This is a genomic window from Paenibacillus sp. FSL P2-0322 (genome assembly GCF_037975315.1).
Lineage (GTDB): Bacteria > Bacillota > Bacilli > Paenibacillales > Paenibacillaceae > Paenibacillus > Paenibacillus polymyxa_B.
On the sequence record NZ_CP150243.1, the window covers coordinates 966543 to 1024213 of the forward strand.

At 43.0% G+C, this 57671-nt stretch carries 54 protein-coding genes, 2 pseudogenes and 1 riboswitch (2 of these 57 cut by a window edge); of the genes and pseudogenes, 40 read left to right on the forward strand and 16 right to left on the reverse strand.

The genetic code is table 11. From position 1 onward, the window contains the following. Window positions 1-322 carry the 5' portion of a tyrosine protein kinase gene (locus MKY24_RS04410; protein ID WP_075153753.1) on the reverse strand. Its footprint begins 194 nt before the window's first position, so only the first 322 of its 516 coding nucleotides appear in the window; the start codon lies at window positions 320-322; the stop codon falls past the left edge of the window. Between the two features lie 226 nt (window positions 323-548). Here MKY24_RS04410 and MKY24_RS04415 point away from each other — a divergent pair, with 226 nt between their 5' ends. The 8 genes and pseudogenes from MKY24_RS04415 to MKY24_RS04450 all read left to right on the forward strand — a co-directional run bounded on the left by MKY24_RS04415 (window position 549) and on the right by MKY24_RS04450 (window position 8038). After that, window positions 549-839 (forward strand): YerC/YecD family TrpR-related protein, encoded by a 291-nt coding sequence (locus MKY24_RS04415; RefSeq protein WP_007428885.1) that lies wholly within the window; start codon window positions 549-551, stop codon window positions 837-839. Then, window positions 839-1627, forward strand: a complete 789-nt coding sequence (locus MKY24_RS04420; protein ID WP_076317402.1) for a CbiX/SirB N-terminal domain-containing protein — start codon at window positions 839-841, stop codon at window positions 1625-1627. Before MKY24_RS04415 ends, MKY24_RS04420 begins: the two co-directional genes overlap by 1 nt. A gap of 173 nt (window positions 1628-1800) precedes the next feature. Then, window positions 1801-2682, forward strand: coding sequence for a diacylglycerol kinase (locus MKY24_RS04425; protein WP_013308843.1), 882 nt, complete (start codon window positions 1801-1803; stop codon window positions 2680-2682). Between the two features lie 233 nt (window positions 2683-2915). Next, window positions 2916-4724, forward strand: a complete 1809-nt coding sequence (gene rlmD / locus MKY24_RS04430; protein WP_339201465.1) for a 23S rRNA (uracil(1939)-C(5))-methyltransferase RlmD — start codon at window positions 2916-2918, stop codon at window positions 4722-4724. Window positions 4725-4743: 19 nt separating this feature from the next. Continuing rightward, a pseudogene (locus MKY24_RS04435) lies at window positions 4744-5034 on the forward strand (N-6 DNA methylase); the annotation flags it as partial. A 360-nt stretch (window positions 5035-5394) separates the two neighbouring features. After that, a complete protein-coding gene (locus tag MKY24_RS04440; protein WP_339201466.1) occupies window positions 5395-6372 on the forward strand; it encodes a tRNA-dihydrouridine synthase in 978 nt (325 codons plus the stop codon). 66 nt (window positions 6373-6438) lie between these two features. Next, a complete protein-coding gene (locus MKY24_RS04445) occupies window positions 6439-7008 on the forward strand; it encodes a hypothetical protein (protein ID WP_339201467.1) in 570 nt (189 codons plus the stop codon). A 451-nt stretch (window positions 7009-7459) separates the two neighbouring features. Then, complete coding sequence (locus tag MKY24_RS04450) at window positions 7460-8038, forward strand: hypothetical protein (protein WP_339201468.1); 579 nt, start codon at window positions 7460-7462, stop codon at window positions 8036-8038. A 3-nt stretch (window positions 8039-8041) separates the two neighbouring features. On the opposite strand, the pseudogene MKY24_RS04455 reads toward MKY24_RS04450, so the two are convergent. Continuing rightward, window positions 8042-8244: pseudogene (locus MKY24_RS04455) on the reverse strand (IS3 family transposase); the annotation flags it as partial. 253 nt (window positions 8245-8497) lie between these two features. Here MKY24_RS04455 and MKY24_RS04460 point away from each other — a divergent pair. From MKY24_RS04460 to MKY24_RS04470, 3 genes are all read left to right on the forward strand, one after another. Beyond that, the gene (locus tag MKY24_RS04460; protein ID WP_339201469.1) at window positions 8498-10672 is read left to right on the forward strand and encodes a DUF3578 domain-containing protein; all 2175 of its coding nucleotides are present in this window, start codon (window positions 8498-8500) and stop codon (window positions 10670-10672) included. Continuing rightward, window positions 10644-13055 carry a restriction endonuclease-like protein gene (locus MKY24_RS04465; RefSeq protein WP_075153764.1) on the forward strand — a complete coding sequence of 804 codons (2412 nt, stop codon included), beginning with the start codon at window positions 10644-10646 and terminating at the stop codon, window positions 13053-13055. Before MKY24_RS04460 ends, MKY24_RS04465 begins: the two co-directional genes overlap by 29 nt. Before the next feature lie 112 nt (window positions 13056-13167). Further along, the gene (locus tag MKY24_RS04470; protein WP_081376881.1) at window positions 13168-14250 is read left to right on the forward strand and encodes an endonuclease NucS domain-containing protein; all 1083 of its coding nucleotides are present in this window, start codon (window positions 13168-13170) and stop codon (window positions 14248-14250) included. A 143-nt stretch (window positions 14251-14393) separates the two neighbouring features. On the opposite strand, the gene MKY24_RS04475 is transcribed toward MKY24_RS04470, so the two are convergent. Continuing rightward, entirely contained in the window at window positions 14394-15164 is a 771-nt protein-coding gene (locus MKY24_RS04475) for an AraC family transcriptional regulator (protein WP_235322443.1), read from the reverse strand. On the opposite strand from MKY24_RS04475, the gene MKY24_RS04480 reads away from it, so the two are divergent. The 4 genes from MKY24_RS04480 to MKY24_RS04495 all read left to right on the forward strand — a co-directional run bounded on the left by MKY24_RS04480 (window position 15093) and on the right by MKY24_RS04495 (window position 19389). Next, a complete protein-coding gene (locus MKY24_RS04480; RefSeq protein WP_233903916.1) occupies window positions 15093-15263 on the forward strand; it encodes a hypothetical protein in 171 nt (56 codons plus the stop codon). The two genes, MKY24_RS04475 and MKY24_RS04480, sit on opposite strands and share 72 nt — an antisense overlap. A gap of 388 nt (window positions 15264-15651) precedes the next feature. After that, complete coding sequence (locus MKY24_RS04485) at window positions 15652-16671, forward strand: glycoside hydrolase family 88 protein (protein ID WP_076160019.1); 1020 nt, start codon at window positions 15652-15654, stop codon at window positions 16669-16671. Between the two features lie 12 nt (window positions 16672-16683). Next, window positions 16684-18858 (forward strand): 1,3-beta-galactosyl-N-acetylhexosamine phosphorylase, encoded by a 2175-nt coding sequence (gene gnpA / locus MKY24_RS04490; protein ID WP_339201470.1) that lies wholly within the window; start codon window positions 16684-16686, stop codon window positions 18856-18858. Between the two features lie 249 nt (window positions 18859-19107). Beyond that, window positions 19108-19389 carry a hypothetical protein gene (locus MKY24_RS04495; protein ID WP_256026585.1) on the forward strand — a complete coding sequence of 94 codons (282 nt, stop codon included), beginning with the start codon at window positions 19108-19110 and terminating at the stop codon, window positions 19387-19389. Window positions 19390-19480: 91 nt separating this feature from the next. On the opposite strand, the gene MKY24_RS04500 is transcribed toward MKY24_RS04495, so the two are convergent. Beyond that, complete coding sequence (locus tag MKY24_RS04500; RefSeq protein WP_339201471.1) at window positions 19481-20419, reverse strand: YafY family protein; 939 nt, start codon at window positions 20417-20419, stop codon at window positions 19481-19483. 120 nt (window positions 20420-20539) lie between these two features. On the opposite strand from MKY24_RS04500, the gene MKY24_RS04505 reads away from it, so the two are divergent. Beyond that, the gene (locus MKY24_RS04505; RefSeq protein ID WP_028542017.1) at window positions 20540-20986 is read left to right on the forward strand and encodes a VOC family protein; all 447 of its coding nucleotides are present in this window, start codon (window positions 20540-20542) and stop codon (window positions 20984-20986) included. Between the two features lie 107 nt (window positions 20987-21093). Then, window positions 21094-22572 (forward strand): YdiU family protein, encoded by a 1479-nt coding sequence (locus tag MKY24_RS04510; RefSeq protein ID WP_339201472.1) that lies wholly within the window; start codon window positions 21094-21096, stop codon window positions 22570-22572. 104 nt (window positions 22573-22676) lie between these two features. Here MKY24_RS04510 and MKY24_RS04515 read toward each other — a convergent pair whose 3' ends face one another. The 6 genes from MKY24_RS04515 to MKY24_RS04540 all read right to left on the reverse strand — a co-directional run bounded on the left by MKY24_RS04515 (window position 22677) and on the right by MKY24_RS04540 (window position 28034). Continuing rightward, on the reverse strand, window positions 22677-23093 hold the full coding sequence (locus MKY24_RS04515; RefSeq protein WP_013308879.1) for a DUF4280 domain-containing protein: 417 nt from the start codon (window positions 23091-23093) through the stop codon (window positions 22677-22679). A 5-nt stretch (window positions 23094-23098) separates the two neighbouring features. Beyond that, the gene (locus MKY24_RS04520) at window positions 23099-23629 is read right to left on the reverse strand and encodes a hypothetical protein (RefSeq protein ID WP_028542019.1); all 531 of its coding nucleotides are present in this window, start codon (window positions 23627-23629) and stop codon (window positions 23099-23101) included. Next, entirely contained in the window at window positions 23626-24888 is a 1263-nt protein-coding gene (locus MKY24_RS04525; protein WP_316243335.1) for a pentapeptide repeat-containing protein, read from the reverse strand. Before MKY24_RS04525 ends, MKY24_RS04520 begins: the two co-directional genes overlap by 4 nt. 12 nt (window positions 24889-24900) lie before the next feature. Next, window positions 24901-26316 carry a phage baseplate assembly protein V gene (locus tag MKY24_RS04530; protein ID WP_339201476.1) on the reverse strand — a complete coding sequence of 472 codons (1416 nt, stop codon included), beginning with the start codon at window positions 26314-26316 and terminating at the stop codon, window positions 24901-24903. Next, on the reverse strand, window positions 26313-26993 hold the full coding sequence (locus MKY24_RS04535; protein ID WP_071559265.1) for a hypothetical protein: 681 nt from the start codon (window positions 26991-26993) through the stop codon (window positions 26313-26315). The genes MKY24_RS04530 and MKY24_RS04535 overlap by 4 nt, the downstream gene beginning before the upstream one ends. Window positions 26994-27158: 165 nt before the next feature. Then, entirely contained in the window at window positions 27159-28034 is an 876-nt protein-coding gene (locus tag MKY24_RS04540) for an SDR family NAD(P)-dependent oxidoreductase (protein WP_071559264.1), read from the reverse strand. A 197-nt stretch (window positions 28035-28231) separates the two neighbouring features. On the opposite strand from MKY24_RS04540, the gene MKY24_RS04545 reads away from it, so the two are divergent. The 3 genes from MKY24_RS04545 to MKY24_RS04555 all read left to right on the forward strand — a co-directional run bounded on the left by MKY24_RS04545 (window position 28232) and on the right by MKY24_RS04555 (window position 31091). Further along, window positions 28232-28699, forward strand: a complete 468-nt coding sequence (locus tag MKY24_RS04545; RefSeq protein WP_071559263.1) for a MarR family transcriptional regulator — start codon at window positions 28232-28234, stop codon at window positions 28697-28699. 49 nt (window positions 28700-28748) lie between these two features. After that, window positions 28749-29195, forward strand: a complete 447-nt coding sequence (locus MKY24_RS04550) for a GNAT family N-acetyltransferase (protein WP_071559262.1) — start codon at window positions 28749-28751, stop codon at window positions 29193-29195. A 516-nt stretch (window positions 29196-29711) separates the two neighbouring features. After that, a complete protein-coding gene (locus MKY24_RS04555) occupies window positions 29712-31091 on the forward strand; it encodes an amino acid permease (protein WP_023987114.1) in 1380 nt (459 codons plus the stop codon). Between the two features lie 126 nt (window positions 31092-31217). On the opposite strand, the gene MKY24_RS04560 is transcribed toward MKY24_RS04555, so the two are convergent. Both MKY24_RS04560 and MKY24_RS04565 read right to left on the reverse strand, forming a co-directional pair. Further along, window positions 31218-31481: a DUF3953 domain-containing protein gene (locus tag MKY24_RS04560; protein ID WP_071559261.1), complete on the reverse strand. Its 264-nt coding sequence runs from the start codon at window positions 31479-31481 to the stop codon at window positions 31218-31220. 193 nt (window positions 31482-31674) lie between these two features. Continuing rightward, a complete protein-coding gene (locus tag MKY24_RS04565) occupies window positions 31675-32715 on the reverse strand; it encodes an NAD(P)-dependent alcohol dehydrogenase (protein WP_071559260.1) in 1041 nt (346 codons plus the stop codon). A 356-nt stretch (window positions 32716-33071) separates the two neighbouring features. Here MKY24_RS04565 and MKY24_RS04570 point away from each other — a divergent pair, with 356 nt between their 5' ends. The 4 genes from MKY24_RS04570 (at window position 33072) to MKY24_RS04585 (ending at window position 39135) form a co-directional block, all read left to right on the forward strand. Then, on the forward strand, window positions 33072-33488 hold the full coding sequence (locus tag MKY24_RS04570) for a MerR family transcriptional regulator (protein WP_023987117.1): 417 nt from the start codon (window positions 33072-33074) through the stop codon (window positions 33486-33488). 389 nt (window positions 33489-33877) lie between these two features. Further along, window positions 33878-34819 (forward strand): hypothetical protein, encoded by a 942-nt coding sequence (locus MKY24_RS04575; RefSeq protein WP_023987118.1) that lies wholly within the window; start codon window positions 33878-33880, stop codon window positions 34817-34819. A 299-nt stretch (window positions 34820-35118) separates the two neighbouring features. Further along, the gene (locus MKY24_RS04580) at window positions 35119-35841 is read left to right on the forward strand and encodes a hypothetical protein (protein WP_028542030.1); all 723 of its coding nucleotides are present in this window, start codon (window positions 35119-35121) and stop codon (window positions 35839-35841) included. A gap of 381 nt (window positions 35842-36222) precedes the next feature. Next, window positions 36223-39135, forward strand: coding sequence for an S-layer homology domain-containing protein (locus MKY24_RS04585; RefSeq protein WP_339201478.1), 2913 nt, complete (start codon window positions 36223-36225; stop codon window positions 39133-39135). A 107-nt stretch (window positions 39136-39242) separates the two neighbouring features. On the opposite strand, the gene MKY24_RS04590 is transcribed toward MKY24_RS04585, so the two are convergent. After that, complete coding sequence (locus MKY24_RS04590) at window positions 39243-39917, reverse strand: NAD(P)H-dependent oxidoreductase (RefSeq protein ID WP_339201479.1); 675 nt, start codon at window positions 39915-39917, stop codon at window positions 39243-39245. A gap of 143 nt (window positions 39918-40060) precedes the next feature. On the opposite strand from MKY24_RS04590, the gene MKY24_RS04595 reads away from it, so the two are divergent. Both MKY24_RS04595 and MKY24_RS04600 read left to right on the forward strand, forming a co-directional pair. After that, window positions 40061-40453, forward strand: a complete 393-nt coding sequence (locus MKY24_RS04595; RefSeq protein WP_023987122.1) for a helix-turn-helix domain-containing protein — start codon at window positions 40061-40063, stop codon at window positions 40451-40453. 191 nt (window positions 40454-40644) lie between these two features. Continuing rightward, window positions 40645-41637: an ABC transporter substrate-binding protein gene (locus MKY24_RS04600; RefSeq protein WP_339201480.1), complete on the forward strand. Its 993-nt coding sequence runs from the start codon at window positions 40645-40647 to the stop codon at window positions 41635-41637. A gap of 120 nt (window positions 41638-41757) precedes the next feature. On the opposite strand, the gene MKY24_RS04605 is transcribed toward MKY24_RS04600, so the two are convergent. From MKY24_RS04605 to MKY24_RS04615, 3 genes are all read right to left on the reverse strand, one after another. Next, window positions 41758-43260 (reverse strand): stalk domain-containing protein, encoded by a 1503-nt coding sequence (locus MKY24_RS04605; RefSeq protein ID WP_076295786.1) that lies wholly within the window; start codon window positions 43258-43260, stop codon window positions 41758-41760. A 226-nt stretch (window positions 43261-43486) separates the two neighbouring features. Beyond that, the gene (locus tag MKY24_RS04610) at window positions 43487-44122 is read right to left on the reverse strand and encodes a cyclodeaminase/cyclohydrolase family protein (RefSeq protein WP_069081304.1); all 636 of its coding nucleotides are present in this window, start codon (window positions 44120-44122) and stop codon (window positions 43487-43489) included. Further along, on the reverse strand, window positions 44119-44985 hold the full coding sequence (locus MKY24_RS04615) for a bifunctional 5,10-methylenetetrahydrofolate dehydrogenase/5,10-methenyltetrahydrofolate cyclohydrolase (protein WP_023987125.1): 867 nt from the start codon (window positions 44983-44985) through the stop codon (window positions 44119-44121). The genes MKY24_RS04610 and MKY24_RS04615 overlap by 4 nt, the downstream gene beginning before the upstream one ends. A gap of 110 nt (window positions 44986-45095) precedes the next feature. Next, window positions 45096-45180: riboswitch (ZMP/ZTP riboswitch) on the reverse strand. Window positions 45181-45393: 213 nt separating this feature from the next. On the opposite strand from MKY24_RS04615, the gene MKY24_RS04620 reads away from it, so the two are divergent. The 14 genes from MKY24_RS04620 to MKY24_RS04685 form a co-directional block, all read left to right on the forward strand. After that, window positions 45394-46455: a fatty acid desaturase gene (locus MKY24_RS04620; RefSeq protein ID WP_023987126.1), complete on the forward strand. Its 1062-nt coding sequence runs from the start codon at window positions 45394-45396 to the stop codon at window positions 46453-46455. Between the two features lie 284 nt (window positions 46456-46739). Then, complete coding sequence (locus tag MKY24_RS04625; RefSeq protein WP_068938576.1) at window positions 46740-47285, forward strand: PadR family transcriptional regulator; 546 nt, start codon at window positions 46740-46742, stop codon at window positions 47283-47285. Continuing rightward, window positions 47269-47760: a hypothetical protein gene (locus MKY24_RS04630; RefSeq protein WP_233903831.1), complete on the forward strand. Its 492-nt coding sequence runs from the start codon at window positions 47269-47271 to the stop codon at window positions 47758-47760. The genes MKY24_RS04625 and MKY24_RS04630 overlap by 17 nt, the downstream gene beginning before the upstream one ends. Window positions 47761-47763: 3 nt before the next feature. Continuing rightward, window positions 47764-47886, forward strand: a complete 123-nt coding sequence (locus tag MKY24_RS04635; protein WP_256026584.1) for a hypothetical protein — start codon at window positions 47764-47766, stop codon at window positions 47884-47886. 119 nt (window positions 47887-48005) lie between these two features. After that, window positions 48006-49139: a sensor histidine kinase gene (locus MKY24_RS04640; RefSeq protein ID WP_023987129.1), complete on the forward strand. Its 1134-nt coding sequence runs from the start codon at window positions 48006-48008 to the stop codon at window positions 49137-49139. Further along, window positions 49136-49735 (forward strand): response regulator transcription factor, encoded by a 600-nt coding sequence (locus MKY24_RS04645; RefSeq protein WP_013308918.1) that lies wholly within the window; start codon window positions 49136-49138, stop codon window positions 49733-49735. The genes MKY24_RS04640 and MKY24_RS04645 overlap by 4 nt, the downstream gene beginning before the upstream one ends. A gap of 146 nt (window positions 49736-49881) precedes the next feature. Continuing rightward, on the forward strand, window positions 49882-50502 hold the full coding sequence (locus tag MKY24_RS04650) for a deoxynucleoside kinase (protein ID WP_023987130.1): 621 nt from the start codon (window positions 49882-49884) through the stop codon (window positions 50500-50502). After that, the gene (locus MKY24_RS04655) at window positions 50502-51143 is read left to right on the forward strand and encodes a deoxynucleoside kinase (protein WP_013308920.1); all 642 of its coding nucleotides are present in this window, start codon (window positions 50502-50504) and stop codon (window positions 51141-51143) included. The genes MKY24_RS04650 and MKY24_RS04655 overlap by 1 nt, the downstream gene beginning before the upstream one ends. A gap of 197 nt (window positions 51144-51340) precedes the next feature. Further along, window positions 51341-52342 carry a Gfo/Idh/MocA family oxidoreductase gene (locus MKY24_RS04660; RefSeq protein ID WP_075153781.1) on the forward strand — a complete coding sequence of 334 codons (1002 nt, stop codon included), beginning with the start codon at window positions 51341-51343 and terminating at the stop codon, window positions 52340-52342. A gap of 325 nt (window positions 52343-52667) precedes the next feature. Next, entirely contained in the window at window positions 52668-53693 is a 1026-nt protein-coding gene (locus MKY24_RS04665; RefSeq protein ID WP_025721288.1) for a methionine ABC transporter ATP-binding protein, read from the forward strand. Further along, window positions 53683-54345 (forward strand): methionine ABC transporter permease, encoded by a 663-nt coding sequence (locus MKY24_RS04670; RefSeq protein WP_023987133.1) that lies wholly within the window; start codon window positions 53683-53685, stop codon window positions 54343-54345. Before MKY24_RS04665 ends, MKY24_RS04670 begins: the two co-directional genes overlap by 11 nt. Window positions 54346-54388: 43 nt before the next feature. Continuing rightward, complete coding sequence (locus MKY24_RS04675) at window positions 54389-55276, forward strand: MetQ/NlpA family ABC transporter substrate-binding protein (RefSeq protein ID WP_023987134.1); 888 nt, start codon at window positions 54389-54391, stop codon at window positions 55274-55276. A gap of 64 nt (window positions 55277-55340) precedes the next feature. Then, window positions 55341-56549, forward strand: coding sequence for a M20 family metallopeptidase (locus MKY24_RS04680; RefSeq protein WP_068938578.1), 1209 nt, complete (start codon window positions 55341-55343; stop codon window positions 56547-56549). Between the two features lie 255 nt (window positions 56550-56804). Further along, window positions 56805-57671, forward strand: the 5' portion of a protein-coding gene (locus MKY24_RS04685; protein WP_068938579.1) for a metallophosphoesterase family protein. The gene runs 567 nt beyond the window's last position; 867 of the gene's 1434 nt are visible here — the first part of the coding sequence; it begins with the start codon at window positions 56805-56807; the stop codon falls past the right edge of the window.

Consider the following 57671-nt stretch of genomic DNA (forward strand, 5'->3'; position numbering starts at 1 on the left):
GCACACTGGACATGACCTTTTGCACCTTGCCGACCGTAGCAACAATTCCATCAATACCACCCATACGGTCAATGAAGCCTTTGATTTCGTTGAGATTACTGAGGTTGCCAAGACCTCCAAGCAGTCCTCCTTTGGCTGGAACCGGGTCTGGTGTGACCACGGCAGAATCCGTAATACTCGCTGGCGCCTCGTAAGGAACCAGCCCGGAAGAACCGGCTTGCGGAACCTCGTTGTATGGATCGAGTCCGGGATAAGGAGATGAACTATACGGATCGGAAAGGGAGCGCTGTAGCGGCCTCCGATGATAGTAGTGTCCAGGCATGAGATCACATTCCTTTGCAGGTTGATACTCTACTGTATGTTACAAACGCACAGTGGGTTTAGGCGCGTGTCCCGAAATCAGGTATAAAAGCGGATTTGGGCATTCGTACGGTACGTTTCTATGGTCATAATGTTGTTCTGTAATGCGTGAAACCGTTAATGCTTGAAAAACCGACTATTCCTCGGGTACAATGAGGAGAGATCGTAACCTTGGGAGATGATAATCCATGCAGCTTAAGAAGCTTAATGATAAAAGTATTGATCAATTGTTCGAAGCTATTTTAACTCTTAAAAATTTGGAAGAGTGCTATGTATTTTTTGATGATCTGTGCACGATTAATGAAATTCAATCCCTCTCCCAACGTCTGGAGGTTGCCCGTATGCTAGGCAAAGGCAGCACATATAATCAGATTGAAGCAGAGACAGGGGCCAGTACAGCCACCATTTCACGTGTTAAACGTTGCCTGAACTATGGTAATGATGGGTATAAAATGACTTTGGAACGTCTGGGACGCTAATGCGGAGCCCTGGGATACTGGTAATCAGCCACGGCTCTAGGGAGCCTTATTGGGTGGAACAGGTGGATCAGGCAGTTGCAAAGCTCCATTTGCCGGAAGAAATACCGGTAGAGGTTTCATTTTTGGAAACGGTTAAAGAAAGATTGATTCAAAATGGTATTGACCATCTGGAAGCCTTGGGTGTAACAGATATATTGGTTATACCTTTGTTTGTGTCATCAGGCAGTACGCATGTAGATGAGATTAGCTATGCGCTGGGTGTCAAAGATGCGCCGGACAAAGAAACAGATTTGAAGCCGTTTCGAATGAAGGCGCGAGTACATTTTGGCAGTCCGCTGGATGATGGAGAAGATGTTGCCCGCATGGTGTGGGACAAGGTTCGCCCGCTGTCGGCCGACCCTGCGAGAGAGGTTATTTTACTCGTAGGTCACGGCAGTGTGCACAACGGCTTTTTTCAGCGCTGGGAGCAGGGGATTTCTTCCCTGGCCCGTACGGTGCAAAGCGTGAGCGGTATCATCACGGACCACGCTTTGCTAAATCCCGAGAGTGTGTACGACAAGGCAGCGTATTGGAATCAGGAGCGGGGTCATGATGTTATTGTGGCACCGCTATTTTTGAGTTCTGGATATTTTACAAGTCACATAATTCCTAAACGCTTGCAGGGGCTCGAATACCGTTATTCAGGAGATCCTTTATTGCCGCATCCTTTGCTCACAAGCTGGATGGATAGACAAGTTCGTGAATTATTGCAAAGTGTGCAGAAGCAAGCAAGGTCAAGTCATAGGTAGTCTAGTTCGGCTATAGCGTCATCTTAGCCTTAAATTTCCTTATTTGGGCAAAGTCTGGCTTCTTTTATTGTAAAAGAGGTCTTTTTCCAGTATGATGATATTTTGTACAGACTGAATGTGATGAACTGCTATGTGAATATAAATATCATTAAATATACGGGTGGCGTAACGGAATGAAAAGAGCTAGATTAATCTATAATCCGACCTCTGGGCGTGAGGAAATGAAGCGTCGTCTTGCGGATGTTTTGCAGCGCCTGGATGAAGGTGGTATTGAAGCCTCTTGCCATGCAACTACGGGTGAAGGGGACGCAACGCGTGCCGCAATAGAGGCTATTGAGCGTGGGTATGACATGATTATCGCCGCTGGTGGCGACGGTACATTGTATGAGGTCATTAACGGGATGGCTGAAAGAGAAAACCGCCCACCCCTAGGTGTGTTTCCTCTGGGGACGACGAATGATTTCGCCAGAGCACTGGGCATCCCCAAGCACTGGGAGGATTATTGCGACCTAGTTATTCGTCAAAATCCGAAACCGCTGGATATCGGAAAAGCGAACGACCGCTACTTTATCAACATTGCAGGCGGGGGAACTTTAACCGAGCTTACGTATGAAGTTCCGAGCAAGCTAAAAACGATGATTGGCCAGTTGGCGTATTATTTTAAAGGTATGGAGAAGATGGTCAGCCTTGCTCCACAGGAGCTGATCATCAAGGCATCGGGTCAGGAAGTGATTCACGACGAGTTTATGCTCTTCCTGATTGCGAATACGAATTCGGTGGGCGGGTTTGAAAAGCTTGCTCCCGGGGCGACAATAGATGATGGGCTCCTCGATGTCATCGCTGTACGGAAATGTAATCTGGCGGAAATGATCCGATTGGTAACACTCGCACTGCGTGGTGAGCATTTGCAGGACAAGAAGATTGTTTATTTTAAAACAGATTACATGGAAGTGACCTCACCCGGCTATGTCCAGCTTAATCTGGATGGCGAACTGGGGGGCACTTTGCCAGCGACGTTCCGGAATCTGCCGCATCATTTGAATGTTTTCCGGTGAGGAATGATGAGGAAATACTTCTGCTTCCGGGCGGCAACGCAATATAGTATATGGAATGAAGAGTAGGTAGTTGTTTTTGTGAACATATTGGTTCTTGCCGTTCTCCGTAGGGAGTAACGGCATTTTCGAGTTGATGTTTGTATGTTTAGATGACCATTCTAATTAGACGACCGAAGGAAAATACCGCATAAAAAAATATCGCATAAAAAGAAGATCAGAAAGAAGTGACAATCATGACGAATAACCGTAGCGGACGTGGAAAAAGCCGCCGGAATGCAGCGACAGCAACTCCTGTTCAAGGAAATCAGCACAAAAAGACTATGAAGGCGACAAGAGAGAGAGAACCGGAACAGTCTCGAGTTAGAGCTGGAAATGGGCTGCTTCAAGCCGAAATCAAACATAAAAATGGAAATGTGAATGAAAATATGAATGATTCGAATCGGAAGAAGAGAAAGAACGGACAAGATTCTCGTCGCTCTTCCAGAGGTGGGCGCAGTCAGGAAGCTTCCAATCATATCCGATCCAGTGCAGAGCGTACCGATCTGCCTGTGCAAAAGAACGATGAGGCCGTGATAGACATCATCGGCATGAACCATGACGGCGAGGGTGTAGGACGTGTTGAGGGTTTTACGCTGTTCGTTCCAGGTGCGTTACCGGGGGAAAAGGTACGGGTAAAGGTGCTGAAAACGAAAAAGCAGTATGGGTATGCCAAGCTGCTGGATATCGCACAGGCCAGCCCTGACCGGATTGCAGCTCCGTGCGCCATCTACGATCAATGCGGTGGCTGCCAGATCCAGCATATGAGCTACGAAGCGCAGCTGGGCTGGAAACGCCAGCATGTCGTGGATGTGCTGGAGCGTATCGGGAAGCTGAGTGTGGCTACAGAGCCCAGTGAGCATACTGCACAGGTTTTGGCTACTTCTGCAGATACAGATGGTGAGGCCGATACAGTCACGACTTCTGATTCGGCCATGAATGCGGATGGAAATGCCGACAGCATGTCGCGTGTACATGGCGTAGTCGTGCATCCTACACTCGGTATGAGTGAGCCTTGGCGATACCGCAACAAAGCCCAGGTGCCGATTGGTGTCACCGAGGGTGGGCTTGTCGGCGGTTTCTACGCACGTGGCAGCCATCGAATTGTGGATATGAACACCTGTCTCATTCAGGATGAGCGTAATGACGAAGTTGTCGCACGTGTGAAAGAGATTGGCCGAATGCTGGGCATCAGTGCATATAATGAAGAAACCGGACGTGGGCTACTGCGCCATGTCGTTGTAAAGACCGCTTTTCGCACGGGTGAAATGATGCTGGTGCTCGTCACGAATGGACGAGATATTCCGCACGCTGATGCGTGGATCGGCAGTATCCGTGAGCATATCCCACACGTGGCAAGCATATGCCAGAACGTGAATACGAAGCGAACGAACGTTATTTTTGGCGACGAGACTCGTGTACTGTGGGGTCGTGACGTGATCTACGACTACATTGGAAACGTACAGTTTGCGATTTCCGCGCGATCCTTTTATCAGGTGAATCCCGTACAAACAGAAGTGCTGTATAGCAAAACCGTCGAATATGCCGGGCTCACGGGCAAAGAAACGGTAATTGATGCGTATTGCGGCATCGGCACGATCTCCTTGTTCCTCGCTCAGCATGCAGACCAGGTGTATGGGGTGGAGATCGTCAAAGAAGCCATCGACGATGCACGAAGTAATGCGCTATTGAACGAAATGCGTAATGTGAAATTTGAGGTAGGCGCGTCCGAAGATGTCATTCCTGCATGGAAAGAGCAAGGCATCACCGCCGACGTTATCATCGTCGATCCGCCCCGTAAGGGCTGTGATCCACGCCTGCTCGACACCATTCTGGAGATGAAGCCAGAGCGCGTGGTGTATGTATCGTGTAATCCAAGCACATTGGCACGGGATTTAAGGATATTGGAGGATGGCGGGTATAGTACTGTGGAAGTGCAACCCGTAGATATGTTTCCGCATACGGTGCATGTGGAGTGCTGTTCACTATTGGTCAGAAAAGACTAATAGTTGAGGTGTATTGGCGTTTGAAAAAGGTAAAAATCAAAACAAACTTACTGATAAAAACATCAATAAAATTATCGAAACGTACCGAAATCGTGTATATGTTGATAAATATGCTCACGTGGCACCACTTGAAGAAATCAAAGCAAATGAGTTTAACTTAAATATTCCTCGCTACGTGGATACGTTTGAAGAAGAGCAAGTCATTGACCTTGCCGAAGTGAGTAAGCTTTGAGAACAAGATAATCAAGAAATCGCTGAACTTGAAGCCAAAATTAATGAACAGCTGAAAATTTTGGGTATTCATGTGTAGAAATTGACGAAAAGGGTCGAGGATATTATTCCTCGGCTCTTTTTTTAAGCCATTCGCTTGGGAATGGCGTAGGCTGGGGGAAGTTATGCCGTGCAGTATTTCTATGAACTGCGGCGCAGTACGTTATAGAAGATGGCAAGGAGGGGCGGCGCTCTTCCTTTTTTTGCGAGTCTTTTGGGGAGTATGCTCCTCTCTTGGGTATGATATACTCATTTAGATGTCTATGCTTAACATATACTGACGTTTGAACTACGTTGCTTAAACATGTTATATGTGAAGAAGAAGCAAGGACATGAACAGGTTAGCTTTACCATTTTGGGACCAAAGATTTGTCCTGGTATTTATAGAGGAGTTTTTGATATGACGAATAATTTTTGGCGTGAGTTGCCACGACCTTTTTTTATACTGGCACCGATGGAAGATGTGACGGATGTTGTGTTTCGCCATGTCGTAAGTGAAGCAGCCAGACCGGATGTGTTTTTTACGGAGTTTGCGAATACAGAGAGTTATTGTCACCCGGAGGGGAACAAAAGTGTACGCGGGCGTTTGACTTTCACAGCGGATGAACAGCCCATGGTGGCCCATATCTGGGGAGATAAGCCAGAATACTTTCGTGAAATGAGCATTGGTATGGCGAAAGAAGGCTTCAAAGGCATCGATATTAATATGGGTTGTCCCGTAGCGAATGTAGCCCAGAATGGGAAGGGAAGCGGCCTGATCTGCCGTCCCGAAATCGCAGCGGATATCATTCAGGCCGCCAAAGCCGGGGGACTGCCCGTCAGTGTAAAAACAAGGCTCGGTTTCACTGCCGTAGATGAATGGCGCGACTGGTTGACCCATATTTTGAAACAAGACATTGTGAATTTGTCCATTCATCTGCGGACAAGAGAGGAAATGAGCAAAGTAGACGCTCACTGGGAACTGATTCCGGAGATTAAGAAACTTCGTGATGAGGTGGCACCAGATACACTGCTGACCATTAACGGAGATATTCCGGACCGTCAGACCGGCTTGAAGCTCGCTGAGCAATATGGTGTGGATGGCATTATGATTGGGCGTGGTATTTTCCAGAATCCATTTGCGTTTGAGAAGGAGCCGAAGGAACACAGCGGTGAGGAATTGCTTGAACTGCTGTGGCTTCATCTAGATCTCCATGATCATTATTCAGCGCAGGAGCCACGTTCGTTCAGCCCTCTCGCCCGCTTCTTCAAAATATATGTCCGTGGATTCCGAGGGGCAAGTGAACTCAGAAACAGCTTAATGAACGCCAAATCAACAAGTGAAGTGCGTACATTGCTTGATGAGTTTGGAAGCAAGGAACATGATGAGGTAGAGTAACGTGGAAATTAAATTGCCAAGTTGGGGAACGGGCTGTTAGTAGGCATTGAAAACATAGGAGGGTATATGTCCTGGAGTAAATTGAAGCAACAACTGGAGAGCTTCCGCTGTCCTGCGTTAGACGGAAGGGTCGAATACCGAGCGACCAGTTACCGTTATTTGCCTGATAAGTCTGGAATTTGTTATATAACTGTAGATAAGAAGAACATACTCAATATGAATGATATCACTAGTCCAATCAAATGGTATCAGACGGAGTTGGAGATCAAGAATGATCCAGATATCCAAGTTCCTATCAGCAATGAAGAAATTGAAGCGGTCAGAAAAGATACTAATGGGAACGTTCCGGAGGATCGTCTACAAGTAATTGCAAGAAGTAGAAAAATATCAGAGCATGCAAAGGAGCTTTTGTCAGCACAGGCCTCATTAAGCAAGTCTAATTTTAATGTTGTAGCTAATAAGTTTTTAACTACTTCTATAGAGGAAAGCTTAGAGAGTAATGATATCTTATTGAATATTCTAGCTTTAGTGGACAGACGAGTTGGAAAAAAGCGAATATTAAACATGACCGAGAAGATGAAGTTAAAGCATCCCATTGTGCAGTGTTTTTATGAACTACGGCGTAGTACGTTATGAAAAAATTAACTTTCATTGAAAAGTATTCTTTAGCCAAACCGGATTCTCCCTGAAAATAAAGGTAGTATGATAAGAGGTTACCGTAATATTGGACAATAATGGTTATTTCTAAACTAATAATTGAATTGAAAACGATTAAAAACTCTTCATTATCCTTTAGGCAGTATGTTAAGTTGTTTTTAGAAAATTATATACAAATTAAAAAGGAAGGGAAATATAAAGAACACAACGGAAACGATAACCAGATGAATGAATTATTAAGTTTATTCTTACCTTATTATTAAATACCAAGATAATCATTAATAATAATTGAGAAGATACCAAGGATTCCTTAAAAGGAGTCCTTTTTAAATTTCATCAAAGTTAATGATTTTCAGTCCTTTAAAATGATATTATTTATGCATAGGCTAATAATCCTATCAATTTTAATGTAGTGTGAGGGAGAAAACAAATGAATGCAAATTTCGGAGAAGAATTGGTGTATTGGTATCTTAGATTAAATGGCTTCTTTCTTATTAATAATTTTGTTTTACATCAAAATAGTGAGGGAAGGACATCCGACGCAGATTTGTTAGCTGTTCGATTTCCATATGTATATGAAGAAACAGGCGGTAGGTTAGAGGATTGGGATCCGTTGTTACTTTCTTACTTTGAGCCAGGGAAAACAATAGGAATTATTTGCGAAGTAAAAACAGGTCTCAACTTTAACACCAATAAAATTTTTCAAGATTATAATGTGAATAAGTCTGTCCAAAGAATTGGATTTACGAGTAACGAGTTAGATTACCAAGAAATTTTTTATAACTCTATGGTTAGTTTTGGAGATTATCAGATAGCCAAGCTGCTAGTAACAAGAAAACTTCATAATCCCAAAAGTGATTGCTTACATATCAAAATGGTTCACATTAGAAGTTTCCTACGGGAAAGGATGCATAAATATATGGACCGGAAGTTGGGAGACCGTATGTTTTTTTCTTCTTCATTACTTCAATATTTAATATGGGATGAAAGTTTAAAAATGAATCGGTGAGATTCAAAAAGTGGTTCCTCTGATATAGAGTGTACAAAAGACGACGTTTATTTGCGTCAAATAGCCCAAAGTTCCATGAATGCGATGCTTATTGAACCAGTTGACGTAATCGTATAATTCCAAATCTAAATGACGAAGGCTCTGAAAGCTCATCTGGTTCAAAACTCCGTTTTAATGATCTTATAGGTGGCATCAGCCACGGCGTTTGGGGTTGCAGTAACTTCCCAAGATGCTGAATACGAAAGATGTTTCAAAGGATATGCATAAAAGGAACGGTCTTGCTTTTTAGTTTCTTCTTTAATCTGGAATTTAAAGTTTTCCCTATCATGCCGATAAAGAAAGGATAAAGTTACTTTTTCACGAATTATGTCTAATATAGCCAATGCACATTCTTGGAGGAATACCATGTTACCTAACGAACTTTCAAACATTTTCCGAAGTAAACAAAAGTCCTATAAGATGGTTCTTGTTTTATCCCTCATCGACGAGTATGAAGTGAACCACCACAATCTAATATTTCCGCTCAACAAAGTTGCTGAGCGGTTTTTGGCTTATTACCGACATCGTAGCAGTATAGGAAATCCAGTGGATGCCCCACCGCAGAGAGAAACTTCAAGCTGGAATGATTATACGTTAGCCCAGACGAGGACACTGCTTAAAACACCTATAGATGCGCTATCTTCAATATTTGAATTTAACAACGATCAACAAACTATTACCTTTAAGTCATCCATTATGGATCAGCTGAATGACAAAGTAATTCAGGAATTAAAAGAATATGCGCTAAATGAGTTAGACAGCTACAATAATCAACTGACATCTAACGAGATAGGAGCCGCCTTTTCACTGCAAAATACTCTAACTGAAATTTTAAATAGTTACCTACACGCCAAAACACAAACTTTTGCTAATCATCCCTTAGGTGTGCTGTTTCGACAAACTATACCGGAACAACTAAGGAAGCTGCCCTTTATTGATGATAACTATAAAATCCAAGGCTCTATTGGTCAGGGCAACTGGGCTAACATACCCTGGATTGCTATCATGGATAAGCGAATTACAGGAACAACACAGCAAGGCCAGTATATCGTTTATTTATTTTCAGAGGATATGAGGAATGTTTATCTAACTTTAGCCCAAGGGGTGACCCTTCCTATCAAGGAATGGGGCAGGAAAGAGGCCTACCAATATTTCGAGCAAAAGGTCACCGAAATGCGAGATCAGCTTCCGCTTGAAAGCATGCAAAAGGATGATAACATCCACCTGACAACAAGCGGTTTAGGACGGGATTATCAAGTATCCACGGTGGCTTATATGCGTTATGATCAGGGCTCTATTCCGAATGATGAGCAATTATTGGCTGATTTAGAAAATGTAATGAATAACTATAAGCTTTACGTGGACAGCCTGACACAAGAGCCAGTAGAAGAGAATGAGCCTACTTTCGAATATGAGGAGCTAGGGCCATTGGATCCATTAACGGTATCGCCGCGAGTTGAGCAAATCAAAGCCTTTATCGAGCAAAGAGGATTTCATTACCCGACGGGGCTAATTGAGAACCTGTATTTATCTCTGAAGACTAAACCATTCGTCATTCTAGCTGGAGTATCGGGTACAGGCAAAACGAAGCTTGTTAAGCTATTCGCTGAGGCACTTGGTGCGATTGGAAGTAACCATCAATTCACGTTGATTCCAGTAAGGCCGGATTGGAGTGATCCGTCCGATCTTTTGGGCTACAAAGATTTATCAGGAGCTTTTCGTCCGGGCCGTTTAGCGGAAGTGTTGGTGGATGCTTCACAGCCAGAAAACCAACATAAGCCTTATTTTATATGTCTGGATGAGATGAATTTGGCTAGGGTGGAGTATTATTTTAGTGATTTGCTGAGTATCATCGAAACCCAAGAATGGAATAACAATCGAATTGTGACTTCACCGTTAATTAACCAAGATTCCTTAAGGTCAGAGGATCAGTCGATCTATGGGGATCTATATTTGCCAGATAACGTGTATTTGATTGGAACAGTCAATATGGATGAGACTACGCATCCTTTTAGCAAAAAGGTGTTAGATCGTGCCAATACGATTGAATTTAACTACATCAATTTACAGCAGTATCCAAACGATCATCGGGCAGAGCAACAAGAAGTGATAGTGGCCGAAAATCAATTTTTACGCAGCGAGTATTTACAGTTAGTGGACGTGTACAGGGATTATAGTGATTTGGTACATAAAACGACAGAGAAGCTCGTGAAGATCAACCATATCCTAGAAGAGATTCATGCCCAGGTCGGATTTCGGATTAGGGACTCCATTTGTTTTTATATGGTATATAATCAACGGTTTCAATTACTTACTGAGGATGAGGCCTTTGATTTGCAGCTTCTTCAGAAAATACTTCCGCGTGTCCAGGGTAGTAGTTTATCTGTGAAACGGGTGTTACTGCAATTGATGCAAGGAGCGCTAGGGAAGTCTTTAGTAGTAAATGATCTTATTGAAGATGCTTCAGGCCTCTACCAGAAATGGAGCTCCAGTCAAGGAGAAGAAGATGCGAGGCATCCTCAAACTGGTAGAAAAATTGCCTTCATGTTACGGAGGTTGGAGGAAGATGGATTTACCTCATATTGGCTCTCTTAGTCAGAGCGTTGAGCTTATTCGTGTCGAGACGAATCTGTTTAATTTATATATTCAAGGCAAGCCGTTTCATCCGACCGTGGAGTTTTTGCAGCTTCACCGCACCGAGGAAGGGAAGTGGGTGGATACCTCACTGCAGGTGTCTACTCTGTCCACGGTTCTATCTATTGAAAAGGTATCTGTATTTACTCCTCAATTAGGCGAATTGTCACCATGGCAAACAGGTGACCCAAGCTACCCGATCTTTTTCGAGACGCAGTCTTATGAGCTAATTATTGAGAAAAAGCAGGATATAGCGTTAACCTTTCACCATGAGAATGTAAACTTACGTCAAGCGATTAAGCCCCTCGGTAAAACGATTTTATCCGGTATTCTGAACTTTCAAAATGAAGTCGGACTATCCGTTTTGGAGCTAAGATGGAATGGGCAGCCGATTTGTCAGCTTCAGCTCGAGATATTTCCAGCAAAGATGGATTACAAAAATGATTACCAAATGATCCTGAAAGATGTGAACCAGCAGATTTATAATCTATCCTTTGACTTTTTACGAAAAACCTACAATCTGACGGGTCTAAAAGAGACACGTAATCAAAGTCTAACTGAGTTTTTTACCATCCTTCAGCATGTGTTCGACCAGCTTGTTCAAGCTGTGGAGCGGATTAAGGCTTCTCCGCATACTAAGCTAGTGAAAGAGGAGCGAATTGTAGAAGCTGCCCGAGCGAAGAAGGTGGGCAAAGAGAACGTTCCTTTTATAACTAAACGTCCCCATCTGTTAGTGTCGGATGAGAGGCTTGGCTTTGTACCGTTAAACAACCAAGGCTATTACCCAAGTCATGTATTGGAGACGAAACGGCAAATTAGCTACAACACGATGGAGAATCGCTTTGTACGTTGGATGCTGCTCCGTATTTCGAGCAAGTTGAAGGATATAAAAGCACGATTGATGAAAAAGGGTCGCTTACAAGATCCCTTGCTAGCGAAGCGGTTGGAATTTATGCAAACACAAATAAAGCGTCTATTGAACCTGGATTTTCTAAAGGTTGGCGAAATGAAGCAATTGTCGATCTCTTTGGTGTTACAAATGGCACCGGGGTATCGGGAAGTGTACCGGAATTATTTGATGCTTATGAAGGGCTTGTCCATTCAAAATGACCTCTTCCGTATTTCCATGAAGGACTTAGCACAGCTATATGAATATTGGTGTTTTCTTAAAATCCATGATCTTCTTAGCCGGAAGTATGAGCTTCTCACCCAAGATATGATTAAGGTTGATCGCAGGGGCTTGTTTGTAACCCTGGATAGAACACAGAAGGCCAAGATGGTATATCGAAACCCGGCCAATGGGGAGGTATTCACCCTTTACTACAACACATTACCTAAAGGCGATCATAGCGAAACACTGGGGCAACAGCCGGACAATGTTCTTACACTGAAGAAAAATGAAGCTGCGGTGGAATATAAGTATATTTTTGATGCCAAATATCGCTTGAATCCAGGGTATGAGGGAACGTCGTATTTCAGAAATTACAAGATGCCTGGTCCCGAGGAAGATGACATCAACACGATGCATCGCTATCGGGATGCTATAGTGTACACCGATGTACATAACCGGGATTTGGAACGAAGCATGTTCGGTGCTTATGTGTTGTTCCCATATCATGATGAGGAACGGTTTCAAGAACATAAATTTTACAAAAGTATTGAGTTAATTAATGTTGGGGCATTTCCATTTTTACCGAACTCAACAAAGCTGATGGAAGCTTTCTTGGATGAGATTATCATGGATAGTCCTGAGAAAGCCTATGAGCGTTCTACCCGGCCGCGGGGGACGAAGAGTTATTATCAGAACAAAATGAGCGGCAAAAATATTATGGTTGGTTCGTTGCGGGAAAAGGCGCAGTTAGATTTAGCATTAAAGTACGAGTTTTACCATATACCATTGGAGAATATCTCTGATCACAAATTATTAACACAGATAAAATATGTTGCTCTTTATCAGTCACGAAGTCAGTTTTTATCCACAGGCGAAACCGGGATTCATTGGTATGGGAAAGTGGTTGACTGGAAGGTAATGCAGCGTAAAGAAATCACCGAACGTCCTTACAGGCGAGGTACGGAAGATAAGCTATATGTGAAATTTACGGTGGAGAAATGGATGAAGAGGGACAAGCCGATTGTATCTGGAGGGAGAGGGATTTATACGGTGTTGTACACGTCTAAATATATGTTTGACCGTGCAGTGGAGATTGCTGAACTCAAATTGGAAACAGAAGAGGACCTGGTGCAGTGGCGCGAGCAGAGACGTTTAGGTACAGTTAAAGTGGATTTGAATCATGAGCAGGTAGACTTGGCTAGTAAGGTGTTGGGGGTCCGGCTTAAGGAGTGAGGAAGCATTAATTCTTTCTATCCATATGCTGAGAAAAAGAAAAACATGGATTACTAGGATGTATGATGTTTTAAGAATTATCTTTAGACTAGCAAACAAGGAGAGAACTGGAATGCCGATCGAACTAGGAATTTGGAAGATTAATGGAGATGTCGAGAAAATTCACTTTTCTAGTATGGAGACCGAACGTAAGCTCGAAGATGTTATCACACATGATATTAGCATCATTGATCCTTCGTTATTGTTAATTGGGAGACAGATCAATACAGCCTTTGGTAAATTCATTGATATCCTTGCAATGAACTCGGAAGGGAATCTAGTCATTATCGAATTAAAACGTAATAAAACGCCACGAGAAGTAGTTGCACAGACACTGGATTATGCCTCGTGGGTTCAACAGTTGAATTATACGGATATCATTGAGATCTATAGTGAGAGAAATCCGGGAAAGCAATTGGAACAAGATTTTGTAGACTATTTTCAAACCGACTTACCTGAAACTTTGAACGAACTCCATCAATTGATTATCGTGTCAGCAGAACTGGATCCAGCAACAGAACGAATCATTAACTACTTAACGAACTTCGGTGTCCCGATTAATGCACTCTTTTTTCATTATTTTAAAGACGGAGATAATGAATATCTGGCCAGAAACTGGCTCATTGATCCCAACAAAGTTGAGGTTAAAACATCTAATGTGACGACGAATAAAACAGGAAAGGCTCCATGGAACGGGAAAGATTTTTATATCTCTTTGGGAGACGGTGATTATCGGAACTGGGAGGATTGCAGACGATACGGTTTTATTTCGGCTGGCCAAGGAAAATGGTACAGCAGATCGCTGAATCTTCTGAAGCCAGGTGCTAGGATTTTTGCATGTATTCCTAAGGTGGGGTATGTTGGTGTCGGAATCGTGCAAGAGGAAGTAGTACCCATCAAGGAGTTTCAAGTGATGGTAAATGGAGTAAATATACCACTGCTTGATGCTGATATACATGTAAGAATGGATACAGATGTCGATGACCCCGATTTATGCGAATACGTTGTACGAGTGGAATGGGTCAAGACTGTTTCTAAACAGGAGGCGATCTGGGAGAAAGGGATGTTTGCGAATCAGAATTCTGCCTGTAAATTGAGAAACCAGTTTACGATTGAACGCCTTACGGAGCATTTTCGACTGGAGGAAGAGAACTGATAATAAATATGTCTCTTTCATTAAAAATGAAATTGATTGGTTATCATTATTCAAGGGTCTTTCCTGGTTGCCGCAATGTCCTACGTCACCCACTATGATATTTGGCGGGAAGTGGACGATCTGCTTGATTCCGTTTGGTAAAATCAAACCCACCCCGTAAACTCCAGTATAGACGCTTTCGCGGATTGCGCTTCGGATTGCGCCCCTTTACGCCATTCTTTGGGCGGCTTTCCCATAAGCCTGGAGAAGCAACGGTTGAAGCTGGAAATGGAGTGAAAACCGACTTGTTCAGAGATCGAAAGAATAGAATCTTCCGTGCTTTTTAACTGCTTGCAAGCCTCTTCGATTCGGGTGCTGTTTAGGAAATCGAGAGGCGACGTCCCCATAATTTCATGGAATTTTCTTCGAAAATGAGTTGTACTTAAATGGCACAGGTCGGCCAAAAAATCCATAGTAATGGGGTTCATATAGTTTTTCGTGATGTACTCCAGAACCGGAGAAATGACAAAATCGCTTTTCAGGCTATGCTCTGTTTCTTGATCTGCCAACAGTTCATTCCTGGAATGAATTCTAAGGAGTTCTATATAAAGGGATAGCAATAAGCCGTAGGCACTTTCCTGATAGTAAGGATTCTGCTGTTTTAATTCCTCTACGATTGAAGTCGCAAGTGTATAAACCTTGGGATGTTGCTCCTTATTCAATATACAGTTCATTCCCTTCACCACCCACAAATTCGGCTCGAAGTTGCTGTAAGCACTTTTAAATGAATGTTGAAAGAGGTCCTCTGGCGAAAAAAAGATATAAGACCAAAGACTGGCTGTATTTGGCGAACTATACGTGGTATGAGGAAGATACCTGGGGATGAAGGTCACATCGCCAGCTTTGAAGGGTACAGATTCTCCTTTGATCTCCATGATGCCGCTATCCGAATAGCATATACCAATCTCCAAATGGTTATGGAAATGGAGATGTTCACTTTTAATATCGGAAATCTTCCAACGCTCACCGCTTAATAGCAAGACAGGGAAATTTATGGGCAAGCTGTAGTGTCGGTATTCTATAAAGGGCTTTTTTTTTCTGGGCATATTCCATACCCCCATGACTTTGATTTTAACCAGCCTATATACATCAGGATTTTGCAAAATTCGATTCCAATCGCTCCAAGGTGCAATATATAGACGAACTAGACCATTTCGATCTATATACTGTTTATTGGAAGTCGCTTATTGGATTTTTGCAAAATCATCACATAAATGATTGGAATTGCACAGTTTTGTTGCGAATATGCTTAGATGGAGACTATTTTACTGCGTACAATGGAATAAGTAAAGCGTTTTCAAAACAGTGACGAACAGCTCTCAAGCGCCTTTGGGGGCGTGTGCGAAAGAGAGGAGAACATAGATGCTTCAATTAACTTATGACAAGGAAGAGATGTTAATAGTTATCGACAAAGTCGTCAGAAAAACAATGGCGATGGATTTGACGTGGGACTGGCCTTGCGGTGTGGCTTATTATGGGGTATCCAGAGCCTATACCAAAACTGGAAATAAAGAGTATTTGAATATGCTTGTGCAATGGGCAGATGAATATATCGAGCTGGGGCTGCCGCATTGGACGGTAAACACATGTGCCATGGGTCATATGCTGATCACATTGTATGAAGAAACAGGGGACCAGAAATATTGGGATATTGTGATGAGCAAGGTGGATTATATTCGGAACCATGCTCTCAGGTTCGGAGACAATGTTCTGCAGCATACGGTATCCGTTGCTAATGATTTTCCAGAACAGGCATGGGCGGACACATTGTTTATGGCGGCATTTTTTCTGCTCCGTGTAGGAACCAAATTAAAGGATGAGGAAATGATCCAGGACGCCTTAAACCAATATTACTGGCATATCAAATACCTGCAAGACCCTAGTAGCGGTTTCTGGTACCATGGCTACAATAATGTCAAGCAGGATCACATGTCCGGATTTTTCTGGGGGAGAGCGAATGCTTGGGGAGCCTATACCATGTCGCAAGTTAAAATTCATTTGAAGGACTGGTATTTATATCCGCAGTGCATGGACGTGGAGTGTTCGCTTCGGGATCAACTGGCGGCACTAAAGGGTGTTCAAACGGAGAACGGCCTATGGCGGACGGTACTGGATGACGAGGAGTCCTACGAGGAGGTGTCTGCATCTTGCGGCATCGCGGCAGCCATGATCAATAACGGCAATCCGCTGCATACCAAATACGTGCAAAAGGCATTGGACGGCATCTTGAACCATATTAGCGAGGACGGACGGGTACTAGGTGTGTCGGGCGGCACAGCGGTTATGAAAGATCGGGATGGGTATCGCAATATTCCAAAAGACTGGATTCAGGGCTGGGGACAAGGCTTGGCGTTGGCTTTTCTATCCGATATGTTGAATTAGGAGGGATCGAAGTTGTCTAAACAAACAACGGGGGCCTTTACACTACCGGGAGAATCTGGTTATGAGGCGCTGACCCTAAAATTAGCTGAACGGTGGGGTGCCGATGTCATTCGTGATAGTGACGGCACGCAATTGTCCGACGAGATTATTAACGCTGGGTACGGCATATATTCGACAATCTGTATCATCAGAGATCATAACGAGTGGGCGTCCCACAATCTTGACAAGCTGCAGCAGTGTTTTTTAATTACAAATCCGAAGGTAGCTGTACAAGATTATATATCCATCTATCTGATGGAGGATTTTTTTGCTGAACAATTCAGAGTTAATGATTCCAAAGAGGCGTTTAACTATTGGCAGGTTTTTGACAGAACGACTGGGGAGGAAGTTCCAAGAGAACAGTGGAATTATGAAAGGGAATCTGGAAATGTGGTGATTACCGGAATTGTTCCTTGGCATAAATACACCGTAAGCTTCATGGCCTACCGGATCTGGGAAGAGATTTCCATGTACAATCACACAACGAATCATTGGGACAAAGAGCATTTGATGCAGATAGATCCTATCTATGTAGAAACGCAAAAGTATCTGCTGGATTGGATGGAGGATTGGTGTCTCCAGCATAAGGAAACCACGGTTGTTCGGTTTACCTCCTTATTTTATAATTTCGCCTGGATTTGGGGCAGCAATGAGCGCAATCGCCATCTGTTCTCTGACTGGGGATCATACGATTTTACGGTAAGCTCAAGAGCGCTTGATCTGTTTGCCAAGACATACGGGTATTCGATGACTGCCGAGGATTTTGTGAATGGCGGAAAATACCGCGTCAGTCATATCCCGGCTGAGAAGCGCAAGCTGGATTGGATGGCATTTATCAATGATTTTGTGATTGAATTTGGCAAGAAATTAATTGACATTGTGCATAGGCACGACAAGCTGGCCTATGTTTTCTATGATGACAGTTGGGTTGGCATGGAGCCTTACAATGACCGTTTTCAAGAGTTTGGATTTGACGGGTTGATTAAATGTGTGTTCTCAGGTTACGAGGCGAGACTTTGCTCAGGTGTAAAAGTGAATACACATGAGATTCGGCTGCATCCATACTTATTTCCGGTTGGTTTAGGCGGGCTTCCTACCTTTATGGAAGGGGGGAACCCCACGCTGGATGCCAAAAAGTATTGGATTAATATTCGGCGCGCCTTGCTGCGGGAGCCTATTGACCGAATTGGACTGGGCGGATATTTGCACCTTGTAGAGCCTTACCCGGATTTTTGCGATTACATCGAAAAGATTGCCAATGAATTCAGAGAAATTAAGGAACTGCACCATGAAGGCAAGCCCTATCACGTGAAGACGAAGGTAGCTATTCTGCATAGTTGGGGAAAATTGAGATCGTGGACATTGTCCGGACATTTCCATGAAACATATATGCATGATTTGGTTCATGTCAATGAGGCTTTATCCGGATTGCCGATTGAAGTGAAATTCATTGATTTTGAAGATATCCGTCAGGGAATTCTACAGGATTGTGATGTAGTGATCAATGCCGGCTCTGCTGGTTCAGCATGGAGTGGTGGGGAGTACTGGAATGACAACAAGTGTGTGGACTTACTGACCCAATGGGTTTATGAGGGGGGGACCTTTATTGGCATCAACCAGCCTTCTGCGGTCGAAGGCCACGACAGCTTTTTCAGAATGGCACATGTTCTTGGACTGGATGAGGATACAGGCTCCAGAGTAGGTCATGGAAGATGGGCATACGAGGTTAGGGATGAGCATGGTTTGGTGCCTGAAGGAGCCAGTATAACGCCAAAGAATAGCATTTATCTTACCGATGGGTCAGCTGCGGTAGTGGAAGAAACGAGTGGTATGATAACACTGTCTACTCATGCCTTCGGTAAAGGAAAGGGGATATACCTTCCTTCTTTCGAATTCAGCTGGGAAAACACAAGATTACTGTTGAATTTGATTCGCTTTGCAGGCAATGAGTTACATGAAACGAAGTACATTACGGATAACCTATATACAGAGTGTGCTTATTATCCAGAAAGTAAAATGTTGGTTGTTATTAACAATAGCGATCAACTTCAAAGAACGACGATTGATACGGAATATGGCAAACAAACCATGGAATTAGATCCGTATGACACCATGATCACCCATATCGGCTTAACAAAATCGGTATAGGAACGGAAAATATGAGAAGTAGCGGTATCAAGCCCTCCTTTATTTTAAGGAAGGGCTTTTTGTTTCAGCACCTCCAGAAAATCAAGCCAATTTACCGGGGATTTTGTCCATTCAAAAGTATCTACTCCATCATTAACTATAAGTAAAACAATTAAGGAGATGATTTCTTTGAGAAAGGCAACCTTAATGAAAATTAAAAAAACAGAAGCAAAGTTGGGAAAAAAACTGAAAAAAAATAGTCACGTGATTATGAATCTTAAAAAAGCCATTCGTGTAACTCAACTTGGAGATGGGTTCGCACGATTCACTTTCGCACCGATCACTATTTCTCCTAATAGCTTTAGAAGCACTACGATTAACGGTAACGCCTACAATCTGATTAGCGGTGCATGGACTTTCTCTGGAAATGAACAAGGGTTTCTTCTCAATAATTATTCCGCGGCCGAAGACAGATGGGTATTTACTGCATGGAATCCAACTGGATTCACAAGAACGGTATCCTATGCTGTTATTGCCAAACGGAAGCCATAATTCAATTGTCATAGTTAGCAAGGAAAAGGAGCTTGAGCCTTCTTTTCCTTGCTAAAATGTAGAGAAAATTTTGAACAAACCTTCGATGATCTTATAATTTTTGATAGTGATGTAAGAGATTCTCTACTTTATCTTGGATCATTTGTCTTAAAAATTCAGGCTTCACTGATCGTACATAATGACCATATCTCATCAAATAATGAGCGATAAATTCTTCTTCTCCTGGATTATAGAATCCCTTAATGACTGTCTTATCACCATTTTCTATTTTCATAGAAGGATAATGTTCTTTATAAAAAATATCCTTGGCTTGTTCTAAAATTTCTACTTCAAAGTCAATGCTCTTCTCAGCTTGATACATTTCTAATGAACGACTAAGGAGTTCATCTATAGAAAAGCGAGAATTGCTCTCCTCATCTTCTATAAAGGTTATTCGATCACATCTGAAAACTCTATATTTATTCGTATGTAACTCTATTCCAGTAGCATACCATTGACCAAACTTAGCGGAAATTTTGAAAAATTGAATATAGTAACTTTTTTTCTGATTATTTTTTACATATTTAACTTTACAGGTACTCTCATTAAGAATACTTGTTAGAATTTTATCTAAATAACGACTAATATGATTATGCTGATATGTTTCAAATTGTAAAACCTTTTTCATTTTATGAATCTGGTTTATTTGTATTTTAGAAAGACAGTGTTCAAACTTTTCATTCAGTTGATTAACACTTAAATGAAAGGGGGTGGATTGATAAGCTTCTAACGTCAACATTGCAAAGTACAGAGCATACACTTCATCCATCGTAAAAATAATGGGGGATAACAATCTATTTTTTAGGATACCATATCGTCCATGTCTGCCATGTTCCGAAAAAATAGGCATACCTAATTGTTCCAATGAACTAATATCACGTAGAGCTGTACTTTTTGAGATATGGTATTTATCCATTAGGTCATTTAAATTAAAAAACTCTCGACTGTTTAAGTATCTGATCATGTCATTTAATCTTTCCGATTTCTTCATCTAAATCTCCTTATAAAGGTGTCATATTTTGATACCTTTTTATATGATAATAAGTTCAAGGGAATATATCAAATTCATAAGATATCTGACTAAAAGCACATATAAAAGGAGATTGATACCATGAGTACAACATTAGAAGTAGCTATTTTCTTATCCATGAACGGAAAGGCAAAAGAAGCTATACATTTTTACAAAAAACACTTCAGCGCAGAGGAATTGTTTCTGGTTACCTATCAAGACATGGCCCAACGTGACAGCTCCATACAGCTTACGGATGAAAATAAAAATTATATTTCTCATTCAGTCTTATCCATCGGAAAAACAAAAGTAATGATAGCAGAAGATACAATGAATCCCAGTGAAGAATATACAGTAGGGAATAATACTTCATTATGTATTCAAAGTGCTGACCTAGAAGAAATTAAACGTTTTTATGATAGCTTAATTACAGATGATCGAGTGAAAATTATTGTGCCTTTATCTAATAATGTGTTTAGCCAAGCCTACGGTATTATTGAAGACCCATTCGGTATTCAAATACAATTAATGTTTGATAATCGATTATAATAAAAAAGCATATTGTATGTTCCATGTTTCATAATTGGATAATAAATGGGCAGAAGTAAAAACTAAAATGGGAAAACCTAAGATACCGCAGCAGAAAAGGAGACACTATGACGGAGAAAAAAGAAATAGCAGATAAAATAGGGTGGAACTTCGACAACAGTTACTCTCGTTTGCCGGAATCATTGTTTACAAAGCTCAACCTAACACCTGTCCGCTCACCAAAGCTGATCATTCTTAATCATCCGTTGGCAGCATCACTGGGGTTGAACGGCACGGCGCTGCAAGGGAATGATGGCGTAGCGGAGCTGGCCGGCAACCAGGTTCCTGAAGGGGCTATGCCTCTTGCTCAAGCTTACGCAGGGCATCAATTCGGGCATTTTAACATGTTAGGAGACGGACGTGCTCTGCTGCTTGGCGAACAGATCAATCCCTTGGGTGAACGGGTTGATATTCAGCTCAAGGGCTCAGGCAGAACGCCATACTCCCGTGGTGGTGACGGTCGTGCGGCACTTGGTCCGATGCTTCGCGAATACATCATCAGTGAGGCGATGCATGCGCTAGGTATTGCTACCACCCGCAGCTTGGCGGTCGTATCCACGGGTGAGTCGATCATCCGGGAAACCGAGCAGCCCGGAGCCATTCTGACCCGTGTGGCTGCCAGTCATCTTCGCGTCGGAACCTTTCAATACGTCTCAGCATGGGGCACGTCTCAAGATCTCCGTGCTCTGGCTGATTATACATTGGAAAGACACTACCCGGAAGTTGCCAATGACGAAAACCGTTACCTTTCACTGCTTCAGGAAGTGATTAAGCGTCAGACCGAGCTGATTGCCAAATGGCAGCTGGTTGGTTTTATTCATGGGGTGATGAACACCGACAATATGACCCTTAGCGGAGAAACCATTGATTATGGTCCTTGCGCCTTCATGGATACCTATAATCCTGAGACGGTGTTCAGTTCCATCGATAGGCAGGGCCGCTATGCTTATGCCAATCAGCCGCATATTGCTGCGTGGAATCTCGCGAGATTTGCTGAGACGCTCTTGCCACTGCTGCATGACAACAGGGAGCAGGCTGTCACACTGGCTGAGGATGCAATTTCAGATTTTGTAAAAATGTTTCACCATCATTGGCTTGCAGGAATGCGGGCGAAGCTAGGGATCTTTAACGAAGAGCAGGAGGATGAATCTCTTATTGAGGAGCTTCTGAGTATCATGCAGAAGCATCGTGCCGACTACACCAATACCTTCCGTGCCCTAACTTTGAACAAGCTGGAGGATACGGTTCTGTTCAGCACTGCGGAATTCACCCAGTGGCACGAGCAGTGGCAGGCGAGGCTGGGCAGACAGCAGGAATCACAAGCCTCCTCGTATCAGCTGATGCGCAGCAGCAATCCTGCAATCATTCCACGCAACCACCGGGTAGAAGAAGCACTGGAAGCTGCGGTGGAACGAGAAGACTACCGTGTGATGGAGAAGCTTCTTGAAGTTCTTTCGAACCCTTATGCCTACTCTACCGAACAGGATATTTACTCTACATTGCCTGAGGAATCCACCTGTCCTTACCGAACCTTTTGCGGTACCTGATGTGGAGCGAACTATTTGAAGATAACCTATATTATGCGTTGGTGGAGAAGATAGCCAATCTCTCACCAACGCATTTTGTTTTTATAGTGGTAGGTTGCGACTGATTAATCCAGTTCCTGACCGTCATTTTCGATCTGTATGTGTCCGCAATAAAGACATTGATGCGTACAGTTCTGCGTAAGAGCAGGCTGGCCTTCGATGCGCATGTCGCTTTTTCCGTTCAGCCAAGGCATCGTAAGGACAGGAATACACGGTGCCTTTTTCACCCCATAAATATCGACCATCTCACTGGCTTGCACAGCCGGATTCAGCGGACTGGAGCAATTCCCAAAAGATTTTATGTTCACTCCGGGCACATAATCTCCAATATTCATCTGAGCTTTATTTTTGACATACACCCCATGGCTAAAAGGGCGCTTCAAACGCGTGGGCTGTGTACCGTAACTACAGCTTAAAATCGCACCTGCCACGACATAGCTTTTTTTCGCACCTGTTCCAGGCTGCACACTTGCTTCTTCCATACGGATTATTCCTCCTTTGTGGCCATCTCTACTTTTTGCACACGAACACCTGTAAATGGACGACGCAGCAGACTTTCCGCTACCGCGAGATTGATATAGATACGTGCTTCCAACAAGCCGGCAATCCGAAATATAGAGGATTCGATTTTCCCGTGTTTAAGTACCAATTGCTTCAAGGTGTGGTCGGGATACCACTCGGTTTGTGAGGAAAGACAATCCACCACAGGTGGACGCAGTACCCAGTACACATCCTGCCTGGCTTTCTGAAAATCGGTAAGTATAGCGGCCTTCCATTCCAGCTCCGGCATATATTTTTCCAACAGGGCTTTCATGGAGTCTGAAACCAGTGGCAAAGGGAACTCCAGAAAATCCGGATATACGGTTCGTGGATCTGTATGTACTGCTAGAAACAGGGGAGTATCCTCCGCCTGAAGGGTATGACCCGAAAGGATATCCTCCACCTGCAAGGGAGACAGGGGCGCAGTCTCCACCCGATGCTTTACGCGCTCGTCCACCATGAGTCGGTAATACCTCATGACATCCACTCCCCTTTACTCACTGCATCTGTTATCTGTGTAGCCAGGGGCGCTTCTATAGCAGCAAGGCCAATGGCTTCGCTTAGTTGGTCATCTGTAAAGCTTACCCGGTGTAGTTTTGCTCCTGTAAAATTAGCGTTTACTAAACATGCACCTATAAACGAAGCGTCAGTAACATCGGCTCCTACAAAGCAGGCACCTGTTAGATCCGCGCTGTTAAATAAAGCTCTTTGCAGCGCGGCATCTTGGAAAGTAGCTCCTTGAAGCTGTGCATGTTGAAAACTAGCTCCCTGTAAATTAGCTCTTGTAAAATTCACTCCATCCAATCCTAACGGTTCCCAATCCAGCCAAGCATCCGATCCATATTCGCTATTGCTTATCACTTCGTCCAGTACAGCCTCTTGCAGGGAACAGCCACTGAAATCGGCTCCATGAAGCAGGCTGTGCGAAAGGTCGGTTCCATCTAGCTGAGCTTCTTGCCATACCGTGCCTACGAGGATACAGTGATGCAATTGACTTTGTTGCATCCCGATCTGGCGAAAGACTGTATAGCGAAAATCCAAGGAACTGTAATTTCCATCCGACAGTTGAACTTGAGACAGTGCTTGGTAGCTGTAGGCCGATTCTTCTTTTTCCTCCAGCCAAGACTTTATTATGTTTGCATCCACGGGTCTCCGATCTTCCCGATACACGGAGACACTATGATCCATATACTCTCCGACGCGAATCTCAAAAGCTTCTTCACGATCCAACGCCTCAAACTCTGGTAGGTGGACTGCTTGCTTCATAGCCTGACGAACTAGACTAACGATCATCGTATGAAGATATCCCGCTGCTTCCAGCATGATCTGTTCCAATTCAAGTTCGGAAAGGGAGACTTGTTGCTTCAAAGTTTCAGCCCCAAGTTGTTCACGTAATTGAGTCCAATAGAGAAAAATCCAACTTGCATCGTACTCCAACTGAACGGGCTCAGCATCAAGCATCCATAAGGCATCCGTAGCTTCAACAAGATAAACGGGCTTCTGTTCAAGCCATGTGGTGCGCAGCATAGAGTAGGTGATGTAACCGATATGACCTTTACGGCCTGTAAATTGTTTTTGCCGAACCAGCTCACAAAAGGCGCGAAAATGTTCTACTATATGCTGTAATCTTTGTGTTTGTATTGATTTACATGTCAACGCCCATTCTTTGCGAATGAAAGACCAAGCCTGATGAAGAGCCGTTTGTTGTTGATCTAACACATCTGTTTGCTTTTCCATGTCTAATCATCCTTAATTCGACTTCACTTCGCTGCCTTTCATATCCGCCGATCCGCTTAATTCAATATGACTACCATTACAATCCATACGGAGCTGACTACCTGCGGACAGACTCATCGTCTTTCCCGCAGACAGGCTGAGATTGCCTCCCGCCGTAATATTCACCTGTTTGCTGCTCGCAATATGAATGCCTTCTTTATCGTCCAGTTTGATATAAATAGCGCCGTCCTTACCTGTAACGACCAGTTCATCCGGTCCCAGTCGAATTTCCTTGCCATGCGGGGTACGCCATATTTTCATTTGCGGATTGGAAAAATGGTTATGCGTACTCTTGCGATCTGCCCTTCTCACGGCACTACCTGCAACGCCGTCTTCTTCCCGACTACCGGGGAAATAGAGGGAAACTGAATCGCCTTTTTCTGGCATGACATACCAGCCGGTATGGCCACCGCCACTGTACACAGTAGAATAGTTGAACCAGTGTGCTTGGTTTGTGTCCTGTTGTTCATCACAATCCAGATGAATGCGCACCTGATCCTGACGTACGTCCAGCACAATACCGCTTAATGAGGCTCCTGCCAGCTTATCCTGGTAGTAGCTTTTTTGCCGAAATCCTTGGTAAGAACCCAACACATACTGATGCCGCAGCAGTCCCTGACTCATGGCGGTGTAGGCTTCCATCACATATAGGTTATGCCCCTGAAAATTCAACTGAGCGCCCAAGTCGAGTACCTCATCCGTTTCTACCTCATAAAAAATAAAATCGTGTTCACTCAGCTTGGTTTGCTCATTCTCCTGAAAATAACGAAAAGGAAGCAATTGCTTACGTACGGTATAACGGGTATGATCCAGTATCGCCTGTGCAGGGCTGTCCTCAATACCAAAATAAAATTTGGGACTGTCAAAACGGGCTACAGGCATCAGACTCGTATGATAACGGGAGGCTATGCGTCTTAAAAAAGCCCAGTCTGTCTCCTGATACTGAATGGCAAGCCGTCCGATGGCTTCTCCGCCGGTAGCCCCGTCGATCACATCCAGTCCTTCATAGTCCTTACCTATGTGCTCCAGCATTTGAGGAATCGTCATTTTCGTATACTGAAAAGAACGAGTACGCTGCTTCATGTCCATCCGGTACGTATGGGAAATAGCTTCCACCTCCAGATAGTACACACCTCGCACGACTTTTACCTCGACCGAGAGGGCAATCCCACTAAATAGCGGTTTGCTTGCGCCAGATTCATCTTGTTGACTGACTTCAATGATGGTATTTTTTTCTGTCGTTTCCACATAACTGTCTTGCAAGTCTTCGGGGATAATACCTGTAAAATAAAGCCGAGTATGCTCGTTAATTTTTTTCGTTAAGGTAAGCTCCTCCAGATCAATTTGTTCATAAGGGTGAATTTGAATTTGATCGTATCCCAGACTCATGGTGTAGTCATTCCTTTCTCATTTGTACAATAGGCAGGGGGTGGAAGGACAGAAAGGGATTGAGCCCAGTATTCTGCTACAGGTAACCAGACTTCAAGATCTGCCTCCAGACAGCTAAAGGAACCTATGACAACTCGTCCATTATGGATGAAGAGCAGCATTTTGTTGTATAGATTACCGTCGATCCCCGCCGCCACAAAACGAATCTGCCCAACTGAAAGTCCGGAACAGTTGGTGACCATTTCGGTACCTAACCAGTTGCGAATCGGTTGTACAGACCGTAAAATATCCGCCATTTGCTCTACAAAATCAGGCAGTTCTTCCGCTTCCAGAGCGGTATCTGTAGGATTAAAAGTGATATTGATGGTCTCCTCAGATGAGGTATAAATGACCTTTGGTCGATGCTCTGAAGGATATTTGATTATAGCTTGCTCCATTGGCATAGGAGTGAAGGACTTGGGGATGTAGAAACCAATCTCTCCGTGTAGTATTGTAATGGGCTCCAACGTGAGATAATCATTTTCAACATGAAGTAGCTTTGTTTCTTCAAACATGGAACCGTCCAGTTCCGATTTCTGGGTTTGAGCTGGGATGGATTTCACATTATCGTTATTAGCTGTCTTCTGATCCACCATTTTAGCTTTGAGGCTAAGTATATGCTCGTCTAGATAGTTCATAGAAAGCCCCCTTTTAGAAAAATACACGTTTGTACTTGAATATGTAAAGATGGGAGGAGATATTTAAGTACAGAACCAACATATGTATTTATCGGTTAAAAGAGAGATTTAGTTTACAAAATGAACCATTCGTTGGGGGGACATTGTTCGATTTTAGATTCTATTTCATTCCATAACGCCTTTTTGCCGTAATAATTCGGTTGTAGTACTCCAAAGTAGGCGTTGCATCTTGCTATCCCCACCAGGATATACCGGCACAATCAGCTTACCAGTACCAACATTAAAATACCCGCCTGTCACTTCTTGATATTGGGATTCTGTTGCTAAACGAATAATAATTTCTGCTCCTCTCCGTGGGTCTCCGATATGCAAAACGTTCAATATTTTTGCAAGTACCGAAGAAAATCCTAACTCACGGCCAAGGCCGGTAACGTTAAAGCCTGGATTAAGTGCGTTAACTACGATTCCGGTTCCATCCAATTGACGTCCAAGTTCTTCTGTAAACATGATATTAAGAAGTTTAGTCTTTCCGTATATCTTAGATGAACCTCTTGCGGTAAATGCAGATGTATCTATTAAATCCTCCGGTAATTTTAATTCACCATGGTTGCGTGACGCTTCAGAAGCTACATTGACGATCCTAGCATTTGTGGATTCCATTAGTGAATTGAGTAGTGTATGCGTTAACAGCCACGGGGCAAGATAGTTTACGGCTATCATTTCTGCCAAACCCTCTGAGGTTATTCGCTGTTCAAATCCATGTAATCCAGCATTGTTCACTAATACATCAATCTTTGGATAATTAGCTTTAATTTCATCCCCAATACGTTTGACATCTTTCATAAGAGACAGGTCCCCGAAAAAAAAGTCTACCTTTGTACTTGGCGCCAAGTCTCTCAGAATATTTCTAGTCGTTTCAGCACGCTTTTCATTTCTGGCTGTTAAGACTAGATGTGCTCCGCGTTGGGCTAATTCAATTGCTACCCATTGTCCAAGACCGTTAGTAGCACCAGTGATTACAATAATCGGGTATGTCGACATATAAATCATCCTCCAAATTCTCGATCTAATTACATTCTTATTCATGTCCACGCTTTACGGTTGTGGATGCTTTATATTGTAGATCTTCTGCTTGACACTTACCAAAGTTGAAAATATGATTGACATATATCAAGTATATGTATTTTGATTGATATATGTCAAATATATTCATACTAATTTAAATAAGGTGGAGACATATGGATAATAAAACTCAACATCCAAATTCTACAAGAGAGAAATTAGAACTGAATCTTGGTGAACAACTTAATGCACTTATAAGCGCGTCACATGCACTCAATGTAAAAACTGCGGCACTTTTCGATCCATCATTACAACCTGCGGCTTTTCTGATCGTACGCTGTCTTCTTTCATACGGCCCGGTAAGCGCTACATTTTTGGCAGAATCCACCGCTATGGATCGAAGCTCTGTCAGCCGTCTTGTTACTCAGCTTAAGCAATTGGAATATGTAAAAAGTGAAACTCACCCTGAGGATCGCCGGGGTGTGTTGATATCCCTGACAGCTAATGGTCGTGGAAAAGCCTTGGAAGCTTTAAAAGAAAAAGAAAAAGAATTTTATCAACGTATTTCAACATGGGAGGATTCCAAACTTGAAGCATTTATTGGGATGTTGAATTGTTTTAACGGTCAAGATTGTGAGGATTAATGAGTTTAGACATAAAGCATCGTATGATGAAAATAGGAGGTATTCAAAAGTGAAAGAAAAAAATGTTAGGGAAATTAGGGTATCTGATTATCATGACATTTATTTGTTGAACCAAGATTTTAACCCCAATCTATATCTATTTCCTGAAGAAAAAGTAAAAGAGAAGATTGAATTGATTACAAAGGAATCAAAAGATATGATCTTTGTTTATGAAGAAAATAACGAGGTATTAGGATATATTCATGGAAGCCCATATGAATTACTTTTTTCTGAATCTTTGGTAAATATATTAGGATTTGTCGTTAAAGAAAAGTATAGAAATCAAGGTGTAGGTAGCATGTTGATTGAGCGTCTTGAACAGTGGGGAAAGTCCCATGGATTTTCTGGGATCAAACTATTATCTCACCCAAGTCGGATACAGGCTCACAGGTTCTATGAACGACGTGGCTATATGTTTACCAAGGATCAGAAAAATTTTATAAAAAATCTCAAATAAATACATATTCATTCATCATTGAATAAGCGGGTTCAAAAGCCTGATCTTTAGCTAGGCTTTGAACCCTTCAATTTTATAGATGAGATCCGCCACTTGCATCAATCCATTGACCAGTTATATCTTCATCTCGGATTTCAAATAGACTTAATATCGTGATATTTATCATTGAAGAAATATGTTTGTTTAGCACTCTAATGCATTACATTAAATTGACCATTGTTCAGAAAATATGAATAGCCTTCCTTTCCATTTCATGCATAAAAATGTCTGCTAATTAGCAGTTGTATTTAGGCGTTTTTTGTCATACAATGCATCTAATGCTACGGACTCGGTCTTAGAAACAGTAAGGTTTGGACGGTAAATAGGACGTGGTTTTCTGGTATATTTACGAATCGTGGAACTACTTTGTTGTCGTTCACTCACGACCACGTCAGTCTGAAAAGTTAATAATGTTTGGGGACAGTTTTCCGGATCATTAGCGTTTGATGATGAACATATACGAAGGGGAGCGTTCTTTTGGAATCGAAACAATTAACGAGAGGGCTAAAGCCACGGCACGTTGAGTTGATTGCGCTTGGAGGTACGATTGGCGTCGGTTTGTTTATGGGATCGGCAAGTACGATAAAATGGGCAGGTCCCTCAGTGCTGCTGGCTTATCTCTTAGCGGGGATTATTATGTTTTTTGTCATGCGGATCATGGGGGAAATGCTGATTCTTGAACCGGTGACAGGCTCATTCGCTACATTTGCTCATAAATATATCAGCCCTTTAGCCGGTTTCTTGACCGCCTGGAGCTATTGGTTTTTATGGGTTACCGTAGGGATGGCGGAAGTTACTGCGATTGGGGTATATGTGGGCTACTGGTTTCCAGATATCCCGCAATGGTTGCCGGCTTTGGCAGGTGTAATTATTATTGCATTGGCCAATTTGGCGGCTGTGAAATTTTATGGGGAATTTGAGTTTTGGTTTGCGATGATTAAAATTGTCGCCATTATCTTCATGTTAGTAGTTGGTACGGGGATGATCTTCTTTGGACTCGGTAACGGTGGACAACCGATAGGTCTATCCAATCTGTACAGCCATGGCGGCTTCTTTGCAGGTGGTTTGAAAGGGTTTCTGTTTGCACTCTGTATTGTAACAGCGGCTTACCAAGGGATAGAAATGGTGGGTATTACGGCAGGTGAAGCTGAAAATCCAAAAACGACACTGCGAAAAGCCATTAAAAACATCATCTGGCGTATTCTGATTTTCTACGTGGGTGCAATCTTTGTCATTGTTACGATTTATCCTTGGAACCAAATAGGCGAGATCGGTAGCCCATTTGTTCTGACTTTTGCCAAGGTAGGAATTGTGGCTGCTGCGGGTATCATTAACTTTGTTGTACTTACAGCTGCGATGTCTGGTTGTAACAGTGGTATTTACAGTGCGGGAAGAATGTTATACACGTTGGCTAAGAACGGACAAGCTCCCAAGTTTTTCGGGAAAGTTTCTCCAAGCGGCGTCCCTAGAAATAGTATAATAACGACCATTTCCTTGCTGCTGGTAGGGGTATTATTTAACTATTTAATGCCTGATTCCAAACTGTTTCTGTATATTTACAGCGCCAGTGTTCTTCCAGGCATGGTACCGTGGTTTGCATTAGCCATCAGTCAATTTAAATTCAGGAAAAAGTGGAAAGACGAAATGAAGGATCACACCTTTAAATCTCGTTTTTTTCCGATCAGTAATTACATTACCATTATCTTTTTGTTGCTGGTGATCGTTGGAATGTGGTTTAATCCAGACACACGCTTGTCGTTGATTGTCGGGGCAACATTCATGGCGATCGTCATTATTGGATATTTTGTCTTTGGCATAGGAAAGCGGCAGAGAATTGAAGAATTAGAGGAAAACTAAAAGATTGCTAAATACGTAACATTTGCCGAGCGCAATTCAGATGATCCTGAGTTCGCTCGGCTTTTCTTTTACATGACGAGGGAGAGGGCTATGGGAGGGTTGTTACTGAGGTATAGAACCGTGTGGTTAGCCTGTTCGCACTACAAGTGTAAATATAGAGACAAAAAAAGTGAGAAGGGAAACTGAGAAGTTCATTATTGCTATACTCTTACGGTTAGCCTTAAACTCTGTAATTCCAGAAAATAAAAATATAAACCCTAGAAAAAATTGCGCGATTTTGTATGAGTCCCTATAGGTGTCTGGGTATGCGAGTGATAAAGAGGAAGAGATCATAACAACTACAGCAAATATTAAAGTGAGGATTCTGTAAATATCCATTTTCTTGAACATAGATAAGTTCCCCCTTCCTATTTATTCCTAATGTATTATATTCTAAGGGTAGAATCTTTGAATTACAAATAAATACAAAAAAGAGGAAATAGACAATAGGATGGTACACAGAATAAAGTGAAGGTGTCCCAAGTAATACTTTGGGGACACCTTCAAAATTAAAATCACTTGTACAACTTATGATTTACATAGCTTACATTGTGCTAATGTCAATCACGAATCTATACTTCACATCAGAAGCTAACACTCGTTTGTAGGCTTCGTCAATCTGGTCGGCCGATATCACTTCAATTTTAGGAACAATATTGTGTTTTGCACAAAAATCCAACATTTCCTGTGTCTCACGGATGCCTCCTATCATTGAACCAGCAAATGAACGGCGATGTCCGATAAGGGACATCACATTTAGTGACAACGGCTCCCCAGGGGCACCGACATTCACCAAAGTTCCATCTAGATTGAGTAGTGCAAAATAAGCATCCATATCGATGGCAGCACTTACCGTGTTAATAATCAAATCAAAGTGCCCAGCAAGCTTTTCAAATGTTTCTGGTTCGCTTGTAGCATAATAGTGATCCGCACCAAATTGCAAGCCATCATCCTTTTTCTTTAATGTTTGTGATAGAACGGTTACCTCAGCACCCATAGCATGTGCAATCTTGATAGCCATATGGCCAAGGCCTCCCATTCCCACAACGGCCACTTTCTTATCTGGACCAGCACCCCAGCGGTTCAACGGTGAATAAGTCGTAATACCTGCACAAAGTAATGGAGCAGCCACGTCTAGCTCAATGTTATCTGGAATTTTCACTACAAAATCCTCAGTTACGACAATGTGGGTAGAATATCCGCCTTGTGTAGGCTCGCCGTATTTGTCAACACCAGCATAGGTAGGGACATTTCCTTTAAGGCAGTATTGTTCCTCTCCTTTACGACAGTTCTCACATTCTCCACAGGAATCGACCATACAGCCAACCCCTACCCGGTCACCAACTCTGTACTTTGTAACCTCAGATCCTACCTCCGTGACAATCCCTGCAATTTCATGTCCAGGTACGAGAGGGTAGTTCACTGGCCCCCATTCGCCGTGAGCAGTGTGGATGTCAGAATGGCATATGCCGGCATATTTAATTTCAATCAGAACATCGTGTGAAACAAGATCCCGTCGTTTAATTTCAGCCGATCGAAACGGTTTGTCTGGGCCATCGACAGCTCGCGCTTTAGCAGTTATCATAAATAGCCTCCAATTATTTCTATTTTTCAAGAGAATGCAGTTATATCGGTATAAATTGAAAACTAGCTGAAGTCAGTTGAAGTTACCCTTCATTCATTTCCATTTATACTTTTTCTCTTGCAAATCAATGTTAATCCTTATAGTTAACTCTAAGTCAAGCGCAAGTTTATATTCCTTTTGGGAATTTCTGCTCGTACAGGTTCAGGTTCATTACAGCTAATTATATTTCGTTAGATAGCATCTGATTCTACTTTTCCTATAAGGGGACTTTGACATTCTACAAATAACTTGATAGAATCCCCCTTATATCATAGAGTTAACTCGAAGTCTATGTCATTAAGAATAGGAGATACATGATGAAGACATATTCTATCAGCGAAGTTGCAAAAGAATTGAATCTTACAGCATACGCTTTGCGGTACTACGACAAGGAGGGACTTATGCCTTTTGTAGAACGGACATCTAGCGGAACAAGATTATTTAAAGAATCCGATATCGACGCTTTAAAAATAATTGAATGTCTAAAATCCACCGGGATGCCGATCAAAGAAATTAAAAATTTCATTGATTGGTGTTCTGGTGGGGATTCCACACTACAACAAAGATATGACATGTTTATGGAACGAAAAGCTACTGTAGAAGCACAAATGGAAGAACTTAAAAAAACAATGGAAGTTATTGAACATAAATGCTCATATTACAAAACTGCATTGGAAGCCGGAACGGAAAATATTCATAAAAATAATAAAATAGGGAGTCTCATTACTAACTAATAGAAAAGCACCTGTAATTCATCTATTTCTATATGAATTACAGGTGCTTTCGTTTGTAATATTCGATTTACACAACCTACTGATTTAAAACAGCACGATCGGCTTTTGAAAACTAGGAACCAACTATAATGTAACTTGAACAGGCAGGAGTAGTACCGAGGATCAAGTATTCCGAAAGTCAACGGGCAATTTGCCCATTATATAGGTTGAGAGCCACGACTTTAGTTCAGAAAACAACGAATTACTATAGAATCATCGAAGATAATCAGGAGTATGGTCCAGTATTCCCTCATTTTTATTTTTGATAAGATTAATTCCATATTATTGAAGGCTACAATCAGACCGCAAAGGTATAAAGAATGATACATAAGGAAATGAGGAAGGTACTAATGAAGGCAAAAGCGTATATTATTTTGTTGACTGCTGTAATAAGTTTAGCTGCTTTGCTGACTGCATGCGGTGACTCCAAGAAGCAAATTGAAGGTGAATCTACGACTGGAGCAGCAACGGCAACGACTACGACTACACAGAATGCCAAGGTGGACAATGCGGAACAGGCTGGTGTGGATGGTGTTGTGAGCAATACTACAGACCAAGCTACAAAAGGTAATGGGAAGACGTATTCCGACGTGGCTAAAGAAGCAACGAAGCCCGATCGGCCAGCAGGACAAATAGGGTTAAATACGACGCAGGAGCAGCTTCTTACCTTTGCAGATCGTTATGGGCTGGTACGAGTACAGGATCATCCGATTCGGCGGGTTTCCGATCCAACCGGGAAACAGGTAAACATTGCAAATTACAGTGATTCTGTCGTGAATTTATATACAGAAGAACCCATCCACCTGAATACAGATGAATTTATTCATGAAGCTTATAATTTTTTTACAGAGGGAGTTGCTCCAGGTGAGTCCTACAAGAAGTGGGAGGAAACCTCTAATACAGAAAGAGGACTCGTCAAAATGCTTTATTTGTCACGCGAGGGACTTCATATTTTAGAAGAAGCGATGAGGACGCATGATTATTCTAGTCCATCGGTCCAAAATACGCTGGGATTTTTTAAGGTTGCCTCGAAATTTGAGTCTATGATGCCTGTTGCCCAGACACCTACAGACATCAGCTTGTATGATATGTACGATCAACGTGTTAAGCCCGAGTGGAAGAAACTAAGTGACATTAAAAACCCTGCCGCGAATGAAAAAGCCTTCGCTGCGGCCTATCAAAAAGCAAGGGATGAGACCAATAATCTTATGGGGCTATTAAACATTATGGTGTCTACAGAAATGGAAAAACGTCTCAAAGCAGCAACCGATCAGCAGAATACAGGGAAATAGCTTATTCAATGCATGTTTTAACTTGATACCAATACGTATAAATTTCCGAAAATCCTAGCTTGGAATAAAGCCGTTATAGACCCCAGTATTCTCTCTCCATAATGCCTTTATTATGTTCTGCTACCCATCCATCATAAAGTAAAGTGGACAGGGGCTGCCAGTTGTTCAAGGAAATTTTGTAGCTCATAGGTGACAAAAATCATCCACACTTTTTTCTAATATTTAACTGTTAATAGAACTATTGAAAAGCTATAATGCTAATAATGATTTGAGTGTACTTTGAGAAAGAGGTTGAGGGTATGGTGTTGAAAAAATGGCCATTATTATTGATGATAGGTATTCTCATGGTGGCATCTGTGAGCTGGAACAGTGGAGTATCTTATGCAGCTACAGAATATACTTGGGATAAGTACAAGGGCACTGAGGTCAAGACATATAGATTGACTGCGGTACCTGGAAGAGTCGAATATATGGATCAGGAAAGGTTTTTTGCAGCTTTAAGTCAAACCCCAAATGTGTATGGAGATTTCAGTGGCTATAAAACAGGGAAAACAACTGGAGTTGTAACCGAGAGTATAACGGATGATGTGTACAAATTTACAGTTACTGATTTTCTTCGCGATCAGGAGCCTGAGGTTGTAGAGTATATCAATCCCAGAGGCGGAATTCCTCATAGATGGAATGGAACTAGTGATATTCAAATTTTTATGAGAGGATCAGAAGCGGCTTCTTTGTCTGAGCTGTTTTATGAGGGGACACCCAGTGAAGGACGCTTTCAATTTAATGCTAACGATATATATTTAGTTACATTCTGGTCCAGTACCGTAAGACTTATCAGTGGGATGTCTGCTGAGGCGCTAATAGAGGAAGGTCCTCACACGTTTAAGAATCGGGAGCTTGTAGGTCAAGTAACCAGCGAAGATCCTGCAGCTTATCCGCAAGACGGGATTTCAGAAGGTTATTATTATGTTTTTAAGGGTGCTGGCAACAAAGAATCAACAGCTGATGGAGATAGCCAATAAAAACAAAAGAAGAGATAACATTGTGTATGGTGCTTTATACATGATGTTATCTTTTTTATTGTGATGCTCGCATTAGAAAATTTAGTAATGAAAAAATGCTGGAAATTTAATTCCCAATGAAAACCATTTTAAAAGATCGGGATATATGCCTTTAAAATAATGACAATTTTACGGATGGAACCGTAATCTATAACTACTTTTTTTGCTGTCTTTATTCAATCCTAGGGATATTATTCCGATAATTCAAGTATATACAGTTTGGTGTTAATTGAAATGAAATCCGTTTGAAAACAAAAGAGATAATTTTCAGAGTTGAAACAGAAGTGCAGGTGGAAGTGACCTGATGCTATATCGTAAAGGAGGTGCAAGGATCCAAATAATATGAAATGTGAAAAAAAGTTAAAACAAATTAGGCAGTACATCGCTGCTTTACTGGCTGTTTGGTTGTTCTGTATACATACTGTGCCTGTTTTTGCAGACAGGGTCTTTAACGATATCGAACATTCCTACGCAGCTGATGCAATTGAAGCCATGGCTGCTCAAGGGTATGTTACGGGTTATCAGGATGGTAGTTTTCGACCTGTGCATTTTATTTCGAGGCAGGAATGGGCGAGCATTTTCGTTAAAACCTTAAAACGAACTTCGGTTAACAAAAGCGTTGCTTCTTTTAGTGATGTGTCACCGTGGGCTCTACCCTATGTGCAGACCTTGCAAGCAGAGAACATTACCAAAGGAGTTAGTGATCAGTTATTCGGTGCAAAGCATAATATGACCCGTCAGGATATGGCGGTGTGGTATGCCAGGTATTTCGGCGTTTCTGAAGATACCCGCGCTTCCGATAGATCCAGTTTTGTGGATCAGGCTGATATATCAGACTATGCACAAACGAGCGTATGGCTGATGGAACGGTTGGAGCTGATCGAGGGGGATACGAATCATTATTTCCATCCCAAAGAGTCTGTGAGACGGCAGGATGCTACACTGGTAGCATATCGGATATGGCTAGGCGGTGACGGTCTGAGAGAACGTGCTAAGCGTTTGCTGGAGTCATTAGGAAATGGAACTGCAATGACGAATCAGCCAGCCAGTCCAACGGAATCGAGGAAGATCGTGGTCGACCTGGCGCCGGAAATCAGTCACCAGCGTGCGAATCCGGAGATCGAAGAGCCTAAAAGCCATAGTCCAAGACCCGATCCACCGGTATCTCCGGTAACACCAACAGAGCCGAAGCCGGAACCGCCAATTATACGACCAGAACCTAGTCCCAAACCACCGGTGATACCACCAGTGACACCGCCAGTGATACCACCAATCATACCGCCAGTGACTCCGTCAGAACCACCGGATCATTCGTCGGATTTCGTGGTGGATGAGGTAGTAATCAAGGCGCCCGAGTTGGTCAATCAACCGGAAACGTATCCTTCGTATCAGCTGTCCTTTGATCTCTACAATAAAGGGCACTTGGTAAGCATTCCCGCTGTTAGCGTCACAAGTGTCACCTACACATTTAGTGATACATTAGGTGTATTTGATGAACATGGGAAAATTGCGCATTCCGAAAATATACCTGCTGCTGATGGTTATATTCCTGTAGAGATGGAAGTCACCATTGCTAAACCTTATCGGGTACTTAAAGCACAGACCAAGCTGATCGTGAGAGGGAAGACTCCTCCGGTAGAGGACCCGACTGTAATCAGGTCCGTATACTTGGCGACGTACACCATTTCACAGGCCACTACTCTAGACCCTACAGCCTGGAGCATGCCCTATGTATTTCAAAATGCAAAGGGAGAGGTCATACCGTCCGGTCTATTGCCGTCAGACTTGAAGCTTCGTATAGAGGATTCCAGAGGGATATTTGACGAGGATGGACATATTGCCAACCTGCATCTGATTCCTGCATTGAACTCTGTCATTCCATTCAAGATTGAGGTTGAATCACCCTCTCAGGGAATTCACTTCATATCCGATGCCGAGTTAACTGTAGTACCAGGAGCACGCAAAAAGCAATATTTTGCTATCTCCATGATGCTACAGGGAAAAGATGCGGGCAGTACGACCACGGTAGAGCAAATTGAGCAGTCGCGTCAATTGCTGATGGATCACTTTGGTACCAACTTAAAAGTGACGTGGGCCATGGAAAATAGATTTATTTTTGTGGAATCAAATCGTCCGCAGCTTAAAAAGGTTTTGGAATACGTGGATCAGTATGGCGATGAAGTCGGGATTTTGGATGGGTATCCGAATAATCTGTTTGATCTTCCTGAATGGGAAGCACAGATGAACGAGTGGTTGTATATGTATCGTTATAATGCCCTCAATGAGCTGCACCAATCTGGTTCGTTGGGATCACCTTCGGTGTTTGAAAGTATGGATACAGACCAATATCGGAAGTATCTGCCTAAATCATTGACCGGCTTTACGGTGAATCCTGAGCAGGCCCAATGGCTTAAGGATCATTTTAAGATTACCTCAGCGATGGGGTGGTCGGCTACACAGTATAATGTGAACAACATGTATGGTGAGGGTTCACCTTTGATGCCTTACTGGTCCCATAAGGATAATCCGATTGTTCCGGCACAGGGGCTTACAAATAATAGCGGTATCGTATTTATGAACTCGATTTCGATTGATCCCATCGGGTCGCGTTATACCAAAGATTCTTCACGCTGGACTCTCCATCCAGGTGATCCATATGTGACGGAAACGGATGCGGCACCACAACTGTATATAGCACAGCAATATTTAGATAACCCGTATCAACGTTTGAATACAGTAAATTACATGTCCATTATTTTGGATGTCAACTGGCTTGCCAAAAACCATAACATGTCTCAAATATGGGAAAACTTTGTGAAGCACTTCCCTGTTGACCGTGAGGTTGAGATTGTGGGCGTGGACGGGCTGAAACAGATTTATGAATCGATAGCTGGATTGAGTAATGATCATACGGAGTTTTCACTCATGTTTAGAGGCTCAGGTTTTAAGGCAGTTATGGACTCCAATAATTCACCAGCCAATCTGCGTTACTTGTGGACTGAAAACGCCTCACAGCGGATTATTTTATCCAAGGAGGATGGAGATGCGGCATGGTCCATTATTGACTTTACTGACTATACCCGAAATCCGGTTCCGAAGATGGCCTACAATCTGGGTAAGAACACAGATGTAAGCTATGTCACTGGAAGGAACTTTAAGCTGCATCCTACAGCTCCGTTAACAGCAGATGAAATTCAGCGCGTAAAGGATCGTTTAAAGGAAATCTATTTCGCGGAAGAAGTAACTTATAAGTAAGGGTTTGGAATGACAGAATTTTTAAGACTTGAGGTTTTATGAAAAGGGGGTGTCCCAACAGCCATGGAAATGGTTGTGGGACGCCCCTTTGTTTTAGAGAAAAGGTTTTACACCCATTCAATAACCTGATCTACAGATCGCCGAGTTTTGCCACGCGGTTCGTTGAGACGGTATCCAAATGCCACCATACAAGAAATACCGAAATGCTCGGCATCCATAATGCCTTCCTCGGAGAGGATGCGTTCGATTTCCTGTTTATTAAAACCTTCGATAGGGCAGGAATCAATGCCGATTTGAGCTGCGGCAGTCATCATGTTGCCCAGTGCGATGTAGGTTTGTCGGCAGCCCCACTCGAACAAGGCTCTTTTATTTTCCTCCAGCCCAAAATCTGATTTTAGAAAGGCATCATACACTTTCTCTCTGCCTTGAATCACTTCAGCGGATAATTGCTGCACGTTTTCCATCATACTCTTGATATAATTTGATGAGGCTACCATATCTTCAGGAAGTCTAGAGAGGATGAGTACAAAATGGCTGGCTGTTGGCAGTTGTTTTTGGGCCCCCCAAGAGTAAGGCAGCAGCTTCTCACGCATAGCGTTACTCTGAACGACAACAAATTTCCAGGGTTCAAAGCCAAACGAACTCGGGGATAAACGGCCTGTTTCAAGAATAAAGTCGAAGTCAGAATCGCTAACTTTCTTATGGCTATCAAATTCCTTCGTTGCATGTCTGAACTCGTATGCAGATAAGATTTGATCTTTAGTAGTAGTTAAGGTTTCCATCGTTATTCCACTCCTTATGGATGTGATTAAAATTGACGCTTACCAAGTAACATGCTTAATATTAGAATATACATGATCGTTTTTGAAGTACGCACATTAATGTGCTGTAGTATATAAAATGATACCAAGGAGGAGAAAAGCCTATGCGCAATCGGAAAGGCGGCTTTGGGGAATGTACCGCTGGAAATGATCAGGCGTGTCCTGTTGAGTACACGCTGGACGTGATTGGGGGCAAATGGAAAGGGATTATTTTATATCATCTCATGTATGGGACTAAGCGATTTAGTGATTTTCGGCGGATCTGTCCGGGAATTACCCAGCGTATGCTGACACTCCAATTGCGCGAGCTGGAAGAGGACGGAGTCGTTCACCGTGAAGTCTACCAACAGGTTCCTCCCAAGGTCGAATACTCTCTAACTGAATTTGGAAAAACGCTGATCCCGATTATTAACCTGATGAAGGATTGGGGAGAAGAATATAAAACAAAACAGCGATCACCAGAAAGCAGCCTCCAGCAACCTAGCCCCAATGTGTAGGTTTTGAGACGGCTCCACAAAGAAGACCTGGCCATCATTTTGGCAGGTCTTTTCATTTTAAAGTGAAATGATGCAAAGTTCGTTTTTCAGTTGACAGTAAGGACGACGCTTGATATATTTCTTACGATATTGATAATCATTATCATGTGTATCGGGAAGATCATCTTCACAATATATAGGGGGCTAATCAGTTGAAAAGAAAATCGTATTTTATGATGACAGCTATGTTACTTGTATTGTCTGTATTCATCAGCGCTTGCGGCGGAAATAATAATGGAAGTAATCCGGCTTCATCTTCAGGAGATAAGCAAGAGTCGGCTACTACTGGAGAGACTAGAAGCTTTAAAACGGTTAAAGGGGATATTCAAATTCCTGCGAAGCCACAGCGCATTGTAACGGATTTTTACGGTGGAGAATTGCTGTCCGTGGGTGCTAACGTGGTGGGTGTGGAGCCAACTGCGTTTCAAAATCCTTTTCTGACCGATTTGCTGAAGGAAAAAGGAACCAAAGAGGTGGGTGATCCGACCAATTTGGAAAAGACGCTGGAACTCAAACCCGATCTGATCGTGGTTATGAAGGATACGAATTATGAGGCTTTGTCTAAAATCGCACCTACCCTGTATATTCCGTACGGTACGACGACTAATATCTATGATACGGTCAAGCTGTTCGGCGATATCACCGGGGAAAAGGAGAAGGCTGAGCAATTTATTGCTGCATTTGATAAAAAGGCCGCTGAAGGTCGCGCACGTCTTAAAGGTGTGATTGACGAAAAGGCAACTTTCGGTCTGTATGAGCTGACGGACAAGCACGCACTTTGGATCTTTGGCGACAATGCGGGGCGGGGCGGACAAGCCGTGTACAATGCGCTTAAACTGAATATGCCAAAGAAAACAGCTAACTCCAAGGAACAAACGGTGCAGCTTTCGATGGAGGTATTGCCACAGTATGACGCAGATTATATGTTCCTGACTACGTATGACCCGGAGAAAAAGGGTGACGCGCTCAAGCAACTGAAATCGTCCGCTGTGTGGGGGAATCTTCCTGCGGTGAAGAACAATAGAGTGTTCTTTAACGACTTTGATACGTATTATCGCTATGATCCAATCGCTATTACTGGACAAATTGATATGATCGTAGATATGCTGGTCGAAAGAGAAAAAGAGAATAAAGTTAAACAATAGGTGTGAGATTCTGCGTTGTGACGAATTGTCCAAAACAGATGGGAAGTCGCATAATACACGCAGTATATAGCATAAAAAACCAGTCCAACATGAATCATGTTTGGACTGGTTTTTTATTTACTATTTCGTCGTAATTTCGATAGTATCTTCTTTTTGTATCCAATCTACCTTGGCCCCCAGCGTTTCGCTGAGTAGCCTTAGTGGAAGATAACCAATTCCATTCACCATGAAGGGCGGATTGGTGAGTTTTACGGCTTTACCGTTCACTTTTGTTTGGCTGGTTTTGAAATTTACTTCTAGAGAGACAGGATGGTCTTCTGTCTTAGACTGATTCATATTCGCTATTTTGCTGTTGAAATCATAAGCGATCTCGGCCCCCAGTTTGTCAAAAACAGAACGAAGGGGAATAAAAGCCTGCCCGTTGCGGGTAATGGCACCATTACTCAGAGGGACAGGCGAACCATTGAGACGGACAAGAATCGGTTTTTGTACAGGAACTGGTGAACTATAAAGAAACTCATAGTCCCCTATACCGAGCTGCGCGTGTTTGTTGACACCCCAGCCCCATAGGGCGCCATCTGCTTTTTGCATGATTACGTGCCGTGGACCTGCTTTGATGTTTTGAATATTTTTAGCAAGTAATGTAAAGGGGGCGTTGGATGGTAACTTTTCACCATCTAGAGACGCAACATATACATTCCCAGCAGTGGTTAGGGCAAGTATGGAGCGTTCGGCGAAAAAGGCGTCTTTAACATCCTTTACTCCTGTTAATAGTACAGGAGTATTTTCGTTGTGATAGGTTGTATTATCTGAGTAACCTGTAACTGTAGCACCCCAGAACCATAGCCGACCTTGCTGATCAATCGCGAGATTGGAATACCTATTGGCCTTGATTGTCTTGATATCCGATAAGGCTTGAATTTGCGATACGGATAGAGTTTCGGACGGAGTTGCATTTTTATCAAATTCTTTGGGCCACGTCCACACGGTGCCATCTTTTTTTAAGGCTATGTTTTTAGCGATTGATGTAATATCCTTTAATGATGAAATAGGTTCGAAGCCCTGCAAGGCTTTTGTATTTTTCCATACACTGCCGTCTTTCTTTAGAAATATCCAGCGTTCCTCATAATCCGGTCTTTCCTCATAGTAACTATCTATATTGGCAACCTCTTCGAGGCCAGATAGGGTTTGAAAAGGACTAGAGATGTTTCCATTGTCGAGTCGATCAGCGGAAGATATGCTGCCTTCGCTGCTCAGAGCGAGCACATGATCATTCAAACTACTTACAGCTGCGAGGTTCTGTAATCCTTCCAGAGGAACGAATTTCACGGATTCAGCAATATTATTTCTAGGCACATACCAAGCAGAGTGGTCTTGTAAGGAAAATACCAGATCGCCCTCGTTGATGATATTAGAAAATGTTTTTACAACGTCCGACTTACCCTCTACACGAGTCGGTACGGATTGATTATAGCCCCACAGCCACAAGCTTCCATCGGATTGAATCAGACTCCCAGAATCATAGGAACGAATATGGGATGTAGACTCCTTTTCGTTCGCCCACGCGTTAGAACTGAATAACAATAACGTGATTATACTGAGTAATAGAGTCCGTCTTTTCATACGATTTTCCTCATTTCTGATCAATGTGTATAAGATAAAAAATGATACCTTCGAGAATATCCCCCTATCCATAGACGTATATAATATAGAAAAGTTTTCCAAAATGTATGAATTTCAATAAAATAACCTCCAAACCCACGATTAGAGATGGATTTGGAGGCTATTTCTTTTAACGAGTAAGCAGAAATATGTTGGTTGGAACAGGTTAAACGCGGTTATGAGCAGACTAATTCGCTATTCGACTGCGCACCATCAACAAGGTTTGGTCTTTGATTTGTCCGATTTCACGGATGAGTGCGGCTGTCTTGGTCTCATAGGAGTATTTGACATCCAAGTCTTTCAGCGAAGCAAGGTTAATGTCGACGGTAAGCAGGGCAGATTGAGCTGCTGCTTCGAACAGGATCGCGCCGATGCCAAGATCCGAAATCACATTTTTATTGGACATTTCCACAATGTTATAGGCTTGCGATAATCCGTCCCGGCATACTTCCAGCAGGCGCATGGGTACCTCAATGGCAGCGATCACCGCTGTCTGTAAGGAATGGGTACGATAGCGCTTTTCTTCGTCTGTTTCCTTGGGCAAACGCAGCGCGGTCATGTACTGTTCAAAGGATTGGATGTCTGCGACCATTAGTTCCTCACAATGTGTAGACAATCTTCCCATGCTGCTAATGACGTCCGTGATTTTTTCATGGATGTGCGCATATTTTTCTCCTTGTGAAAGGTTGGCGGTCATGGAGGTCATAGCCGCGCCTAGTGCCGCAGCTAGTGCGGATACACTTCCTCCGCCGGGGGTAGGCGCTGCACTTGCAGCCTCTTTCAGAAAATGTCCGATGGAATTGTTCCAAGACAGTTCACTCATGAATAGACCACCTCTCTGGAGTAGTGTTGCAGATGTATCGCTTTGAGCAGATTTTTGTACAAAATCGCAGTCGTTAAGGTGCCGACACCGCCGGGAACCGGAGAAATGGCATGTACCTTTTCACCCACGTTTGAAGCAGCGTCACCCACGATTTTTCCTTCCAGTGTCTCGTTAATTCCTGCATCCACGAGAATCAGACCGGGATGGACCATATCCTGCGTAATCACATCAGGGCATCCGACTGCGACGAAGGCAATGTCTGCATGGCTCAGATGCTCTGCAATATCACGCGTACCTGCATGACAGGCGGTAACGGTGGCATTTTCTCTTTGCAACATGTGGAAAAGGGGAAGTCCCACTGTCTGCCCGATGCCCACGAGCGTGACATTTTTGCCTGCCAAGGTGTGACCGTAATGCTTGAGCAGCTCGATACAGGCTTGAGGTGTTGCGGGATATAGTCCGGCGTCACCTGTTACGGTAGCCAGCTTGTTATCAGGTGTTATTCCATCAATATCCTTGTAGGGGGCGATGGATTGTTTAATAACGGAGGCAGAAAGATGTTGGGGAAGCGGCAGTTCCAGCATAATGCCATGTACATGGGATGCATCGTTCAGACTGCCGATCAGGTGCAGTAGCTCGGCTTCGCTAACATGACGATCAAAAGTATGGAGATGAAATGAGATGCCCAGCTTCTCCGCTATTTTTTGCTTGGTCCGGGCATAGTATGCAGATGCCGGATCGCCTTCTACCAATAGGGTCGCCAGATGGGGACGGTGTCCTTGCTGCTTCATTTTTTCTACCTGTGAACGGATCGTTGCATATACTTGCTCAGCTGCTTCTTTGGATTTCATGATTATAGCCATAGTCCGTGCCTCCTCTGAATTTATCGCATGATTTATCAACAGGGTGTCATGGTCTTAAAACGAAAAAAAGTATTTGCACAAGGTCGTCAAGACAGACGAATCCTCTGCAAATACTTCTCCCAGGCGAACGGTACGCTTTTTTTGTATGCTCCCTCGTGGTTCATTCCACTGACTTCGCCAGTCACATACAGCGTTATTATGTCTTATATTTTAACAAATAATCCTCAGAAAAGAAACCCGCGAACATTTGGAAAACGGGTTGTGTTACTTGTCTATATGACAAATGTCATATACCCGAGCTGACGTTTATGACTACAGCGCCTAGAGGCTTTACCTTATACTGAGATTAGATCAACATGTACGCCTAACAGGATCAAGGTATAGGCGTCATTTTAAAGGAGGATCATAATGAGTATGACACAACTCCCATTAGCCCAATTGAAAAAAAATATGGCTCCCTACGAGAAAATAAACACAAAATCCAGCGTTCTGCAACTCATCAATACCTTGGGTCCACTGATCCTATTGTGGTATGCTGCTTATCTTAGTCTGTCGGTTTCGTACTGGCTGACACTTCCAATTGCCATTGTTGCATCGGGGTTTGTGGTACGGACATTTATTATTTTTCATGATTGTGGTCATCAATCCTTCTTCAAAAGCCGCAAGCTGAACGACATTGTGGGAACGATTACAGGTATTATTACGCTCTGCCCTTATCACCAATGGAAAAATAGTCACGCAATCCACCATGCAACCAGCAGTAATCTGGATAAAAGAGGCACAGGTGACATGTGGGTGCTTACGGTAGAAGAGTACACAGAGGCTTCCACATGGACACGGCTGGCCTATCGCATATATCGAAATCCTTGGGTTATGTTTGGACTAGGTCCGATCTATACTTTTTTGATTTCCTATCGGTTTAATATCAAGACAGCCAAACGCAAGGAAAAAATGAACACCTATGTGACGAATATATCCATCGTTGCCTTGTATGCACTGTTGTCATGGGCTATTGGATGGCAGGCCTTCCTTCTCGTACAGGCACCTATCTTTTTTGTATCTGGTATGTTGGGAATCTGGCTGTTCTATGTACAACACCAATTTGAGGATTCGTATTTTGAGCACGATGAAGAGTGGAGCTATATTAATGCGGCCGTAGAAGGCAGTTCTTACTACAAGCTTCCTAAAGTATTGCAATGGATTACGGGCAATATCGGATTTCATCACGTTCATCACTTGAGCCCAAAAGTGCCAAATTATAATTTGGAAAAAGCACATGAAGCGACACCGTTACTTCAAAAGGCGACCACGATCACAGTAAGTAGCAGTCTGCAATCTTTGAAGTTCCGACTTTGGGATGAAAATACGAAAACCTTTTTGACCTTTAAACAAGTGAGGCCGCTCCTCAGCAAACGTGTTGCAGTTACGAAACCCATCCCTACACCTGTTGTAAGCACAGAAAGAAAATAACTTTGTACAAAACTTTTCTGAAGAGATGTTGAAAAATTGCAGTTTACTTTGAGAAATCTAAAGGGATAACATCCTTTTAGATTTTTTTGTTTATATTGAAAATGCAGTACTTTCATTCTTTGTTTTAGCAAGCGCTATTGACAAATCGATTGTCAACCTTTACATTCTATATATCGAAACGATATATATCGATTATATATAAATTAGCTACATGTAAACAGAGATAAGTTCCCTTTGATTTCAGAAGGATAATTCACTATGCCAGGAAAGAAGGAATAGATTTTATGTTGATTTATGTAATACTTGGGTTCCTCTGCGAAAAGGATATGACAGGATATGAAATCAAGCAGAAGATGACGATAAGCACTTCCAACTTTATTGATGCCAGCTTCGGAAGCATATATCCTATGCTGAAAAAAATGGAAAAGGGGGAGCTTATCAAGTATGAAGAAGTGGTAGAGGAAGGCAGATTCAAAAAATCATATGGTATTACGGAAAAAGGGAAGAGTGAATTTATAGAATGGTTAAAAACACCATGTACTTTTTCCCCTTTTAATTACGAGTATTTGAGTAAGCTTTTCTTCTATAAATATCTTGACGACATTGAGGTTGTTCGTTTGATTGCCAGCTTTCAAACTACTGTCGCCTGTGAATATAACAAGCTTGCCTTGATAGAAGAGAAGCACGTTCATGAGATGGGTGTATATGAGCACGCGACGTTGATGTTTGGCAAAGAATATTTTCAAATGATTATGAATTGGCACGATGAACTCACAAGAAAAATTACAGGAAAGAAGGATAATGAAGATGAGAATGACAAAGAAATTTAAATTGCAGATTGCAGCTAAAAATGTGGATTTATACAAATGGGTAACTGAGATGACTCCAGCTGAATATGAATCATTTTCAAAAGCTCACAAGGCAATGGGCAGTTATTTTGAAGATGGTGAATTCTATATGGTTAATGTGGAAAATATGGGGAATGAGATGATTGTTCAGCACTATCAATTAAAAGAGCACACAAAGGATCATTTGCGTTTCTACTCTGACAAGACAGAAGCATATATATGGCGATGGATACCCGCCATCGTTGGAGTTCCATGGGAAATGAAGATCACGCCTGTTGATAACAACTCTTGCGAATTTAGTTGTACGATTGGAGCGGACTTTCCATCTCGGCTACTGGCTTTTGCAGCATGGATAAATGGTTTTGGTGGATTCTTTATGAGAAAACATTTAGCCGATGAGGGCGGAAAATTTGCTAAAGATATAGAAAAGAAATTTAATAACGTTAGGTATGTATAATTCATGAACGAGCTGATCAGAAATATAGACCAGTCCCATTTCAAAGCACGATCTGGTGCAGTGGGTGGAGTGTACAGCGAATGGCTTAAGTTTGAGATCAGTTCCCGCAAAATGGACGGCTTCTAATCAAAGTGTTCATTTGCGGTTCACAGGAAAGGCTTTACCTTTGGTGCTTTCGAGCAGACGAAACAGTGGTATGATAAGATAAGGGATATAAGTCATGTGAAGTAGAAGAGGGTGGCAGAATGCAAAAGTGGTATCAGATTTTCCAAAGAAATACAGGGCTTAGTCCTTATGTGTGGGTCGTCTTTTATATCCTGCCCTTTTACTACTTTAGCTCTTCATCTACAAGTCATATTATTCTGGGTACTGCTATTATTTTGGTATTCTTTGCATGTTATGTACTGGCTTTTGTCTCAAAAGGCTGGCTCATATACTTTTGGACCAGTGTACAGATTGCCATATCGATTACCATGACACTGCTGTTTAGCTATATGTATTTTTCCATATTTATCGCCTATCTGATCGGTAATATTAAAAGTAAGGCTGCATTTACGACGCTGTATATCATTTTAATGGTTATTACGATTGGATTGATCAATTACGGTTTTGTATCTCAGAATCCCGTTTTTATTAAACAGATTCCTTTTATCCTGCTCAATCTGATCGGTGTGATTCTCCTTCCGATTACGAATTTTAATCGCAACAAAAGCGATCGGCTCCAAGTCCAATTAGAGGATGCCAATAAGAAAATATCGGAATTGATTAAGCTGGAGGAACGGCAAAGAATTGCGCGTGACCTGCACGATACCTTAGGTCAGAAGCTGTCACTCATCGGGCTGAAGAGCGATTTGGCGGGCAAACTGATGGATCAGTACCCGGAGCGTGCTCATGCTGAAATTAACGATGTTCGTCTCACGGCGAGAAGCGCGTTAAAAGAGGTGCGGGAAATGGTTACTCAAATGCGAGGTATGCGACTAGAGGATGAGCTGTTACGTATTCGGCAGATCTTAAAGGCTGCTCACATTGAATTGACCTTGGAGGGCGACCCGAAGCTGGAGCATACATCATTAATGAATGAAAATGTACTTAGTATGTGTATGAAGGAAGCAGTGACAAATGTGGTTAAGCACAGTGGAGCCACCGCTTGCTCCATCACTATTGAGCCGTCTCGTAAGGAACTAACTCTTCGGATTCAGGATAATGGAGTCGGTGCTACGAGAGAAAATGGAACCCTTCGTGGAAATGGCCTGCAAGGAATGAAGGAAAGGCTCGAATTCGTGAACGGATGTATGGAGCTGCGCTCAGATCAGGGAACGACCTTGGTCATTAAAGTGCCCAATATCCCTGAAAAGCCGAATGAGGAGGTGGGGCCATGATTCGAATTGTTATTGCAGAAGACCAGCGTATGCTGCTGGGTGCTCTAGCCTCCCTGCTAGACTTGGAAGAGGACATGAAAGTAGTCGGAAAAGCAAGCAACGGGGAAGAAGCTATAGAACTGGTGAAGCTGCACCAGCCGGATATATGCATTATGGACATCGAAATGCCGATTAAGAGCGGATTGGATGCGGCTGAGGAACTCAAAGCCTTGAACTGCAAGGTACTGATTTTAACTACGTTTGCTCGCCCCGGGTATTTTGAACGAGCGATCAAGGCGGGGACACACGGTTATCTGCTCAAGGACAGTCCCAGTGAAGAGCTGGCTTCCTCCATTCGAAGTATTATGGCAGGTCGACGTATTTACGCTCCAGAACTGGTCGATGATGCTTATGCCGAAGTCAACCCGCTAACAGAGCGTGAAAAGACCGTTTTGGCGCTTATTGCTGACGGAAAGAATACAAAAGAGATTGCTGGTGAACTGTATTTAACGACAGGGACGGTGCGCAATTATATTTCAGTCATTCTCGATAAGCTGGGTGTCAGTAACCGGATCGAGGCGATTACACGTTTTAATGAAAAAGGTTGGTTTAAGTGAGAAACAGGGACGCTATGAAGCAAAATGTAGCGCTCTGTTTTTTTTGTTTTATCCATAGATTTGGTATGCCTTTAGCGTACTACCTTGTGATACAATAGGATAGTTGTCCACAGGATGGACTGGAGTACAAGGAGGAGCAGAACTGCATGAAACAAGCCCCATTTATAGCCGTTGAAGGGCCAATCGGAGCAGGTAAAACGACGTTGGCTTCGATGCTTTCAACCGAGCTACATTTGCCGATAATCAAAGAGATTGTCGAGGAGAACCCATTTCTCGATAAATTTTATCAAAATATAGATGAGTGGAGTTTTCAGCTGGAAATGTTCTTTCTCTGCAATCGGTATAAGCAGCTGGAGGATACTGGTCTGCAATATATCGAGAAAGCTCAGCCCGTTATTTCTGATTATCATATCTACAAGAATTTGATTTTTGCTGAACGTACGCTTAAGGGTGTGAAGCTCGAAAAATATCGTCAAATCTATCATTTGCTCACAGATGATATGCCTAAGCCGGACATTATCATTTATATTAAAGCAGATTTGGATACCTTACTGGGGAGAATTCGCAAGCGTGCACGCTCTTTTGAACAGGAGATGGACCCCGCCTATCTGGAGCAATTGATCATAGATTATGATAAAGGCATTCAGTTTCTCGCTGAACAGTCCCCTTCCCCTCGTATATTGACCGTGAACGGGAATGAAATTGATTTTGTAGAAAACCAGGCACAATTTAAACAAATTGTTTCCGATGTAAAGGAGCTTATATAGTGAATAATTACAACATTCCTGCGAATGCCCTGATTACGGTAGCGGGTACAGTGGGTGTAGGTAAATCCACGCTGACTGGTGCTTTGGCCGGACGCCTTGGATTTAAAACCTCTTTGGAGCAGGTCGATCATAATCCCTATCTGGAGAAATTTTATCACGATTTCGAAAGATGGAGCTTTCATTTGCAAATTTATTTTCTCGCGGAACGCTTCAAGGAACAAAAGAATATTTTCTTGTCTGGTGGAGGCTTTGTGCAGGATCGTTCTATTTATGAGGACACAGGCATTTTTGCGAAAATGCATGCCGATCAGGGAACGATGAACCCTACCGATTATGAAACGTATACTAGCCTGTTTGAGGCGATGGTGATGACACCGTTTTTCCCGCACCCTGATGTGTTGATCTATTTGGAAGGCAGCTTGCCCTCCATACTGAGTCGGATTGAGGAGCGCGGTCGCGAGATGGAGATCCAGACCGAGCGTTCTTATTGGGAGCAAATGCATCGCAGATATTCCAATTGGATCAACGAATTTGATGCCTGTCCTGTACTGCGTCTGAACATTGATGAATATGATGTACACGACCCAGCTTCCATGGATGCCATTTTGGAAGAAGTAGGAAAAGTAATATCAAAAAAATAGAGATATAACCCCAAATAAATAACAGGGACTGTGGTACAATCAGTATAAATTATGCTGATAGACTACAGTCTTTTTTTTTCGAATGAACATGTTAAAGCATGAGATATGACTAACGGTATAGTGGACAAGTTTAGGCTGGAATGCGAGAATAGGTACATATGAATTGTAATGACTCACGGGAAGGATGGGATACTGTGATGCGTTTTGGTATTGTTGGAACCAACTGGATAACAGAGAGGTTTATTCAAGCTGCGATGGAGACGGACGAATTTTCCCTGACGGCGGTGTACTCACGCACAGAGGATAAGGGCAAAGCTTTTGCTGACAAATATAACAGCCAGCCGGAGGTTTTTACAGACCTGGCGCAAATGGCCGCAAGTGATCAGGTCGATGCCGTATATATTGCCAGCCCCAATTCCTTACATGCGGAGCAGGCGATCTTATGTATGAATCACGGAAAGCACGTGTTGTGTGAGAAACCTTTTGCGTCTAATACAGCAGAGGTGAAGAGCATGATCGAAGCCGCGCGCAACAACGATGTTCTGCTGATGGAGGCCGTTAAATCCACACTTATGCCTAACTTTAAAATAATAAAGGATCATATGTATAAAATAGGCCGGGTTCGGCGTTATTTTGCAAGCTACTGTCAATACTCCTCACGCTTTGATGCTTTTAAGCAAGGTAAGGTATTGAATGCGTTTAATCCGGCCTTTTCCAATGGTTCCTTGATGGACCTTGGAGTGTATTGTTTGTATCCTATGGTGACTTTGTTCGGCAAACCTGAGGAGGTTCGGGCGGTGGGTGTACTTTTATCCTCTGGTGTCGATGGCGAGGGCAGTATCGTGATGAAGTATCCTGATATGGATGCTACGGTCATGTATTCCAAAATTACAGATTCCTATCTGCCTGCTGAAATTCAGGGTGAGAATGGAACGATGGTGATCGACAAAATCAGTCAGCCCTATGAGGTGAAAATTCATTATCGGGACGGCACGATTGAAGATCTGACCAAAGCTCAGACGCGTGAGCCAATGTATTATGAAATTCAGGAATTTATTGATTTGATCAAGAGTGGTGAACGCAACAGTTCCATTAACTCCTTGGAGTGTTCACTTACAGTCGCTGAAGTGATGGAGGAGGCAAGACAACAATTCGGCCTTCGTTATGAAGCAGATTTGAAAAATACTTCTGCACATTAGTCAGTGGAATGATCAAGATTGCAATTCACAAAGGGCTGCCGGTTTTGCAAACTTTGCAAATATACGGTTAGCCTTATTTGGCTTTGTAGCCCTAAAAGTGTAAGCAATTGTGATGACAGGAGTCAGAAGGCTATATTCATTTTTTATTGACAGATTCTCCTTCTTGTCTTAAGGTGTTAACAATGCAATATACAGTTAAATAATCCCACCTTCGTTCAAACGAAGATTAGGGAATTTTTTTTAGGGTATAAATCCGATTAAATCCACCGGATTACTAAAATTGGATGGAGGAATACATACATTGTAGACGTAAGGAGGAAGCAGTTTGATAAAGTTTGAACAAGTTAGCAAAATATTTACCTTACCCAATCGTAAGGTAAATGCACTCGAAGAGGTTTCGTTATCGGTTGAAAAAGGAGAAATTTTCGGCGTGATTGGCTTTAGCGGTGCAGGTAAAAGTACGCTGCTGCGGCTTGTCAATCTACTGGAACGCCCCTCAGAGGGACGAATTGTCGTTAATGATCAGGATGTTACTCAGATACGTCCTAAGGAACTAAGAAATTTAAGAAGACGGATCGGGATGGTATTCCAAACCTTTAATTTGTTTAACTCTCGTACTGTATATGGGAATCTGGCTTATCCTCTAAAACTGGCTAAACTGCCCAAGGCACAGATAGATGCTCGTGTTAAGGAGCTGCTGCAATTTGTTGGATTGGAGGATAAAGCGGATTCCTATCCGGAGCAGTTATCTGGCGGGCAAAAGCAACGGGTCGGCATTGCCAGAGCACTTGCGAATTCGCCCGATATTCTCATCTGTGATGAAGCGACCTCGGCCCTCGACCCGGAAACGACAGAAGATATATTGAGGCTGCTGAAAAAAGTAAATGAAGAGTACCAGATTACGATCTTGCTCATTACCCATGAAATGAATGTGATTCGCAGTATTTGTGATCGTGTGGCGGTGATGGAGAATGGTAGGGTGATTGAGCAGGGCAGTGTGTTCGATGTATTTGCCAATCCACAGACGAAGACGACGAAAAATTTTATTCGCTCTGTACTGAATGATCAGCTTTCACCCAAACTGCTGAGCAAGATTCGGGAGCATCACGCTGGCCGATTGTACAGACTTGTTTTTCGGGGTGGGGCGACCAGTGAACCAGTGCTTTCTAGAGCGACACGGAAGCATAATCTGGATTACAACATTGTATATGGAAGTATTAATGAGCTACAGGGAGCGCTGTTCGGAAGCTTAATTGTCGAGTTAATCGGTGCAGACGATGAAGTTAACAAGGTCGTGGAGGAACTACGAACGACGGTGGAAGTCAGGGAGGTCGTCGATCATGAGAGTTAATTGGGATACATTTTGGCTCAAGGTAGTGGAGGCTACAGGGGAAACGCTTTTGATGGTTGTTGTCACGCTGATTTTTGCCAGTATTCTGGGGCTTATGATTGGTTTAGTACTGTATGTGACACGTAAAGGGAGCTTGTTTGAAAACAAATTTGTGTTTATGTTTCTGAATTTGCTGATTAATATCATTCGCCCGATTCCGTTTATCATTTTTTTAGTGGCGATTAGCCCGTTTACGCGTTTAATCATGGGAACCACGATTGGAACCTCGGCGGCTATTTTCCCAATGACTATTGTAGCGGCCTTTGCTGTAGCGAGAATTGTGGAAAATAATCTGGTCTCCATTGATCCGGGCATGATAGAAGCTGCCAAGGCACTGGGAGCGACTCCATTTCAGATCATCACGGGTGTGTTGATTCGGGAAGCGCTGGGACCTTTGATTCTAGGGTTGACGTTTATTACCGTGGCCTTGATTGATTTCTCTGCCATGGCTGGTACGGTGGGCGGAGGAGGCCTTGGGAACCTGGCAATGACCTATGGTTATCAACGATTCGATACTTCGGTCATGATTGTCACGATTGTTTTGCTGATCCTTTTTGTACAGGTCGCCCAATATGCGGGGAATTACTTGTCTCGTAAATTTCTACGGCGCTAATGGGAACAGAGTATTATACATAACGATTAAAGGGGAAATGAAAATGAAAAAAATATTTCGCTTGGGTTTACTGGCTATTCTTAGTGTAGCGGTTCTATCTGCTTGCTCAGCTAACGGTTCGGGCTCAAATGCAAATGAAAAAGTACATGTTAAAATCGGGGTTTCAGGATCTGAGGACACGTATTGGGATGTGCTCAAGAAGAAAGCAGAGGCCAAAAATATTGAAATTGAGCTGATCAGTTTCTCGGATTATACATTACCCAATAAGGCGCTCGCCAATAAAGAGGTAGATTTGAACTCCTTTCAACATTTGGCCTTTCTCAGTCAGTTTAATGTAGAAAATGATGTGAATATCGTCCCTATTGGTGCAACGATTATCGCTCCGATGGCACTGTACTCTGAAAAATTCAAAAACGTATCGGATATTCCTGACGGCTCCAAAATTGCTATACCGGATGATCCCTCCAATCAGGGACGGGCTTTAAAACTTCTCCAGTCTGCAGGGCTGATTAAGTTGAAGCAGGATGCGGGCCTGTATCCGACCACGGATGAAATAGAAGGGAATCCTAAAAAGCTGGAGATTGTCCCAGTTGTCGCCCAGCAGACGCCGCGTGTCTTGTCTGATGTAGCCGCCTCAGCTGTGAACAGCGGTGTTGCTACAGATGCCGGGCTCAAGCTGGATGGAGCCATCTACAAGGATGATGCAAGCAGCGAAGAAGCGAAGCCATATGTGAACGTGTTTGCTGCCCGTGCGGAGGATAAGGATAATGCGACTTACAAAACGATCGTGGATTTGTACCATGATGCTGATGTAGCCGAGGCGGTAAAACAGGATTCCAAAGGAGCTAACGTCGTGGTAGACCAGTCTGCCGAAGAGCTACAGGCCACATTGGATAAGCTGGTAGCAGATGTTAAAGCGCAAAAGAAATAAGAATGTTGAACAGAAGTAGGGTTGGAAGCATACTAATCTATTTTCGAAACGAGGAGAGATTGCGATGAGTACAACGAACACGGTCGATACACATAGACAGCGGATTATTGAGGAAATTGAGGATTCTCGTCAGCTTTACACGGAAACGAGCCGGTTTATTCATGCTAATCCCGAAATCGGCAATCAAGAATTTCAGGCTTCCCAGGCACTGACGGGCATTTTGGAGCAAGCGGGGTTTGAGGTAACTCGGAATGTAGCGGGACACGAAACCGGATTTGTTGCCCGTAAGGCTTCTGCTAGACCAGGTCCGAAAATCGGATACTTGGCTGAATATGATGCATTGCCCGGTCTGGGCCATGCTTGTGGCCACAATATTATCGGAACCGCAAGCACGGCAGCAGCCATCGCCTTGGCGCAGGTGATCGACGAAACGGGAGGTGAGGTGTATGTGTTCGGTACACCAGCGGAAGAAGGCGGTCCTAATGGCAGTGCAAAAGGCAGCTTCGTGAAGCACGGGCTGTTCGAAGGGATTGATGCTGCACTGATGGTTCATCCATCTGGTGTGACCCGGCTGACCTCACCAAGTCTGGCAGTTGATCCGCTAGATTTTCATTTTTACGGCAAAGCGGCTCACGCCGCAGGATCACCAGAGCAGGGAATCAATGCGCTCGATGCGGTGCTGCAGTTGTTCAGCGGTATCAATGCTTTGCGTCAGCAACTGCCGACCGATGTGCGTATTCATGGCATCATTACGCATGGAGGAGACGCGCCCAATATCATTCCGGACTATGCGTCGGCACGCTTTTTCATTCGGGCAAGTACTTGGCAGCGCACAGAGGAGGTTTCCACGAAAGTTCGCCATATCGCAGATGCTGCTGCTTTGGCAACAGGAGCCACTGTGAAAATCGAACGTTTTCAAAATGAAGTGCGTGATTTCATTCTGAACGATACCCTGGATGAGGTAGTAGGTCGTGAACTGGAAGCGCTGGGAGAACAGCTGGATCGTGGCCCTCGTGCCGGACTGGGTTCGACGGATGCGGGAAATGTAAGCCATGTTATCCCGACTGCACATGCTTACATTAAGATCGGTCCGGATGATCTCATCGCTCATACGGTGGAATTCAGGGAAGCGGCTGGCTCTGAGAAGGGTGAGGAAGCCTTAGTGATTGGAGCCAAGGCGTTAGCCTTGTCAGGCTTGGAGCTACTGGTGAATGAAACACTACTGGTTGCGGTGAAGGAAGATTTTAAGCGTACGCATTCAGCGGCACAGTAAGCCAAGTCCACACATGGCATAGCAGAGCCGTCTAATATGAGTGTTATAGTTGAAGAGGATATCCTACAGTCTGTTTGGCTGCATGGATATCCTTTTTCATTTTCTTATAAGCTGCTATCATTGCTCCTCAATCGCTAGGTCACTCATAACCTCATTTTTACAAAGTACTATATTTCCAAAAACAACGTATTAACATTTGATTGTTATGATTATAGTTATAACTTTTACATATTAACTGCAAAGAGGAGTGTACACATGTTTAAGAAGTTTCAAAAGTGGTCAGCAACATCTATGTCTGTTGCTCTTGCACTAGGTTTGATTACTGGCATGTCAGCCTTACCTGTCCATGCTGAGTCACCAGGGAACACAGATCAAGGGATTAGTAAAGTTACAGCTACATTTTATGGAGACACAAAAGTCTCCAAAGGATTTACTTGGTATACTTCAAAACTTTTCACGAACAGCACTGTTCAAGTAATCAAGAAAACGGCTTCTGAAGCTGATTATACGAGTGCTCTTACATTTGAAGGCACTTCCTCTCCATCGACCAATTCTGCAGAAGAGCTTGTCCATAAAGCTGTAGCTACAGGTCTTCAAGCGGACACAGCTTATTATTATCGTGTGGGTGATGCAGCGCGCGGGATATGGAGCGAAACAGGTACGTTTCAAACGGCTCCTAAGAGCGGTGAATTTACCTTCATCGATCTAGCTGATACACAAGCAAAAAGCGAAGATGAAGCCATATTGTCTTCACAGACGCTCGAAAAAGCACTTCAAACCGTAGAAAATGCTCAGTTTGTAGTCCACAACGGAGATATCGTAGATACGGGTACCAAAGAAGAGCAGTGGAACTGGCTGCTGGGGCATTCACAAAAAAGCCTTTTGAATACAACCATTGTTCCTTCAGCAGGTAATCACGAGGATGAGAACTACGCTTTTTATGATCACTTTAATATTAACGAACCTTCTGGTTCCGCTACTAAAACAGGAGCGTACTACTCTTATGATTACAGCAATGCTCACTTTATCGTACTGAACTCCAATGAGGCTTCAGAGAAATATGCCAATTTTTCTGAAGCTCAAGTCGAATGGTTAAAGAAAGATGCTGCGGCAGCCAAAAGG

Coding starts and splice junctions, on each gene's coding strand:
- MKY24_RS04415 (WP_007428885.1), top strand. CDS start 549: ATGCAGCTTAAGAAGCTTAATGATAAAAGTATTGATCAATTGTTCGAA.
- MKY24_RS04420 (WP_076317402.1), top strand. CDS start 839: ATGCGGAGCCCTGGGATACTGGTAATCAGCCACGGCTCTAGGGAGCCT.
- MKY24_RS04425 (WP_013308843.1), top strand. CDS start 1,801: ATGAAAAGAGCTAGATTAATCTATAATCCGACCTCTGGGCGTGAGGAA.
- rlmD (WP_339201465.1), top strand. CDS start 2,916: ATGACGAATAACCGTAGCGGACGTGGAAAAAGCCGCCGGAATGCAGCG.
- MKY24_RS04440 (WP_339201466.1), top strand. CDS start 5,395: ATGACGAATAATTTTTGGCGTGAGTTGCCACGACCTTTTTTTATACTG.
- MKY24_RS04445 (WP_339201467.1), top strand. CDS start 6,439: ATGTCCTGGAGTAAATTGAAGCAACAACTGGAGAGCTTCCGCTGTCCT.
- MKY24_RS04450 (WP_339201468.1), top strand. CDS start 7,460: ATGAATGCAAATTTCGGAGAAGAATTGGTGTATTGGTATCTTAGATTA.
- MKY24_RS04460 (WP_339201469.1), top strand. CDS start 8,498: ATGGTTCTTGTTTTATCCCTCATCGACGAGTATGAAGTGAACCACCAC.
- MKY24_RS04465 (WP_075153764.1), top strand. CDS start 10,644: ATGGATTTACCTCATATTGGCTCTCTTAGTCAGAGCGTTGAGCTTATT.
- MKY24_RS04470 (WP_081376881.1), top strand. CDS start 13,168: ATGCCGATCGAACTAGGAATTTGGAAGATTAATGGAGATGTCGAGAAA.
- MKY24_RS04480 (WP_233903916.1), top strand. CDS start 15,093: ATGAGGAAGATACCTGGGGATGAAGGTCACATCGCCAGCTTTGAAGGG.
- MKY24_RS04475 (WP_235322443.1), bottom strand. CDS start 15,164: ATGGAGATCAAAGGAGAATCTGTACCCTTCAAAGCTGGCGATGTGACC.
- MKY24_RS04485 (WP_076160019.1), top strand. CDS start 15,652: ATGCTTCAATTAACTTATGACAAGGAAGAGATGTTAATAGTTATCGAC.
- MKY24_RS04495 (WP_256026585.1), top strand. CDS start 19,108: ATGAATCTTAAAAAAGCCATTCGTGTAACTCAACTTGGAGATGGGTTC.
- MKY24_RS04500 (WP_339201471.1), bottom strand. CDS start 20,419: ATGAAGAAATCGGAAAGATTAAATGACATGATCAGATACTTAAACAGT.
- MKY24_RS04505 (WP_028542017.1), top strand. CDS start 20,540: ATGAGTACAACATTAGAAGTAGCTATTTTCTTATCCATGAACGGAAAG.
- MKY24_RS04510 (WP_339201472.1), top strand. CDS start 21,094: ATGACGGAGAAAAAAGAAATAGCAGATAAAATAGGGTGGAACTTCGAC.
- MKY24_RS04515 (WP_013308879.1), bottom strand. CDS start 23,093: ATGGAAGAAGCAAGTGTGCAGCCTGGAACAGGTGCGAAAAAAAGCTAT.
- MKY24_RS04520 (WP_028542019.1), bottom strand. CDS start 23,629: ATGAGGTATTACCGACTCATGGTGGACGAGCGCGTAAAGCATCGGGTG.
- MKY24_RS04525 (WP_316243335.1), bottom strand. CDS start 24,888: ATGGAAAAGCAAACAGATGTGTTAGATCAACAACAAACGGCTCTTCAT.
- MKY24_RS04530 (WP_339201476.1), bottom strand. CDS start 26,316: ATGAGTCTGGGATACGATCAAATTCAAATTCACCCTTATGAACAAATT.
- MKY24_RS04535 (WP_071559265.1), bottom strand. CDS start 26,993: ATGAACTATCTAGACGAGCATATACTTAGCCTCAAAGCTAAAATGGTG.
- MKY24_RS04540 (WP_071559264.1), bottom strand. CDS start 28,034: ATGTCGACATACCCGATTATTGTAATCACTGGTGCTACTAACGGTCTT.
- MKY24_RS04545 (WP_071559263.1), top strand. CDS start 28,232: ATGGATAATAAAACTCAACATCCAAATTCTACAAGAGAGAAATTAGAA.
- MKY24_RS04560 (WP_071559261.1), bottom strand. CDS start 31,481: ATGTTCAAGAAAATGGATATTTACAGAATCCTCACTTTAATATTTGCT.
- MKY24_RS04565 (WP_071559260.1), bottom strand. CDS start 32,715: ATGATAACTGCTAAAGCGCGAGCTGTCGATGGCCCAGACAAACCGTTT.
- MKY24_RS04570 (WP_023987117.1), top strand. CDS start 33,072: ATGAAGACATATTCTATCAGCGAAGTTGCAAAAGAATTGAATCTTACA.
- MKY24_RS04575 (WP_023987118.1), top strand. CDS start 33,878: ATGAAGGCAAAAGCGTATATTATTTTGTTGACTGCTGTAATAAGTTTA.
- MKY24_RS04580 (WP_028542030.1), top strand. CDS start 35,119: ATGGTGTTGAAAAAATGGCCATTATTATTGATGATAGGTATTCTCATG.
- MKY24_RS04585 (WP_339201478.1), top strand. CDS start 36,223: ATGAAATGTGAAAAAAAGTTAAAACAAATTAGGCAGTACATCGCTGCT.
- MKY24_RS04590 (WP_339201479.1), bottom strand. CDS start 39,917: ATGGAAACCTTAACTACTACTAAAGATCAAATCTTATCTGCATACGAG.
- MKY24_RS04595 (WP_023987122.1), top strand. CDS start 40,061: ATGCGCAATCGGAAAGGCGGCTTTGGGGAATGTACCGCTGGAAATGAT.
- MKY24_RS04605 (WP_076295786.1), bottom strand. CDS start 43,260: ATGAAAAGACGGACTCTATTACTCAGTATAATCACGTTATTGTTATTC.
- MKY24_RS04610 (WP_069081304.1), bottom strand. CDS start 44,122: ATGAGTGAACTGTCTTGGAACAATTCCATCGGACATTTTCTGAAAGAG.
- MKY24_RS04615 (WP_023987125.1), bottom strand. CDS start 44,985: ATGGCTATAATCATGAAATCCAAAGAAGCAGCTGAGCAAGTATATGCA.
- MKY24_RS04620 (WP_023987126.1), top strand. CDS start 45,394: ATGAGTATGACACAACTCCCATTAGCCCAATTGAAAAAAAATATGGCT.
- MKY24_RS04625 (WP_068938576.1), top strand. CDS start 46,740: ATGTTGATTTATGTAATACTTGGGTTCCTCTGCGAAAAGGATATGACA.
- MKY24_RS04630 (WP_233903831.1), top strand. CDS start 47,269: ATGACAAAGAAATTTAAATTGCAGATTGCAGCTAAAAATGTGGATTTA.
- MKY24_RS04635 (WP_256026584.1), top strand. CDS start 47,764: ATGAACGAGCTGATCAGAAATATAGACCAGTCCCATTTCAAAGCACGA.
- MKY24_RS04640 (WP_023987129.1), top strand. CDS start 48,006: ATGCAAAAGTGGTATCAGATTTTCCAAAGAAATACAGGGCTTAGTCCT.
- MKY24_RS04645 (WP_013308918.1), top strand. CDS start 49,136: ATGATTCGAATTGTTATTGCAGAAGACCAGCGTATGCTGCTGGGTGCT.
- MKY24_RS04650 (WP_023987130.1), top strand. CDS start 49,882: ATGAAACAAGCCCCATTTATAGCCGTTGAAGGGCCAATCGGAGCAGGT.
- MKY24_RS04660 (WP_075153781.1), top strand. CDS start 51,341: ATGCGTTTTGGTATTGTTGGAACCAACTGGATAACAGAGAGGTTTATT.
- MKY24_RS04670 (WP_023987133.1), top strand. CDS start 53,683: ATGAGAGTTAATTGGGATACATTTTGGCTCAAGGTAGTGGAGGCTACA.
- MKY24_RS04675 (WP_023987134.1), top strand. CDS start 54,389: ATGAAAAAAATATTTCGCTTGGGTTTACTGGCTATTCTTAGTGTAGCG.
- MKY24_RS04680 (WP_068938578.1), top strand. CDS start 55,341: ATGAGTACAACGAACACGGTCGATACACATAGACAGCGGATTATTGAG.